Origin of the sequence: Metalysinibacillus jejuensis (genome assembly GCF_003057615.1) — a bacterium.
GTDB classification, from domain to species: Bacteria; Bacillota; Bacilli; order Bacillales_A; family Planococcaceae; genus Metalysinibacillus; species Metalysinibacillus jejuensis.
This window is the reverse complement of the sequence record NZ_QAFW01000008.1, coordinates 1-57,671: the sequence shown is the minus strand read 5'-3', so window position 1 is coordinate 57,671 and position 57,671 is coordinate 1. Positions and strand designations below refer to the sequence as shown.

Sequence of the window (57,671 nt, the reverse complement as noted above, 5' to 3'; positions counted from 1 at the left end):
GTGGCACTTTATTATTTTGACGTCGACGAACGCTATACATACGCGGTACTTGCGGGGCTTATGGCGCACAGCGCTTGCGATATGATCACAGGGCGCGTGCAATTATTTTATCCACTGCCAATGAAGGTCGGTATTCGGGTGAAACGCAAGTGGTCAAAACGCATTGACGAAGCCGCAAAATGGCTGGCACTTGGTGCATTCATTGCGCTCGTACTGCGCAATATTGTGATAGGATAACGATAAGGAGGGATCATATGGAACAACTTGAAACATTATTTGCGAGCGGGTAAATGAAACAAGGTTTTGCGCGCTTACAAAGTCTCGTAGCACGCAACGAGGCAACAGAAGCAATGCGCAATCACTACGAATTATTAGTCGGGCTCGGTTATGAGGCGTTGCCTAGTGCGACAGCAGGCGATGTGCAGTTTAAAGAAGACGGCGCCGAACAATACCGCGTGCTCGCACCGTTTTATCAGCTCGTAGCGACGGAGGATGCAGCAACCTTTGGCGAAACCGTCGAAGCGCTTCAACAAGGCGATCAAGCGATGCAGGCAGAAGCGTATTTTTTAATGGCTACGTATTTTGGCATCACGAAAGCGTATGACAAAGCATTTGCGCAATATGCACAGACGCTGCGCCTAAATCCTAATCAGGCGCTCTACTGGGCGTATTTTGCGCAGGACGTACAGCGCGCAAGTGGGCATCCGCTCCTTGCACTGCGTTTAATCGAAGAAGCTATCACGCTCGATGCGACAAATGCGCGTTACTTCCTCATTCAGCATTATATTTTTATGCAGCTACTTGCGATGACTAAAAATTTAAATTACAGCGTAAGTGCAGAAGAAGCGCTTAGCCGTGCCAAAAAGCGTGTGCGAAAAGATCAAAAACCGCTCGCTATTGCCATCGCTAAAGCCGAAGATGTGCTGGCGCAGTGGCAACAACAATTTTTATAACGACTACGTCGAAGGGCAACTTTCGGCATAGTCGTTTTTTCATTTTCCGATAGATAAAGCGAAAGATTTGTGTCTTTTTACTTAATAAACATCATAATTTTTAACTTTTGTATTAAAAAACTGTAAAAAATAAGCTATTATAGAAGAGTAGACGAGTAAAAGGGGTGGGGAAATTGAAATCTTTACGGTGGAAGATGCTAGTACCAATTATGACTGCAGTCATCGTCATTATCGGTGCTTTTGCCTTATTCATTTATAATGCAGCAGAAAAAAGTGTACGCGCTAATGGTGAGGCGCTTGTAGAATCTATTGCGATCGGCATGAACTCAACGATTCATTCACGTGAGAAAGCAGAGCGCATTATGGAGCAGGAGATGTTGTCACAATCGGTGATGGCGTCGTATATTTTAGCGCAAGGTGCTACGCATCAGGATATGAAAACATTAGCGGAGCGCGCAAAGATCGACGAAATTTGGAGTACGGATGATAAAGGGAACACGACGATTACGTCTATCGCACCTCAAGTTGACTTTAACTTTGGTCAAGACCCTAACGGCCAAGCCGCGGTTTATATGAAATTGATTGACGGTAGCGAAAAGCAAATTGTACAACCTGCACAAAACCGTGATATAGACGGGCAGTTTTATAAATTTGTTGGGGTTGGTGGTTGGCAAAAGCCACAAATTGTACAAGTAGCCCGTAATGGACAAGATTTAGTCGTACTAGAAGAAGACATTGGCAGTACAGCATACATACAACAACTACGTGATAACTTAAGCAAAACCGTACTGTATGCCAGCGTTGTAGATGAAGCGGGTAACGTCATTGCAGCTACGCAAGAAGGCGAAGTACCGCTAACGACATTTGACGCAACAAAAACGACGAGTGCTACAGGTAAAGTGAACGGTACAGCCGTGCGCAACTATGCGAAACCACTTGCAGACGGCACATTTTTAGTCGTGGCGGTTTCGACAAAAGTACTATCACAAATTGTACAAGCGACGCTCCTAGCAGCTATTGTCGCAAATATTTTAATTATCGGCATCGCAAGCCTTGTCATTTCACACCAAGTGAAGCGTATTTTAAACGTGCGCGACTCACTTGCGGCGATTGGTGCGGGAGATGCAGATTTAACGAAGCGCATTACTATTAAAAGCGACGACGAAATTGGCGCATTGGTCGGCTCATTTAACAGCATGATGGAAAAATTCCAACAGATGATGCAGTCCTTTAGCCGAGAGTCAGCCGAAATCTTTACGAGCGTTGACCAAGTGAAGCATAATGCCGAGGCAACAATCACATCATCTCAGGCCATTCAACAAGGGGCAACAGCAATTGATGAGGCGTCTACAATGCAGTTAGCGAGCACGACGGAAAGCGCCCAAGCGATGGACGAACTCGCACGCGGCATTCAGCATACGTCTGAGTCCATTGCACAAATTGCCGACATCTCGCATGACACAGAGCGTAGCGCAAATGAAGGCGTAACGATTTTAAATGATTTACTACAGCAATTAACGGACGTGCATGACCGCACAAACCAAGCGGTAACACGCACAGAAGAACTCGTAAAGCTATCGGATATGATCGGGGAGTTTACGGGCGTCATTACAAATATTTCGGACCAAACGAACTTACTTGCATTAAATGCCTCTATTGAAGCGGCGCGTGCTGGTGAAGCAGGTAAAGGCTTTGCGGTCGTAGCCGAAGAAGTACGCAAGCTAGCGGAAGAGTCAAAAACTGCAGCGGACCGCATTTCAGGCGTTGTATTAGACGTGCAAAAAGAGACAGGCAATATTGTTGATGCTATCCACGCGACAGCACAAGTGCTAGAAGAAGGACGCACGGTAGCGAACAACGCACAAACGGCGTTTAGCCAAATTGTCGATGGCATTAACCATATGGCGACAGAAGTGGATTCTGTATCGAGTGCTACGGAGCAAATCGCAGCAAGCACAGAAGAAATTTCCGCTACATTTGACCAAGTGGCTGATGCTTCACGTCAAACGGTGGCACAGGTGCATGACATGGTAGATAGCACAGAGGAACAGCGCGCTAGCATGGATGCCCTTGCGCAAGATATGGACAAGCTTCATAGCATCGCGACGGAGTTTGAACGCACGACGAGTCAGTTTAAAGTATAAAGCAAAAGAAGAAATCGCCTCTCTGCGGTTTCTTCTTTTTGTTATACTAGCTAAGAGGTGAAGAACGATTATCACATTAAATGAACAACAGCGCCTAGCGTGCGAACATTTTGGTGAACCGCTATTATTACTCGCGGCACCTGGCACAGGCAAAACGACAACGACCATCGCTAAAATTGGTTATTTAATTGAACATAAAGGCTTTATGCCCCGTGAAATTTTAGCCGTAACGTTTAGTAAAGCGGCGGCGCAAGAAATGCAAGCGCGCTTTTTGCGCATGTTTCCGCATTTGCCACAAAGCGTACAGTTTTCGACCATTCATGCATTAGCGTACCGGATTTTTAGAGCGGGCATAGACGGCCCGTTTGAGTTAATTGACGATAAAGCGAAGTGGCTCGCACGCACGTATAAAGAAGTGACAGGCGACTTTGCGACAGAAGACATTAAGGAGTCGCTATCGGCCTATCACACGCTCGTCAAAAATTTATGCATCACCCCGCAGCAATTAACGCAACAACTGCGCGACGTCGAAGTAATTAAACATGCGGAGCGCGTGTACGAGGCGTACGAAACGCATAAAAAATCAGGCGATGTGCGCTTTATTGATTACGAAGATATGTTGAGTGAAGCGCTTACGATGCTTGAACAAAACAGCGAGCTACGCGCCCATTTCCAAAGTCAATACCGCTTCATTTTAATGGACGAAGCACAAGATACGTCCGAAGTGCAGCACCGTATTGTACAGCTGCTTGCTGCGCCGCACGGCAACGTCTACCTCGTAGCGGATGACGATCAGACGATTTATAGCTTCCGCGGTAGCGACATTCAAAATTTATTTCAGTTTAGCGAAAAGTATCCCGGTGGCGTCGTGCAAAAAATGACGCATAATTACCGCTCCACGCAAACGATTGTGCAGGCAGCCAATGCGTTTATTATGCATGTGTCACAGCGCTTTGCCAAACAGATGGTTACCGATGCACCAAAGGGTGAGCCGATTGCGATTAAGGTGCATACGACGCATGCGCGCCAGCTCGAAGCGGTCGTCGATGTCATTACAAAAGCTGCGTCCTATCAAGACGTGGCGGTACTTTACCGCAATAATGCCTCAAGCATTGCGATTGCGCATTTATTAGCGGAGCGCGGTATTCCGTTTTACGTAAAAGATGTGTATACGCGCTTTTTCCAGCATTTTATTATGCAAGATTTACGCAATTATTTGCGCCTCGCTTACGTCGATAAGGTGCGCCATATGCATGTGCTTGAAGCGATTGGCACGCGCTTTAACGGCTATTTGCGCAAAAAAGATTACGACAATTTGCGCAACTGTGATGAAGAGATGAATTTATGGCAAGCGCTGCGCACGTTGCCACAGATGAAGCCGTACCAAATTACCTTTTTCGAAAAATGTGAACGCATTTTCCCGTCGTTGCAAACGAAAACGCCGAGCGTAGCGATTGATATTGTGCTCCATGAGCTTGGCTATGAGCGTCAGCTGCATAAGTATATTGAGTTTATGGGCTTAAATGAAGAGGCGGCACTGCGCATTTTATCGACCATTCAGCTCATTGCTAAGTCTGCGACGAGCTTAGTCGATTTTTATGCAACGCTTGATGCGCTCGCCGCAACGATTGCCGCTTCTAAAGAGGCGAAAGATAGCGATGCCGTAACGTTATCGACGTTCCATTCAGCAAAAGGGCTAGAGTTTGATACCGTCGTGCTCATTGACTTGCAGGAAGGGCAAGTGCCTACTTTACAAGAAGCAAAAGCATTTGATAAAGGAGAGCGCACCGCATTAGACGAGGCGTACCGTTTATTTTACGTAGCGATGACGCGCGCGAAACAAAAGTTGTATTTATATGCATACGGTCATCAACCGTCACGCTTTTTACAACAGCTAAAACCTGTACAAAAAAAGACGAATATGACACCTGAGAAGATGTATATCCGTCATAATAAAGCAACCTTATTTATTGAAGGCGCTACAATCGTGCACGAAAACTTAGGCAAAGGAACGATTGTCGCAGTGAAAGGCGACCAAATGACCGTCGATTTTGAAACGGGCAAAAAAGCGTTAAGCATCGCCTTTTGCGTCGATAATTATTTAGTAAAAGACGTCACATGAGCCACGGCGCGCACAGGGGAGCCGTCACCACCCGCAATCGCTAACGGAAAGCCGTAAAACATAAACGGCGCAGTGCCGACTTTATCGAGATTAATTAATTAAGTTATAATAATTATTTAATTGAGTTAATTTCATAATTCTAATCCCTTTAATATCAAGGGCTAAAATTAAATAAAAATGAGGCACCTCCCCAAATTCGGTATAATGGTAGCGACTAAACAACCCACCGAAAAGGAATGATGCCTCATGACTATTGTAAAACAAATGAGCCTATTTGACATCCGTGAATTATTGAAAATGGAAAGTTCTCGTCGTTTTGATGCTATTTTAGCCACTTTCGATGTGCAGCCAATCTTTCAACTATTTCGAAAGAAGACGATGCGTGGTGCTCCACGAGAATTAAACTACGGTGCGATGATTCAATCATTGATGATCCGCATTGTCGAGCGTATCCCTACCGTTAAAGATTTGGTCAATCGATTAACTTAAGTTATAATAATTATATATATAATTTCTCATATTTAAAGGAAAGTAGATGACTTACCTGGTGGAACAATTGAAACAAACAATAGATAACGACAACTATGATACTGCTATCAACATTATAGGTGGGCTTAAAGATTTGAATGTTATTTATAAAGCATTTGACTCTTATTTTAATGAAAGTGATACTTTGCATGACCTTATTCATAAACGAAATGAATTTAACATCCGTACTGAAAAAAGTCGGAAAAGGATTGAAAGTGCTGTGGTAAAAACATTTTTACAATTTAAAAATGAGGACCATAGAGATTTAATACAGGGAGTTTGTAATGAGTTTATACCTCAACAAGACAAAGCGTTATTAATGATTTGGCAGTTTGCTTTAAATAATAGATTATTTAGAGAAATAACTAAAGATGTTTTTATGAAAATTTATTATTCTGGACGTTTAACTATCACAAAGAATGATATCGTTTCATATCTAAAGGAGCTGCTACTTCAAAAACAATCCCTTAATCTAAATTGGTCTGAAATTACAATTGATACCCTTTCAACTAAGTACTTAAATATTATGACTAAACTTGGGGTGTTAAATACAGGTAGAATAAAAACATTTAAGAATATTCATCCATCTACAGAAGCACAAGTTTTATTCATATACTTTTTAAAGTTAAAAGAACCCGAAAATTACAATATTCTCACGAATGAATTTTTATCAATAGGCTTTATACATCCAGATGACTTACAAGAGCGAATAAAAAAACTTGCCTTAAAAGGGTTTTTTAATATGAATTTTAACGGTATAAAATTAAATGTTGAACTAACTCATAGCCATAAAGGAGTATGTTATGACTTATATAATTAATCATAAGAAGAAGTTTACCGATTTGAAACATCATATTGATAGTCAGGATCACCTTCTTCGTGAAGCAAACGGAGGAAATAGCATTTTATTTTCCTACTCGCCTATTGATGAGGAATTGTACATTCAAAAAGCAAAGGAGTTATTTGCTGAGAAAGCAGAATTCATCGACATCAGTAAGTTGTTCGTTCAATATATAGATCAAGAAGGCTGGGAATCATTTGAAGCTTTATATAATGACTTCAAGAGTACACCGCACTTAGTTTTTCACTCAGATGATCCTGAAACGGATTTATTCGACCTAATTATAAGTGAAATCGATAGAGTTAATAACAAAAATAAAGTTCCTATTTTAATTAGGACAGGTTGTTTGTTAGGGACTGGAATTGAAAATGTAAATATTATGGAGCACAAAAGCATAATGAAAATGGAACGTCCTCTTGTGATATTTTACCCATCAAAAATTGAAAATGATAATATGTATTTTTTAAATTATAAACCTGCTTCGAAATATCGTTGCGTATTAGTGAAATGAGGGAAGCTATATGAAAAAAATAAACGAAATATTAACGATTAATTTTCAAGAAGATATAAAAAGTGTAATTGATCTTGAAGACCGATCAGAAACAGAAATTCAAACAGAAATTGAATCCTACATTGTTACAGAAGGGATTGGTGAACATCTCTATAATTTTACGAATCAATTTACTTCAAATATAAAAGAAACAGGTGTTTGGTTGTCCGGGTTTTATGGTTCCGGTAAGTCGTATTTTGGTAAAATAATTGGTTATATCATCGGTAATCCTATGATTAACGGAACGAGTGCAAGAGATCGATTTATTCCACGACTTAAAGGTATAAAGGATGAAAGCCTTATTGAAAACTCTATTCGAAATTTGGACTCGATTAATTGCAGAGTTGTTTTTCTCGATATTGCCAAACAGAATACAGACAATGGCTTAGCATTTACTCTTTTTGCGAACTTGTTGAAAAACCTCGGATTCCGTGATGATATCTATGGATATATGGAATATGACCTTTTTGTTGATGGAAAGCTTGATGAATTTAAAATAAAAACGAAGTCTCTTGAGGGACAAGAATGGGATCAGTTAAAAACAAGCAACCGTACAGTAGCAAAAGTTATGAGAAAAGTTTTTATTGAAATGGGTTACAGTGAAATTGAGTATGAAGAAACACGTAAAGTTTACGAAAATGCTATAAAAGATTTTTCAGCTAGTAAATTTAAAAATGTTTTGGAAAGATACTTGAATTTCCAACAGGATGAAACGCTTGTATTTATATTTGATGAAGCTAGTGAAGCGATTAGTCAGAGAAAGTTTACTTTACTTGATTTGGAAGGAATAAGTGAAATGCTTTCTAGTATTGAGAAAAAGGTTTGGACAATCGCTATCGCACAGGAAAAATTGGATGATGTTATAAATAGTGCAAATGTAAGTAAGAACCAGCTGACAAAAGTAACAGATCGCTTTAAGACAAAAATTCATTTAGAAGCAACAGAAGTTGATGTTATTATTCGCCATCGTCTTCTTCAAAAAACAGAAATAGGTGAGCAACAATTACTAGAATACTATAGTAATAATGAAGGGTTAATATCAGATGCGACTAATTTAAAATCGAATTTTCCAACTAAAACAGAAAATGCAGAAGAATTTTCAATCTATTATCCTTTTCACAAGTATCAATTTGATATTTTACAAAAGTTTTTATTCAGTTCTAATGCATTAGTTGCTACACAAAGTGCAGCACGCGGAATGATTATAACAACATTTGACATTCTTAAAAGACAAATAAGAGATGAAAGTCTTTTTAATTTTGCTACAGGTTACTCGATATGTAATGAGGCACAAACATCTCCAGACTCTGGATTAGTAAATAAATATGATTCTGCAAAGAAAATATTGCAAAGCAGCCCAATAGACGGAGGGGAATTACTGAAGACAATCCACCTTTTAGATAATTCAGCTATCATTTTTCCTACAGTAGAAAGTATAACAAAAAGTTATATTTCTGATATTAACATGTACTATGAGACGAAACCTATTATTGAAGAAGCGCTTACATGTTTAGTGGATTCTAAAGTGTTGTTATTATCAAACAATAATTACAAAATCACATCTGAACTTGAAACAAAACTCCTTGAAGAAATGAATGGCTTTGATGTGCCACTACATAATAAAAAACAAGCACTAATTAACTATTTAAAAAAGGAAAAATTATTTACTTCTATTTCTTCATTGAATGTAAGCTCGGATAATTTTAAATTCAGCATAAATTCAGACCAAGATGATGAATTAGTGAGTGTTAATAACAAGGATTTAAAATTAAAAGTTTATAGTTTGTATAATATTAACGAAGACAGACAGGATTTTATTGAGAACATTAAGATGGACACTCAATATCAAAAAGATTGTATTACACTAATCCCGGAAAATGTTGAGTTTAAAAAGATTGATAAATTAATTGATGAGATTAGTAAATATACATTTATAGAAGATAAATATGCTAATGATTCAGATGCTAATATACGTAAGATTATTCGTGATTTTTCAATAATTCGTGAAGAAAAAGAAAAAGATTTATTGTTAAAAATTGAACATGCTTATAATCATGCTACTTTGGTTTATATGTTTGATGATTACACGTTAAATGAGACCAATTTTAAATCTATTGTGAATGAAAACCAAAATAAGATGATAAAAAATATCTTCACAAAAAAATTATCTTCTGGACTTGCTGAAGCTTTAGTTCCTAAAATTTTCAAGAGTCAAAAAGAAGAACTTAGTAAATTATTTTCAACTAACGATTTTAAGTTTTTCGACACTCATGGGAATTTTATTGGTGAAAATTTAAAGGTTGTTGAAGAAATTAATAATCAAATAAAAAGTCGATACGTGGATGGTCGTACTCTTGATACAGATTTTTCAGGCGCACCATGGGGTTATTCATTTGGAACGATTGTATCTACATTAGCAGTATTATTTAGATCGGGACGTCTATCTGTTAAATATAATGGTGAAACATGGCTTTCTCATGAACATTTGGCAGTACATGAAGCATTTACAAATGCTACAAGGTTCAGATCAGCATCATTTAAATCTCTTACAGCTACACTTTCTTCTAATCAAAAAAATGAAATTGTTCAAGAGCTACTGGATCTTGAAATTGATACTTATCTTAACGAAAAAATTGATTGGAATACGAATGATTTTCAGTTGGCAGAAAGTATTGGGAAGTTTGCTGATAAATTTTTAGGTAAGATATCTGAATTAGAAAATACAGTGAATGAATTCGGGACTCTATTCCCTATCGTGGCTCAGCAAAGAATAGTTTTACAGGGTTTCACTGGGAAAATGACAGAAAACAATTACATTGATCGAGCGGAGTATTTTCTTGCTAATAGAGATGAATTCTCAGAAGCAATCAAAACAATAGAAAAGGCTCAAAAATTTATTAAAAAGAACTTTTCGAAGGTGCAAGCATTTAAAAGGTTTGTAGAAGATGTTACAAATGAACTTAAAAAAGCGAATCAATCAGAAGTCCTTATTGAGGATGCAACAGAAGAATTTAATAGACTATACAACCAAAACATGGTTAAAAACTTCAGTAGTATGCAAGAACAAGTTCAAATTGTTAAAGATAACTATTATAAAATGATGAAAAAAGCGACAACTAATATGACTTTCGAGTATCAAATGTTAAATGGAAAAGTTGATGCTGCATTAAAAAAATTAGAAAGTCACCCAGCTGAATTGAATCATAGTAATCAGAAAAAATTAAATGAGCTTAAGCGTTACTGTATGGAACGAATTATTAATGATCCTATTTTAAATCAAACGATAAGCTGTGAAAAAAGTGGATATTCCTTATCAGATATACTTAACTATATTCAATTAGTTCGATTGAAGGAACAGGATCTGTTTGGTATTGAAAATAGTTTTGTTTCAGAAGCACCTCAGCGAGAGCAAGAAGGTGAGGATGAAGGACAACCAGTTCCTAAGAAACCTCGAAAAATAAATTTTCAAATTAAAAACAAAGTAATGACTGTTCAAGAATATAAAGCACTTCTTACAAATCAATTGGCAATACTTGGCGCAGCAAGGCCAGAAGAAGAAATCGAGTTAGAAATTGATACTTTATGAATAGGATGGTAACTAATGAAGCTTTCGGAACATGTAGATTCAATTAGAAATCTGATTGAAGCAGCTTACGATAAAAATTTATCTCGTTTAGGTATTGGGAAAAAGAAACAAATTGAAATTGAGAAACTACCGTTAGAACATAGAACGAATCGAGTGCGTTTTGAAGAGTTGCTCGAATCTCATCTAAGTGAGATAGGAAATTATGAAGGCGCACGAGAAAAATTAATAGATGAGTTAACTTTTACATTATTTAATCGTTTAGCAGCTGTAAAAGTAATGGAGGCTTCGTCACTATTTGCACCTGTGTTAACAAAACTATCGGAGCATGGTGATCGTTCTTTTGGACATAAAGCGTGGCTTGAGATTAACCCACATATGCGTTCAGAGGAACTAGAAGGAATTCGAGAGTATATTGAATATGCATTTAATGAGCTAGGAAGCAATCTTCTGCTTTACAGTAATACTTATCCATACGGCTTGTTACCTGATGCGATTAGTTTAAATGAAATCATCGACGCATTTAACGAAGTAGAAAAAGATGCTCAAGTAGATGCGGCCATTTGGTCAAGTGATGATGTTCTTGGTTGGCTATATGAAAGCTATAACAATAACAAGAAAAAAATGCATAAGGATAGTGGTGATAAAACAGAATTTAACAAGGTATCACTACAATCACAAGTATATACACCGCAGTGGGTAGTGAAGTTTTTAGTAGAAAATTCACTTGGGAAAATTTATCTAGAAATGTACCCAGATTCCGAAATTAAAAACCGTTACAAAATCGCCAATCCTCCTCAAGCAAAGGAAAGAGCAATCAAACCATTACACGAAATAAAATTGATTGATCCAGCTTGTGGGTCTGGAAACTTCATGTTGTATGCGTTTGACTTTTTCTATGAACTTTATATTGATCAAATCGACAACCATGATGGGGAGTATGATAAAAAGGATATTCCTAAATTAATTATCGAGAACAACCTGCATGGCATTGATTTGGACGATCGAGCCGTACAATTAGCTCAACTAGGACTGTTTATTAAAGCGAAGAAAAAACGAAGAACCATTGGTGAACTTTCTTATAATGTCGTTTCTTCTGATTTTTATTTACCAGATTATTCCTCAGTAAAACACATTTTCACTGAAGGAAATAACTTAGATAGTAAACAGCAAGATCTGATTGAAGAAGTATGGTCAGATTTACAACATGCCTATAAATTTGGCTCGCTGATTCGGTTAGACGAAAAACTTAAATCGAGACTAAGTGAAGTTCAGGGGAAGATTGATGCAGGAGAGTTTACACTATTTACATCAGCCTTTTTGACAGAAGAAGAAAATTTTTCAACAACATTTTTTAAAAATTTAAAAACAGCTGTTGAGCTATATGCACAAACTAAGGGGAGTAGCTTCCTAACTAGCAAAACAAAAGATGCCATCACTTTCCTTGAATTGCTAACTACAGAATACGACGTAGCCACTGCCAACCCACCATATACTGACAGTGCAGACTTTGGAACGGAGTTAAAGAAATTTGTAGAAGACAATTACAAAAAGCCATACAAGTTCCACACAAATTTATATGCTACATTTATTAAACGTTGCTTTGACCTTGTTGGAGAAAATGGTTTTGTAGCGATGCTTCACCCGTTAACATTCATGTATATCAAAACATTTGAAGATGTACGTAAGTTTATTCTGACAGAGACAAACATCAATTTATTGGTTGAACTAGGTCTTGGTGGCGTATTCTCAAATTCTGACGTCCAAGTAGATGTAGTAATGTACGTTCTTGAGAAAGGGAAAACTGAAACAGAGGGAACTTACTTCGACTTAAAAAAATATAAAAATCATACAAACAAACCAGAAATATTTAGCGAAATTTATGATAACTTCGTTTCAGGATTACTAGAAGCGCATTCATACACCATTTCACAAACCAAACTAAAGATTATCAAATCCTGGCCGTTTATTTACTGGATTTCTGATGACTTCCGGGAGAAGTTTACAGAAAAAACTGTGGATGATTATCTCGGTGTTCGAGTAGGTTTAAAAACTGGTAATAATAATAGATTTCTTCGCTTCTGGTGGGAGGTTTCCAGTGATGGGGAAACTTCGAAAAATGATAAATGGTTTCCATATTCAAAAGGTGGCTCTTACCAAAAATGGTCTGGTAACTTATGGGCTGTAGTAAACTGGAAAAACGATGGTGAAGAGATTATTGAGTGGTGCAAATATCTTAATACGATAAATACTCCAGGTGGAATCGCAGTTAATAGAAAGTACTATTTCCGTGAAGGTATTACTTATTCTGCTTCTGGATCAAAGGGAGTTTCGTTTCGTTATTTACCTGAAGGATGTATTTTCGACGTAGGAGGATCAAGTATATTCATTGAGGGTGATTTTGACAATGTATACTATTTTTTAGCATTTCTGAACTCCAAAATAATTTACTTTATAGCGAACTGCCTAAATCCTACTGTAAATATTCAGGTTGGAGACATTAAACGTATCCCAGTAATTATTCCTACTCAAGATTCGGAAAAATTTATAACTTCTCTATCTAAAAAGAATATTGAAATACAAGATAAAATTTTTACAAATAGCTTAGTTGAAAAAACTTATAAACGAAGTCCTCTTGAATCAAGAGAAGGAAAGTTTTCTGCTAAGGATAATTTAAAGAGATATCTAAATTATGAAAATCATCTACTCACTCAGGTTCTAATAAACGAAGCCATCATTAATGAAAAAATCTTTGAGATATACGACCTAACTGAAAAGGACAAGGCTATGGTTTTAGAAGGAGAAGGAGAGAGCATTGGAAGTCTGCCAGTTCTGCCTGATGCACGTACTTCCTATCTTGCTGAAACTGAAGCGACCAAAGGGTTCCCATTGCATGAAATTCGTTATTTTATCGATTCACTTCCAACTAGAGAATTTACCTTTGAAGAGCGTGAAAAGGTTACAAGTAGTTTTCCAAATCTTTATAATGGCAATAATAATCTTGAAGAGTTCTGTATTCATCATCATGTCAATCCCATCAATGTGTGGTACTGGTTTAAGCAGAGTAATGTGATTCCACAGCAGCGGATGCATTCACTAGCAATGGAATTTTTGGTTAATATGATTAGGGAAATTCTCATGGAGGATGAAGACGGCATAATCCCATTAGTGCCTAATGCAGGTGAAAAGGAAATGCAAAATCGTATTGAAGAAAAATTCCGAGAGAAAGGCTTTAGCTCAGCCCAATACACCAGTTTTTATACGGTCCTAGGCTACTCTATCCATGATTATCTTAATAAATATTTGTTTGCAGAATTATCCGATCACTTAAAGTTATTTAAGCAGCTACCTGCTACTCCATTCATCTGGCATCTTTCCAGCGGTCCAGAACAGGGCTTTGATTGTTACATCATTATCTACAAATGGAGCCGAGATAAACTAATGCGTCTGCGTTCTGTCTATATCGAGCACCGTGAGCGTTCCTTGGTTAATCGTCAAAGTGATCTTGCTGGGAATGAAAGTGCGGAGGCGCAGAATGAAAAAGATCGGATTTTTAAACAATTAAAAGAGATTGAAGCATTTAAAGAAAAGATTGATGAACTTCTTTCCGAAGGATATAATCCAATCCTTGACGATGGGGTTGGTAAAAATATTGCACCATTGCAGAAAAAAGGCATGATTCCTTATGCTGTACTTAATGCTGGTCAACTTAAAAAGTATCTTAATGCGGATTGGTAGGGGGGTCTGAGTTATGATTGATATTTGGTTCAAAAAAGATTTAACAGACATTTTTGACAACCATCCAATAGCTGTTTTTATCGATGAATCTGGTGAAGCGGAGTTTTTATTACAAACCGTAAAAAGTGAATACATCATATATCGACCAGAGGATGAAGTAGAAGAGTTGCGAGTGAAGTATCTGATTGAAAAGGCTCAACCAAGTAATGAGAAATTTTTAATCTATACTCAATTAAAAAAAGATGAACTTAAGTTCATCCGGGAGTATTGTGAGACGTGTGGAAGCTTAGAAATTCGCTATTTGCAGAATTATATTAAGGACAAGGTACATCAGTCTCTTAATATAAATATCAATCTTTCCAAGGAAAGACTGATTACTGCAGCAAAAGTTAGTATCGGAAAAGATCAGACATACTGGATGGATTTAAGTCATAAAGGGTCTGCTGAAATCTTTAACCTAGAAAAAGAGCTTCTACCGTTTGTTCATGATCCAACTACTTATTCTAAAAAAAGTTTCGATGCTCAACTTCTTGAAACATTTTATCGAGAAGTGAACGAATTACTTGATATAGATTACATCCCCAAGCCTGCTACGACACTCGCAAGTGAAGTAGTTGAATCTATGTTTGATGGCTTAGCCAAAGACGATTGTAACAAAATACTTTATGAAGTATATGAAAACTGGCTGGATTCGGTTACCTACAAACAATCATTTAACGACTATCTTGATAAGTACGTATTAATTTCTAATATAGGAACTTGGGATGTAAATATAAATCATCCATTTCGACAAATAGACGAGAAATGGCTTGCGGAAATTGGAGAAAGAATTATGGATAAAGATTATATTTCTAATATTCTTTCTAAAATACGTCAACGTCACCAAAGTAAACAAGCAAAAGCTCTAAATATTCTATTTTGGTCTGACATCATTACTTTACTTGAATTTGATTCGAAAAATATTAATTATTTAAGTTCATTCAATGAATGTATGGATTACTATCGAAATTATTTTTTCAAATTAGATACAGCAATACGTAACTTGTATACAGAATTTCTTAATAATCAAGACCTCCTTGAGCCATTTCAGGACCTTTATAAGGAATATTTATCGATTTTTCTTGAAAAATGGTTCGAATATTGGAGTGATTATAAAGAAAATCAGACTGGAACGTTACAGCGAATCATTGCTGAAAATGACGGTATAAAGACGGCTATAATTGTTGGAGATGGTGTTACTTACGAATTAGCTGAGCAAGTGGCTAGTAAAGTTAGAGGCTCGGAAAATCTCACAAAGGCTGTAATTCTTGCGGATTTTCCTAGTGAGACTGAAAATAACATGAGCCGTATCTATATGGATAATGGTGTAATAGAATCGGTTCAAAGCAATAGAGAAAAGTACCTTGTATCTCAAAATCTAGGTGTATCAATTGCGTTTCTTCGTCTTGATGAGGTAAGTGAAGAAGTAAAAGCTGAACAATTTTTAATTTGTACGTACAAAGACATCGATGATATGGGTGAAAAGCTTCAGCAAAAAGCTCTTAAATATTTACCCGAAACAGTCGAATTTTTTGCTGCAAAGATTTCACTGCTATTATCTAGCAGTTATGAAAAAGTTTATCTAATTTCAGACCATGGGTTTGTATTAACAGGATTATTAACTGAAGCAGACAAGATTTCAATTTCTCCAAGTGTTGTATTTGAAAAGTCGGAACGATATATTAGGACAGAAAGTAAACTATCGGACCATTTACCATCGCTAATTGAAGCTAAAAGGAGTTATAAGCAATATGAGTATCTATACTTTGCGAAGAATATTAATCCTTTCAAAACTCCCGGTCTATATGGATATTCGCATGGGGGATTATCACCACAAGAGTTAGTTACGCCTTATTTCTGTTGGGAACGTTCTGCAACTTCCACAGTGTCACTATTGGTTAAAATTGCAAATAAAGTAGAGTTGAAAGATGTTACTGGTGAGCTGTTCTCAGTAAAGATACAGGCTGAGAATGGTGAAGGAGATTTATTTTCTTTAGATAGAAAAGTTTACTTAGCTTTCTTTGCAAACAAACAGCAATTTAACAAGAGTGATATATTCACGATTCAACGAAATGAGCTAATTATTAAAGAGTATTCATTTGATGGCAATTCTGAAATTGAAATTCAACTTTTAGATGCTACCACAAAAAAGCAGCTAGATTTTGCAGTTGTTAAACAAAATAATGCTAGAGATTTAGGTGGGCTATTCTAAGGATTTACGAATCAAATGAAATTTCTAAAGAGTATGTATTTGTGGTGAGTGGAGGCGGTAGTTATGGTTATATTGGATGACTTAGATAAAAAGTTACTAGATCATTTCCGAGGATTTGTTGTAAAGAAGGATCTCGTTCGTTCTGTAAAAGTTGGAGCGAATGTTCCTGTGTTTGTATTAGAGTTTTTAATAGCGAATTCTTGTTCAACAGATGATGATGAAAAAATTAGAATCGGTATGGAAAATGTTAAAAAGGTACTAAGTGAACATTACGTTAACCCAGAAGAAAGCACTTTAATCCAATCTAGGATTCGTGAGAGAGGTCGCTTTAAAATTATTGATAAAATATCGGTTGAATTAGATTCAAAAAAGGATGTTTACTGGGCAAAGTTACAAAATATAAATATTAAAGACGGAAATATTAGTGATGCTCTTGTGAAACAACATGAGAAGTTATTAATGGGGGGGATTTGGGCAATAGTCGATGTAGAATATGACCCTAATATAAAAGTTGGTCAAAATATTTTCCCTTTTGTAATTACAGAAATAAAGCCTATTCAGTTGTCTAGCTTTGATAATACTAAGATTATTAATAAACGTAAAGAATTTACAAAGAGTGAATGGCTCGACATTATATTAAGAAGTTGTGGTTATGAGCCGAATGCTGAGGGCATGAATTATAGAACTAAAATGCTTCTATTATCAAGATTACTTCCTATGGTAGAATCAAATTTCAATTTTATCGAACTTGGACCACGTTCTACTGGTAAATCTTTTGTGTTTAAAGAATTGACACCTTATGCAGTATTGATTTCTGGTGGTCAAGGAACTGTTGCAAAGTTATTCGTCCATGGATCAACTGGTAAAGTTGGAGCAGTAGGACAATGGGATGCGATTTGTTTTGACGAGGCAACGGATAAGATTTTTAAAGATAGAGATGCTGTTCCATTAATGAAAGATTATATGGAATCTGGTTCTTTCTCACGAGCCGGTGCTGGCGGTGAAATAACGGGAGTTGCTTCTATCATCTTAAATGGTAATATCAATCAACCTGTTGAAACAGTCTTGCAAACATCACATCTGTTTAGTCCGCTTTCAGATGAAGTGAAAAATGATACAGCGTTTCTTGACAGGATCCATTTCTATCTTCCAGGTTGGGAGATGATAAAATTTGCTCCACAACATTTCACATCAAGTTTTGGTTTTAGTACAGACTATTTTTCTGAGTCGTTAAAATCATTAAGACGTGTAACATACACGGATGTAGTTGAAAAATTTTATTCTCTTGGATCACATTTGAAACAACGTGATACTAAACCTGTTAAAAAGACAGTGTCAGGTTTTATAAAATTAATGCATCCTGATGGAGAATATACAAAAGACGATGTTAAAGAATATTTAGAAATAGCGTTAGAGATGCGTCGTCGAGTGAAAGAGCAATTGAAGCGTATCGGCGGTATGGAGTTTTGGGATACGAATTTTTCTTATATTGACAAGGAAACACAAGAAGAATTTTTTGTTGGCTTACCTGAAGAAAAAGGATCAAATCTTATCGAAAGTACCCCTTTGTCACCAGGTGTTTGTTATACAAGTACAAGTGATGGTGAAAATGTTGCTTTAGTGAGAATTGAAACAGCAATAGTAGTCGGATCAGGGAAATTAAATATAACTGGTGTAAATAATATAGGTGTAAAAGAAAATATTAAAAATACATACCAGTATATAAAAGCTAACGAGACGACGATCTTGAGTGATAAACATTCGTTAAAAAATTACGACATCACTATTCAAGTCACGAACTTATTAGGAGCTGGTATCTCATCAGGTATAGGTTCAGCAGTCTATGTTGCGATTATTTCAGCACTTTATAAAAAGAATCTAAAGCCCGGCCTTGCAGTACTAGGAAATATTTCTATAGGTGGAGCGATTGAACGAGTAACTAATTTTGCTGACAAAGTGACAATGTTGTCCGAGAACGGTGCAAGGAGCGTTGTTGTCCCGATGGATAACCTTAATGAACTCTCAAATGTTCCTCCAACAGTTCTTGGAAATACAGATGTACCATTTTATCAGAATAATCAAATGCTTATGCAAAAAGTGATTTTTGTTGACTAATTATAGTTTGAATTGTGATTAAGCTTTCAAATTTATATATGCATCGCTCGATTTCGCCAACATTTCGAGCAGTTTATATATAAGGAATCTCCTTACCTTAAAGTATAAACGCTAGATGTGAAAAAAGATAAAAGCTACGTAAATTAGTTAGCAAATGCGGCAAATTAGCCAAAATAAGCGTTTGGCTAAAAGAAAGGATAAGAATTTATAAAAATACACTTGCGCTCATTTTTATACCATGATAAGATACCAACATCATAAAACAACGGAGGCGGAAACATTATGACAAAAAAAGTAGTACTTGCCTATTCAGGCGGATTAGACACATCAGTAGCAATTCCTTATTTAAAAGGACAAGGTTGGGACGTAATTGCAGTATGCCTTGACGTTGGTGAAGGTAAAGACCTTGAGTTTATTAAAAACAAAGCACTGCAAGTTGGTGCAATTGAATCATATATGGTAGATGCAAAAGATGAGTTTGCCGAAAACTACGCACTCATTTCATTACAAGCACATACATGGTACGAGCAAAAGTACCCATTAGTATCAGCGCTATCTCGTCCACTGATTTCTAAAAAATTAGTAGAGATTGCCAATCAAACAGGCGCACAAGCTGTCGCACATGGCTGCACAGGTAAAGGTAATGACCAAGTGCGTTTTGAGGTTTCGATTAAAGCATTAAACCCTGACTTAGAGGTGCTTGCACCCGTACGTGACTGGGCATGGAGCCGCGACGAAGAAATCGAATACGCGCTCGAACATAACGTGCCAGTGCCAGCAACAAAAGACTCACCATTCTCAATTGACCAAAACTTATGGGGACGTGCCAACGAAGCGGGTATTATGGAAGACCCTTGGGTAGCACCACCTGAAGAAGCATACGGCCTAACAAACCCATTAGAAAAAACACCAGATACGGCAGAAGTCGTAGAAATCGAGTTTAAAAATGGTACGCCAATTATGTTAAACGGCGAGGCAATGAAACTCGCTGACTTAATCCAAACCTTAAACGAAGTTGCAGGTAAGCACGGCATTGGTCGTATCGATCACGTCGAAAACCGTTTAGTTGGTATTAAATCGCGTGAAGTATACGAAATCCCAGGCGCAAAAGTATTGTTAACGGCGCATAAAGAGCTTGAAGACATTACATTAGTAAAAGAGCTGGCACACTTTAAACCAGTAATCGAGAAAAAACTAACGGAATTAATTTATGATGGTTTATGGTTCTCACCACTGCGTGAATCACTACAAGCGTTCTTAAAAGATACACAGCAGTACGTGAACGGTACAGTGCGCGTTAAATTATTTAAAGGGCATGCCATTGTAGAAGGACGTAAATCACCAAATTCACTTTACAACGAAAAACTCGCTACGTACTCACGTGAAGATATGTTTAACCATGATTCGGCGGTTGGCTTCATTGAGCTATGGGGCTTACCAACAGTAGTAAACTCATCAGTAAATAAGTAAGGAGAGACGTGCAATGACAAAATTATGGGGCGGTCGTTTTCAAAAATCAGCCGAAAGCTGGGTCGACGAGTTTGGGGCATCTATCGGCTTTGACCAACAACTCGTACTAGAGGATATTACAGGCAGCGTGGCGCATGTCACAATGCTTGGCAAGTGCGGTATTTTACCGCAGGCTGACGTAACTGCGATTTTAGCAGGACTTGCGACATTACAGGATAAGGCAGTAAAAGGTGAGCTTGTATTTGAGGTAGCGAATGAAGACATTCATTTAAATCTCGAAAAAATGCTGATTGACGAAATCGGACCAGTCGGCGGCAAGCTCCACACAGGGCGTAGCCGTAATGATCAGGTCGCAACAGATATGCATTTATTTTTAAAAAATCGCGTAACCGAAATTATCGAGCTACTGACAGCCTTCCAACAAACGATTGTAGCGCAGGCTGAACAACATGTCGAAACGATTGCGCCAGGCTATACACACTTGCAACGTGCGCAGCCCATTTCATTTGCACATCACTTACTGACGTACTTTTGGATGCTTGAGCGTGACAAAGCACGCTTTACGGAGTCACTAAAACGTATTGATATTTCGCCGCTTGGCGCAGGGGCAATGGCAGGTACAACTTTCCCCATTGACCGCGAACTAAGCGCGGAGCTACTCGGCTTTAGCAGTGTGTACGCTAACTCCATGGATGCGGTAAGTGACCGCGACTTTATCGTAGAGTTTTTAAGCAATAGCTCACTCGTTATGGCACACTTATCACGCTTTGCCGAAGAAATCATTTTATGGTCAACGGATGAGTTTAAATTTATCGAGCTAGACGATGCCTTTTCGACAGGCTCATCGATCATGCCACAAAAGAAAAACCCTGATATGGCAGAGTTAATCCGTGGTAAAACAGGGCGCGTGTACGGTAATCTAATGGGCTTACTAACGGTCCTAAAAGGCACACCGCTAACGTATAACAAAGATATGCAGGAAGATAAAGAGGGCATGTTTGATACGGTGCATACACTGGTTGGCTCGCTTAAAATCTTTGAGGGCATGGTGCGTACGATGACGGTAAATACGAAGCGCCTGCACGAAGCGGTGCATAGTGACTTCTCGAATGCGACGGAACTTGCCGATTATCTTGCAACAAAAGGCATGCCATTCCGTGAGGCACATGAGGTAACAGGTAAACTTGTATTTACGTGCATTCAGCGCGGCTACTATTTACTCGACTTACCACTTGCGGATATGCAAAAGGAGAGCGCCTTAATCGAAGCCGACGTATACGACGTGCTAGCGCCAACTGCAGCCGTTAGCCGACGCAACTCACTGGGTGGCACAGGCTTTACACAAGTTGCCGCCCAACTCGCACAAGCGAAACAATTACTTGGATAACACAGAGCAGAGAGAAATGTACATTTCTCTCTGCTTTTTTTATAGTTGATTAATGTTTTTGCTACCACAATAAATACAGCCTGCATAATAATTAGACATATTGAACTGAGAAATTGAATAAATATGATGCTATACTTAATTGGTGGTAAATATTGCGATTTAAGGGATTCTATTAAAAATTTACTTAGGAGGGAACAGATTGAGTATTTATGACAATGAGGCGTTAAAAGCAATAATAAAGCAACAGGAGCTATTTGAATCTAGTATGCCGAGTTCATTAAGAAAAATAGCGGAACAACAGAGCTCCATTCAATCAATTTTAGATAGCGGAGCGTTTAAGTATGTTACTGAATTTGCTAACACTGCACAAGATATGGGGCTGAACAACAATCAGTGGAAAACGTTAAAAGAAACTGCGGCAGCCATTACGTCTAATAATAGTTTTACTGATATTATGAGGCAACAAGAGGGTATGTTTGAAGACTTAAAAAAACAAGTGAGTTTATTTGACTCTGTAAATTTTACACAATTAGTAAATAGCAAAGGCGCGATGAAAGATTTAGGCTGTTTTCGTATAGATTGTGGCTTTCTTGACCATACTGTTAAAAGGTTGATATAATGGGGTTTAAGGAGGCGTTCAAGTATGTGGGAAGATGTTTATGAAGATTTCAGTGAATTGACCAAATCAGAGCAAATGGCGTTATTTAATGCGATGAAACAAGACTTGTTTCCAGATGAACCAGATAAAATTACTAAACTACTCAAAAGCATTCGTGAAGCCCGATTTGCCTCTGGTTTAGGCTGTGTTCATTGCGGAAGCACATCGGTTAAGCGGAACGGTAAATATCGTTCGAGACAACGCTATCTATGTAATGATTGCGGGAAATCTTTCAATGATATGACGAACACCCCATTTTCAGGCTCTCGCTACCCTGAAAAGTGGGTAAAGTACATTGAACTAATGGTTGAAGGATATACTCTGCCAAAAATCGCTGAACGTTTAGAAATTCATATCTCTACCGCTTTCTATTGGAGGCATAAAATCTTGAACGCATTAGGCAGTCTTGGGTTTAATCAATTGCAAGGTATCGTTGAAAGTGACGAAACCTTCTTTCGTGAGTCTATGAAAGGTAGCGAAATCATCCACAGAAAACCCAAGAAGCGTGGTGAGAAAGACGAGAAAAGAGGTATTTCAAACCTTAAAATTGCTGTTGTTGTAGCCCAAGACCGCAACGGTAGTGTGATTGCTCGAAAAGCTGGAACAGGTCGTGTTAAAGCCGAAGAAATTGACACAGTGATAGGTGAGTATATTCACCCGTCTGCTTTGTTATGTACGGATACAGCAACAAATTATAAAAAATTCGCCAAAATAAAGGGATTACAGCACGAAACGGTCAATGAACGACAGAAACAGCGTGTAAAGAAAGGCATATACCATATTCAACACGTCAATAACTTTCATAACCGCTTGAAGACTTGGATGGAAAGGTTTTAAGGGGTTGCAACGAAATACTTGGATAATTACCTTTACTGGTTTCGTTGGCTTGAATTAGGGAAGAATTTAGCATTTGAAAAACGAGTTGAGCAAATGCTTATTTCAGCGTGTCAAAAATCGAACAACACCACAGTCAATAATTTAAGGACTGTTTCGTAAAGAATTAAAAAGAATAGCACATTACTCTGCTATACAGGTTCGGATGACGGGGAGAAAACGCTAAAAACAATACAAATTACAACACAATTAACATACATTTAAACGGCAAATTTGCATTACAATCAGCAAATAAAAACGCTCAGACTATCTGAACGTTCTTATTTGTAATATTGTATTGTCCGTATTGAACTTAGGGGAGTTAAACGAAAAAGTATTTATTCAACCAATTCAACAGAAAGTGTATTTATCTTGGCAGGACTCGATTCTAAAATAGTGCCATCGTATTCTACTTTTATCTTGTCCCCGACTTGGAATGTTTCATCTTTATTCACAGAAAGGTCAACAAACACATCCCCTTCTCCCCCGCCAATTTTAGCATTAACGATTGCCCTATGACCGTTAATATCCTTGATTGTTCCTATAAAATTAGAAACAGTTTTTTCTATGCCATTAATTTCACCTGTATTGCCATTGTCAGTTTTATCACCGTTGGGAGAACACGCAGATAGTAATCCGATTATTATAATTGCAAACAAAAGAATATATTTTCTGTCCAAGACATTCCCTCCTGTTCTTAATTTATCGCATTCAAACCTATAACCTTATTGTATCACAATATTTATTTTTCATCTTAAAAGCAACAAAGTTTACGAAAACAGCCAAGATTTAACATTAACTCTTGAAGGCTTTACTATAGATGAGATTCTCCGAGAGGTAAAAGATATTGAGGTTAATAATGAACTCAGTGGAGTGCCCGCCACAATAACTGTAAGTGATATAAAAGAAAAGGATACAGGGGTATTAAGAGGCAATTTAGAAATACTGATTAAACGTTATGGGAAAAGTATATTATCTGTAGTGTTTTTCTGCATTAGCGTTTTTATTATTCTAAATTTTTCACTTGCTGCTGAGAACTTAGAAGGGCTTGATATCTTAGAATTAATAAATGAATGGAAAGGGCTACTATCTGAGAAAACCAAAAGTGAAAAGAAAAAAACCTACATCGCTACTACGAAACAAGATTTCTTTTTACGAGCGGGAAAAACAAAGTCCGCTCCATTAATCCATCCAGACAAAATACTTAAAGATCAACAGGTTGAAGTGGTAGGAAGCAAAGGTAAGTGGATTAAAATACAGGTTCAAGTTGGAGAAGGCAGTCTAACCGGTTGGACGCAAAGATATACTATTACTAGAGTTCATACTAAATAAAGTTTTAGTGTTTGAGGCTGGGACATAACTCGATTTTTAGGAGAGATATAAAATTTGAGTGGTAATTTTCTTAGCTAAACAAATCATTTAATGCGCTTGAAAGTAAAAAAATGTGAGGCGATTCTGAAAATCGTCTCACATTTTTTCTTTTGTCCCAGCCTCTTAAATTCCCCATTAAAGAGCGCATTTAATGAGAACTTATTATTAGAGATGCCATGCTACACATGATAATAGTAAATGATAGACTAAGCCAAAAGGTATTAGCTGTAGTTTTTTCTTCGTTTTTTACCTTTTTTAATATTTCGACCAAATTTACACAAAATACAATGCACCAAATGGGCAAAGGTAAAAATCCGATGTAGAGAATGATAAGCTGTATAAATGACATTTAGTTCTTCTCCTTTGCCAAGTTAAGCTTACTAAAAAGTATACTATTTCAAAAAAATCATAGAGGTGGTTTGTTCCTCAATACTAGCTAAACCTACTGTATTTTGTTATGTGAACTACCCACCACTTAACTTCGTTTGAAGTGGGGGCTTCTCGCTTCCACGAACATAGCTTGCAAGCAAGTCTTATGTGTTCTCCACGAGCGTGAATTCGGGGCATTCCAACCCTACTGATACGCAATGTTTTTAGTACCTTGGATATTTTACGCATACGAGGGGCTTGGTTTTCGCTCTTATTTCCGTATGCAACTCCATATATCCAGTTGTCAAAGAACATTATGTCTATATTTTACCAAATTCTTTGGCTAAAGCCAACCGAAATTTATCTCCCACCTACTCATTGGTGCTATTCACACCTTCACACTCCTTGAGGATGGGAGACTTCTTTCGGAAAGTCGTTAAAATGTGAGCCACTAAAAGTTGCCTTGTCCTATCCATACTCCCATTCTAAATTATCTCTCCGTTAAAAGCTACGGTATCAGGTTGAAAATCCCCAAAAACGCAGAACTGAAAATCCTCATTTCACCGGTTCAGCCGCTGAAGGCAACTTTCTTTTTTCCGCCATACGATAGGAATCCTCTTTAAAGCTAAAGGTTACGGAATGATATAAAAGACAATCTAAAATTGTTGTTGCCCATACATCATCTCCAAGTGTTTTCCTCTAGCTATTTTTTATTGCCTAGCAGTTGATTTTTGCCACTCAAAGTAGCGTATGGCGCGATAGTATTTCGTAGTGCGCTACTTTACAATGGAGGTAGAGAGGGAGTGAGCGCATGATCCAAATTGATAAAACCTTAGCCGCAGCACGTAAAGCACGTGGCTGGACGCAGGAGCAAGTGGCACAGTTTTGCAATGTCACAAAAGCATCCGTTTCCAAATGGGAGAAGGGAGTCAGCTACCCTGACATTACGATGTTGCCACAGCTCGCGGCTTTGTTTGAAATGACCATTGATGAGCTGTTGCAGGCGAAGCGCACGCTAAGCCGCGATGCTATCCGCGCGCGTTATCACGAGTTTGCCGAACGTTTTGCTACCGAGCCATTTGAGGTGGTGTATGAAGCGGTCGTCCAAGAAGGTAAGCTGTATTATACTTTGAACGAGCGAGAAAACCCACTGCTTTAGCTGTGGGATGATAGCGAGTATCGAGCAAATTGTTCGATGCTTTCTCTTTTCTTTTTCGTGATTTTACTATATAATATTTATATAGCAAGGAGGTGAAAAGATGGACAAAACATTTAAAACACAAGTAAATCGAATGAAAGGTTTAACAAAACAAGAGTATCGAGTATTACGAGAGCTTTGTAGTATTAGTAAAAATTTGTATAATGTCAGTTTGTATAATATAAGGCAACATTACTTCACAGAAAAGTCGTTTTTAACGTATGAGTCAAATTATCATGTTGCTAAACATAATGAAAACTATAAGCTATTGCAAGCGGGTATTTCCCAACAAATTTTAAAGGTTGTAGACCGTAGTTTCAAATCCTTTTTCAATCTTATGAAGAAGGCAAAACAAGGTGAATACCGTTTTCAAGATGTAAAAATACCTAAGTATTTAGCGAAAGACGGACTATTCCCTTTAATTTTAAGCACAAATGCGATTCGTGTGAAAGATGGTTATTTTTTCATACCACTTTCAAATGCCTACAAAAAGAAAAGTGGATTAAAAGAAATTAAGATAAAATTCCCACCACAATTAGTTGGGAAAACATTAAAGGAAGTACGCATTATTCCAAAGGCGAAAGGCAAACGCTTTGACATTCACTATGTATACGAACAACCATTTGAAACAGTAATGCTGGACAAAGAAAAGGCTATGAGCATTGATATTGGCTTAAACAATGTAGCTACTTGTGTTACAAGTGATGGGCTATCGTATTTGTACGATGGAAAACCTTTAAAATCAATCAACCATTACTACAACAAACAAAAGGCAAAGTATCAATCAATCGCCATAAAGCAAGGCATGAAATATACAAATAGGTTAGCGAGTATGGATATAAAGCGAAATAATCGTGTGAAGGACTACATGAGGAAAGTTGCTCGTTCCATTATTGAACTATGTAAAGGGCAACAGATTGGAACGCTTGTCATTGGCTATAACAAGGACTTTAAGCGTGGACTGAATTTAGGGAAGAAGAACAACCAACAATTCACACAAATTCCGTTCGGTTTATTGCGTGAATATTTGTATAACCTATGTGAGCATTACGGCATTAACTATGTAGAGCAAGAGGAAAGTTATACAAGTAAGGCGAGTTTCTTTGATAATGATGCTTTACCAGTGTGGACAGCGGAAAAACAAAACATGTCATTTTCAGGGAAGCGTATCAAGCGAGGCTTATATCAAACCGCTAAAGGCATACTTGTCAATGCCGATATAAACGGAGCGTTAAATATTTTACGCAAAAGTAACTTGATAGATACACGTATCTTACAAGCTAAAGGGTGCTTGGCTCACCCTCAAAGAGTACGCATTGTTTAATGTGTGCTTTCGGATAAGGGTTCGTTAGAATCAATCTCCTTTGGAATCCCACTCCTTTAGGGGTGGGAGAAGTCAAGACCTTAGTCAGTTACCGATGAACCAATCTTAATATCCATGAGCTGCTTCTTAGTGAAGCGGCTTTTTGTTTATTGAAAACGAAAGTTTAAGCTGCTACAATCGGTATAATTAGGAAATTAAGGGGATGTTATTATGAATAGACAAGCCTTTAGCGAATGGTTAATGGGCCATACTTCATTAACAGCGAATGATATTGAGACATGCTTAAATCACTTAGAGAGCTGGGGAGCTACTCAAGATAATTTATTGAATATTAATAAGCTTGAACAATTAGCCCAAATAATTGAGCAAAAAGTAAGTAAAGAGCAGCAACAAGCTATGCATTACTACTACTCTTATTTAGGTGGTCATCCTATCACAGTAGGAAATACATATACATTGCCATTGCTAAAGCCTTCAGGAAGAAAGCGTGAATATTTGCAACACCCTAATTTGTTAAAAGGTAGAGTTATTGTAGAGCACCTTGTGCACAATCGTCCTCATCGCTGGTTAGATATTAATGTGCTTGGACATAATGGCAACACAAAAGGGCGCGTTTCCGCTAATTTGCTTTATTACTTTGGAATGAAGGCAGATTACAGAGGTTTATTTGAAGGAGAAACGCATGAACAACTCATTGAGCTACTAGAAGAAGCAGGTGAGGCGTATGCGGATGCAAATAAGATGGTGAAAACCTACGTGAGTTATTTGAAACTAGCTGAAGAAGATATTGCTATTTCAGATGATGAATTATTAGCAGACGAAGAAAGTAAGGATGTTGAAGAAGGTATTATTAAAGAAGGTGCGGTCACATACTATTACGGTAGTCGCTACGAAAGAAGTTTTGCTAATCGTAAAAAAGCAATTGCTGTTCATGGTGTGCGTTGTGTAGGCTGTGGATTTTTATTTGAAGAAAAGTACGGCGAACATGGCAAAAACTATATTGAAATTCACCACGTTCAACCACTTCATACGCTAGAAGAGCCAGAAGCTATTGATCCCGTAACAGACCTAGTACCACTATGTGCTAACTGTCATCGCATGGTTCATCGAAGATATGATAATGTTTTGAGCATTCAAAAATTGCAAGAAATCATTCAAGACTCATAATTAAAAACACTTTGTGGATGCAATATAATGAGTGGTGATAGAATCTAAACCTATCTTTAAGCTAATAAAAAGTAAATCTTTGTGACCAAGAGTTTAATAAATGGAAATCTATACTGTATTTACGAGTGCCTACATTTATAGTTGAAAACAAATTAACGTGGTACAGTATAATTCTGGTAGCGTATTCATTTTAAGAAAGAAGTGGGTGAAAGTATGTATTTTAAAGATATTGAAAATATTTCGTCCTCTATGAATTGGGGAAGTTTTTATTTACAGTTGGGAAGAATCTATGGCAAAGAAGTAATTAACGATGAAAAAGTCCATAATATAATATTACATGTGCCCTATTCAAACTATCTTTATTATTTTATTGCGTTAGGTATAGCAGATGAGATATATAGTAATAAAATTGAGAGTGAAGATATTTTAGACAAATTAGTACCAAATGAAACAGTAGTTTACTATAAATCGTTAAAAAATGAAAAAGAGCAACCTTATAAATTTCTTCAACAAATTGGAGATAAAATTCAAATTGAAGATATGAAAAAAAATCCTACAAAGATTACAGTAGGAAAACTATGGAGAGAAAAAATAAGAATAGCAAATGAAAATATTAATTATACTAAAGCTAGAGCTCTTCAAAACAAAGAACTAGAATTAATTAAAAAATTTTATAGTGAAGAAGTAGATAAAATAGCAAGGCTAAATAGCCACAAAATAGTTATTATAGGAAATAAAAAAAGGATTGAAAGAGAAGCCAACTTAAAAATAGATAATTTAGAGTTAAGCTCGTGGTTACTTTTGCACTCTTTTCTTCCAAAACAATCTTACTATCTTACAGATATTTATTCCTCTCAAAGTCAACTAGAGTTAAATGAATTACCTCATAATACTATAATCATTTACGCAGACTTAGACGCTTACTATTACTTTTATCCGGAGTTAGCTAATTATTCTTCTGTTATTTTATACAGTCCTAATATGTCAAATATAAATGAAACAGAGAGTCTAGTAGATATAGTAGATTACTTAGATAGTAATGTAGAAAGCTCTATATTAACTTCAAATCTCATTAATATAACAATACCGAAATACATAAGTTATGCAACTTGGGAGGTGGAAAGATGATTGCAATCGATGAATTTAATCAAATTTATAAAGTTATTAAGCTTAGGAAGCCAACCTATACAGGTGTGGAAATCGAATTTTCTCCTTATAAGAACTTAATGAACATTGCTGCAACTATAAGAAAAGATTTAGGAGAGAATATTAATCATGAAAACATCCTATTATTAGATTACGAAATTAAGAAATTTCTTTTTTCCTATGGAACCGAGCCTCTTGTGTTTTCCTTGGAACATGAACAAGAATTGAGTCACTATATCCAAAAGTTAAAGGGCATTTGTGAAAAATATTTAGGTACTTGGAATACCTATAGCAATATAGAACAATATATAAACTATATATTAAAGCTATCCTATCATCCTTATAATAAAGCTCTAAAAGAAATCATTAAATATACATCACGTAAATATGTAATTGTTACAAAAAAACCACTTCAAGAAAAAGTGGAAAGTAAAATTGCAGATTTTTATCCACATCATCTGTTAGAGTTTATAACATTTAGAGATTTTACCCGAGATATAAAAATGTATGATAATGTAATTTTTCTCGGCACTCCATCGCTCTTTTCTATAGACTCGTTCCAATATCTAAATGCTGATAATTTTTATTTCATTTACTTTAATTGTTTTTATGGAAGATTAGAATATGTTCCTTGGATTGAGAGCCCTAGAGTCAAAAATATCGACAAGGATTTCATATGGAATATCCAAACTGTTAAAATTCCAAGTATTAAAAAATTACCTATTGAAACATCCTCTACGGAAAAAACTTTTTTAGTAGAAGATGAGTTTCCTGAACTACTTGTGCCTCTATTAATTGGAAGAGAGAGAGACTTGCAACAAAGTATGCTTCCTTGCAGATTAATTGAATTAGAAGAGGGTGGTTTTATTTTTGAAGATGTAGGTGAAAAAGCCAAGTGTGATGTATTAAATTCAGAATATATCTATGCAAGAAAGCATATTAATGAAATTAATACTAATGATTTTATTATCTCTATGGATTTCAATAGATGGGAAGATAGAAAAAGACTAGCAGATCAATATTTTGAGGATAAAGGAATAAAGGATGATAGAAAGCGTCTTGAAAAATTTAAAAAATACTTATCACAATTATTGATGAAATATGGACCTGATGAGTATACGAATTACATCAATAAAAGACTTAATCTAAATTTGAAAACTTATCAATTAGTAGGATTGACTAAAAAAGAGACTTTTAAACTGCAAAATAACAATGATTTTTTAAAGCTATTAGAATTTTTTACTAAAAGTAAAAGTGAGGCTCTTAAGTTTAAAAAGGTTAGTGATAATCTTACAAAGTATCACAATCAACTAGGACGGCAAGTGAGGTCAGAGCTTAGAAAAGAATTAAAAAATAATCCTGAAATAACTGAGCAGTTAGAAAGCAAAGGATATATGTATATTCCGCAACTAGAAATGTTTAAAGTAAATATTTACAAAGTTAAAAGAATATCCAGCAAAGTTTATCAAGTTCCTCTTAGTAGGGTAGGGACGTTAATTTATTTTAATAGAGAAGAGGTAGAAGGAGACTGTGAATAAGAAGTTAGAGGAAAACCTTTTAAATCGTGAATTAATTATAGATATGTTAAAGCAAGAGTTAGTAGGTCCTATTAAAACAGATACTGAAACCATGATTCCTATTAATATCAACTATAAAGATAATAATGAGATTATTTACGATGCTAAAGAATTAAGAAGCAACACGTTTTACTATAATGCAGCAACCAAAGAGGAAATAATAAGTAACAATAATACACCAATTACTCAATACTCTGTAGGTATGATTTTTCCTAACGATAAGACTTATGCGACAAACCAAAGTGTAGATGGTACTGAAGCTATAGAAGAGGATATGCAACTTCTAAATGACGAAGCAGAAAGACTGTTTACAGCTAATAAAGATATCGAAGAAATCGAAAAGCGCAACAGTAGAGAAGAAGAGCCTTTAGAATATCCGATGAGTGATAAAGTTTCTTCTAGTTTAGCTTTCACTTTTTTTGTTCAAAATAAAGATAGACTAAAGAGTTTGAATTTTAAAATTAGTGGAGGGGTATATAGGGGTTTTGATGTTAGTCTAAAGCGAAACGGGGAAGAGAAACAACCTCCTTTTAAAACAAAATGGTGGGCAAGAGAAAATATAGAGTTTGTTGCCGAAAATATAATTACTAACCCTGAAAAATGTGTTTATGTTAAAACTTTTAAACATAAAACATTAACTTTGGCCTTATTAATTAATATCCGACAGATTGATAAGATTGATAATAATGGGTACTTTATAACGGCAAGTTTAACTAACCAATCCACTGGAGAAGAAATTTACTTCAAAAATACTTTGTTTCAAACAAAATTACAAGTTAGCTATCATGATCAAAGTATATTTGAACCGTACCCGAATGTACTTATGAATTTTTCATCTAAAACTGAAGAAGAGCTTAGTGATGAGCTTTTATATTATGATGCGAAAACCTACGCGTTAGGACATGGTTGTTCGGTTAATTGGAATGAAAATGCTAGTATCATAGAAACAACATACCTTCCTGAACATGAAACAACTAATTTAACACCTGATATAAAAGATATAAATGGTGAACTATTAAAAATATCTATGGTTAATTTATCTAGTGGAAATAAGCATGAGGTGAGGGCGGAACTAGAGAAGATTGTAGACAGTTATTCTAGCTGGATACAAGAGAGAAATAAGAAAATAAAAACCTACCCCATCGCTTTACATACAATTGCTGAAAAACACCTAAAAGCATGTCAATACTCTCTTACTAGGATGAAAAAAGGTATAGATTTATTGCATAATGAAGATATTTTTAATGCTTTTAAATATACAAATACTGCTATGTTCTTGCAACAATTAACAGGTGGAGAACCTCAAGCAATGAAAGAAGTTAACGGAAATATTGATTTTGATTTAGATAGTAAAACACTTCTAGATTTGCCTAGTATAGAAAAAATGAGGGATTTATATTTAAGTAGTGGAAAAGGAAATTGGAGAGCCTTCCAAATTGCTTTTATACTAATTAGTTTACCTGCACTTACGGTAGATGTTACTAAAGATTTTAACGAGCGAGAAATAGTGGATTTAATATGGTTCCCTACCGGAGGAGGAAAAACCGAAGCATATTTAGGTGTGGCGGCATTCTCTATTTTATATAGAAGGATAAAAGATAAAGAGGACAATGGAACAGATATTATTATGAGATACACTTTAAGGTTACTCACTGCTGATCAGTTCCAGCGTTCTGCAAGACTTATTTGTGCCTTAGAACTAATTAGAAGAGCAAATATAACAATCTTTGGGAATAATGAAATTTCTATAGGTTTATGGGTCGGCGCTCAGAATACACCTAATAAAAATGAAAGAGCAATTCAACAGTATAAAGACTGGAAAAAATCAGGCGATTCTAAAAATGAATTTGTTGTTAATCATTGTCCGCTATGCCGCTGCGAGATGAAACGATACCCTACTAATAAAGTAGTGAAGGGTAATAAGCAGTGGGAAATTGCAGGTTATAAAATTGATTCAAATAGGAGAAATAGAAATAATAAAGGGTTAATTATCCATTGTCCTAACAAAAAGTGTTCTTTTCATGAAAAGCTACCACTTTATATTGTTGATGAACAAATTTATGAAAATCCTCCTACATTTTTAATCGGTACAGTAGATAAGTTTGCAATGTTAGCATGGGAACCTAAAGCTCGAAACATTTTTGGAATAGGTCTAGATGGAGAACGCTCTATTGCTCCACCTAATTTAATAATTCAAGATGAATTACATTTGATATCTGGACCTTTAGGATCTACTGTAGGCATCTACGAAGCACTAGTAGAAGAGTTGTGTACAGATTACAGAATGCAGAAAGCAGTTCTTCCAAAAATTATTTGTGCTACTGCTACAGTATCAGGATATAAGCAACAAATAAAATCTTTATTTGCTAGAAAAAATGAAAGTATTTGTATTTTCCCAAGTCCCGGACTCTCCCATAAAGATTCTTTTTTTGCTCAAGTCGATTATATAAAACAAGGTGATGAGTTTAGACCTTCTCCAGGTAAGAAATATTTAGGAATTGCTAGCAATGTAATAGGCACACAGCAACTTCAAGTTAAAGTCAATACGACTTTATTACAAACTGCTGCCAATTTGGAAAATCCTGATCCCTACTGGACACTTTTAGCCTTTTATAACAGTATAAGAGAGCTTGGGGGGAGTTTAACACTATTCCAAACCGATATGCCTAACTACAGCATACAATTTAAGATAAAGCATCCTTTAATCAAAAATTATAGATATATTAACTCTATAAAAGAACTAACTTCTCGATTACAAAACAGGGAAGTTACTAAAGCTTTAGAAGATTTAAAAGTGTCTCATACTGCAGATAAAAAGGTAGTAGATGTATGCTTAGCTTCTAATATTATAGAAGTCGGGGTAGATGTTGAGAGGCTATCACTTATGACCATAATAGGTCAGCCTAAAAATACCGCCCAATATATTCAGGTAAGTGGTCGAGTAGGTCGTTCTTGGTATGAGAGACCTGGTTTAGTTCTTACGTTATATAAAACTACGATGTCACGAGACAAGTCTCATTACGAACACTTTAGAGAATATCATCAAAGTTTGTATAGACAAGTTGAGGCTACTAGTGTAACGCCATTTTCGGAGCCATCAATAGATCGTTCTTTACCGGGAGTCATTATTGCATGGATAAGACAAATGTTTCCTATGAACATAGCTGAATCTCCTGAATATCTTTCTAAATATAAATATGAAACAGAAGAAATATTTAAAAAGATTATGGCTAGAGTGAATAGAGTTAATGAAAATGAAGAAATAAAAATCTATGCAGCTCAAAAAATTAGAGAGATTATTGAACACTTACTTAGTGATAAATGTAGTTTATGGAAAGAGAATAAGAAGAGTCACAATTACTTCTATATGTATCCATATGGAAGCTATGTATCAGAAGATTTAAAAACAACTGCTTATCCAGTACTAACTTCTATGAGAAATGTAGATGCTACATGTAAGGGAGTTATCACGAACAGCTTTGAAAGAGAGGAGGAAGAAAGCTATGAATTATAAAAGTAAAGAAGCCGTGATACCTTTGAGAAGGTCTGAATTGATTACCCCTAACGGTGTAGGAGCACTTAATACAAATATTGATGGAATTAATATGATGACAGGTGCTTTAGATATATGGTTCAAGCAAGTGGACGATATTTCAGAGTTTGTGATAGAAGAAGAGAGGTTACGGCATTTATTAAATGTGCAAGAATTAAGGTTACCTCCTGACTATAGAGAAAATTACGATAAGTATAATAAAAATGCTAATGAAAAATTAACAATACCATTTGTAAGGTTTCCTAATTATTATTACTGTTCAAGTTGTCGAGTTTTAACTAGAAAAAATGGTTTTGAGAAGGATAGTAAAATTACATGTACTTCGTGTAATAATAAGTTTGCTAAGCTGATTCAAGTGCCCTTAGTGGTAGCTTGTGAAAATGGTCATATAGACGATTTTCCTTGGAGAGAGTGGTTACACGGAGAATTAGAGTGTGAGTGTGAAGGAGACTTAGTATTGAAGTCTACTGGGGGAGCAACTCTAAGTACAATGAAGGTTGCGTGCAATAAATGCCATAAAGAAAAAAGTTTACGAGGTTTGACTACAAATGGAGCTGAGATATTAAGCCAAACATTAGGTAAGGAAAGCATCTATACATGTAGTGGTAGAAAGCCATGGTTCGGTGAGGCAATTGAAAAAGAAGAATGTAATTGTAAGCCGCAGCCGATTCTAAAGAATTCAAATAATGCATATTATCCTCAAGTTTTAAATGCAATTTATTTACCTATCATAGCCTTTCAAGATATAGAAAGAATATTGGCGTTTTTCAACAGTAAACATATTAGAGAAATCATCGAAAGTTTCACTGAATATAAGATGTCAGATGAAATTATAGTAACAGAGGTAAAAAGGCGACATTCATCGCAATTATCTAAATATAGTGATGAACTCATGTTAAAAGCATTGTCTATCTACAAAGAGAATCAAGTTTTGAAAAGAAAAAAAGTATACAATTTGAAACTGGAAGAGTATGTTTATCTTTCGAGAAATGAATTATTAGATGAAAAAGATTTAAAGGTTGTACCTGAATATAATTATTTTAATGGCGATGAAAGTTTAAGGAAGTATGGGTTATCTAAGGTTAACCTTATACCCAAGCTAATTGAAACTAGAGTTTTATATGGATTTAATAGATTAGTAGCACCTGTAAATCTAGCTCACAATCCAGAAAAAATGATTAAAGAAGGTAAAAGAAATTTATTTATCAACCCTGAGCAACATAGTTGGCTACCAGCTTATCAAGTATATGGTGAAGGCATATTTATTGAATTAAGAGAAGATTTGATATTAGAGTGGATAGAAAAATATAGACATTCTAAGAGATTTCAGCAAGCAGAGAAACGTTTAAACAATGCTAAAGCAAATGGTATAGAAGTGTCTGAGAAAGTTGACATTAAATTCATATTGATTCATACTTTGGCTCATTTGTTTATTCAAGAAGTGGTAATATCTTCGGGTTATAGTTCAAGTTCTCTAAAAGAAAGAATCTATTGTGGTGAAAACAACGGGAAGCAAATGAGTGGATTTTTAATTTATACTGCAGCTGGAGATTCTGAAGGCACTATGGGGGGGCTAGTAAGGTTAGGTAAAAAAGAAAATATAGATAGAATTTTGAACAAAATTATTCAATCAGCCATGTGGTGCTCATCAGATCCAGTTTGTAATGAAGCGGGTATGTCGAGAGGGCAAGGCCGAGACTACTTAAATGGAGCTGCTTGTCATAACTGCGCCTATATCTCTGAAATTTCATGTGAGGAATTTAACAAATACTTGGATAGAGGTATGATTTCAATTTATGAGCAAGACCAAGAATATAAGAGCTTTTTTGAATATGTAAAGACTAAATAAATATAGAGCCCATTCCACTATTTTAGAAGTGGAGTGAGCTCTTTTGCAATTTTATAGGCCATCAGCGGAGGCACTGCATTTCCTATTTGAGTAAAAGCTGCTGTTCTAGAGCGTTCAAAATAAAAATTATCTGGGAAAGATTGTATTCTAGCTGCTTCTCTAACTGTAATAGATCGGTTTTGTTGAATATCATAATGTATGTAATAATGACCATCTTTGGCTATATGAGCAACTACTGTATGAGACACTTGTTTTGGCTTTAACGATTTATATCTATCTAAGAATGATTTTGTATTCTTGTGTTTCTGTAAACTTTTAGGAATCTCATTATACATCAGGATTTCCTTCCTGTTGTTCCAAGCGTTAACAACTAGGCGGTAAATTTCTAAATCAATAGAATTGTTAGGTCTAGCAATGTGTTGTGTAAGAAAAACGTTATCTTTCATAATCCATTGTAATGAAGGATGATTAGAAGCCCCCATTTTTTTAATTTTAGTAGGTGTAAGTGACTCACCCGCTTTAACTTTTGGAAGATTTTGTAGAGCTTCTTCTACGGTTAATAATGAACTACTACTGAAATCAGGGTATGAAAAATTATACTCTTTTTTCCAACCTATTATTATAACACGCTCTCTATTCTGAGGAACACCGAATTCTTTAGCATTTAATAATTTATATTCCATATTGTAACCTGCTTCATCAATAACGTTTAATAAATCTTTAAAAACTTCTCCTTTTTTCGCAGTAAGAATTCCTTTGACATTCTCAAATAAGAACATTCTTGGTTGGTATTCTACTAAAAATTGCTTATAAAATAGATACATATAGTTTCGTGGGTCATTCTGCATCCTATTAGGACATCTAGAAATACCCGCTGTTGAGTAGGCTTGGCAGGGTGGTCCACCTATTACTATATCTATAGTATCAGTCCCTAGAATAGTATCGATTCTTTTGAAAATTGTTGGAATTGATTCAGCAGATATTTCTTCCTCAATAACCTTATCAAGTATGGATTTAGGCACTTGCGAATATAATTCACTTCTATTTATTTTTTTCAGCAAGTAATCTTCATATAAAGACAACTTGTTAACACTCTTTAAATAGTGAAAAGCTTCTCTAGTGCGTAATGTATCGCATGCATTTGAGTCAATCTCAACATGAGCAGATATATTAAAACCAGCTTGTTTAAAGCCCTCAGATAACCCTCCTGCACCTGCAAATAAATCTAAAACATTCATTGATAACACCTCAAAAAAAGTATACCAGGTTAGTAAAAATAAACAAGTTACAATTAATTTCTGTTATTCAGTAAATTTATAATAAACTCCTTATTTAACCAAAACGCCTGCTTTGTTATGACTGCTCCACAAGGTAATGTTACGGTGTCTTTACCATCACGAGCTTTGGGGCGAATATGGCACACGCCATTAAATTTAGCGTTAGGTAGATTGTTGCGGTTGCCGCGCTTAATAGGTGTCACAACAACGCCTTGCTGTAAAATAGCTTGTGTCGCAAGGTAAAACTCACGAAGGGTAGTAGTAATCATAGTTTCAGGCATATGCCAAATCACGATGTCTTTAAAATAAAGCTGCTGTTGCTCATTCGTGGCAAAAATGACAAATACCCAAGTTGTCGCTGTAAACATTTCATATAGGCTACTGTCTTCAAAAGGTGTATTGTACCATTCGTCAAAATCAATTTGCGGAAAAGACATATGTTCTTTCATACTGCCGTCTTGTTCAAGACGAATTGTTTTGAAGCGGTAGTTGGCTTTCGCAAATTCCTCGATATCCTCAAGTTTCGTACCTTTTATGCCGAGTACACCGCTTACTAAATGTTGTATGCGTGATTTTGCATTAGATAGCGTTATATCGTACTGCTTCGCAATTGCTTCTAGCGTCATTCCTCGTATAGGTTTAAACTTCTCATATAAAATTTCAGATAAGCTAAGTCGTTTGAGTTGATCTTTTGTGGCAAATTTGGTAAGTTGCGAAGTATCAAATAAAGAGCGAATTAATGTTGTCATGTAACTCGCTTTTAAAGAATAAGCTCGTTGTTTAGCAGGCAAATCACTAAATGGTTGTTGGCGCATTGATTTAGCAGAAGCCCCTTTAGTAGCGGCACCAAGATAGCTTGTATCACCTTCCGATAATAAATGGGCTTCACCACGCTTAATTTTATCTTGAATGATATGCCAATCCCGCTGAATAATGAGCAAATCTTCTTCGCTGAAAGTATGTAAGTAGGTTTTCTTAATGACAAAGTCTAGCGCCTCTTTGTCAGCTTGCCATAAGTAAAAAAAGAGTAGTAGCTTTTCATTTTTTGTCCAGAAGCTAGAAGTATAAAAAGTTTGTCGGTACTCTTCCATATAATTAATGATATTCAAGACAAGCCGCTCCTTAGCGGATAGAGAGCCATTTTTATTACGTTTAATAGGCGTCACTTTTAACTCAATGCCGAGCTCTTTAAAATCTGCTTCTTTATCAGAGTTAATCGTGTAGCCAAAAAAACTCTCTTCAATAATATGTCCTAGTCCACCTTTATGCGCAACGCGGTCATTTTTACGTAGCTGCCGAAATGTTTGTTCTTCTGCTTGCGTAGCATAGTAAAGCAAATCTTGTTGTGTTTTAAACTTCTTCATAAAATTACCTCCCTTATTTTAATTTTAACATAAAGCAATGCGCTTGAAAGTTGTTGTAAGAAAACATATAATAAAGGATTGTAGAAAGGGTGTTCGTAGTATGAGTACAACAATTAATGTAGTGGAGTTATTTGCGGGTGTTGGTGGCTTTCGTCTTGGCTTAGAGCGCGCGGATAAGTCTGTCTTTAAAACGGTTTGGGCAAATCAATGGGAGCCTTCACGTAAATCGCAACATGCGTTTGACTGCTACACGAGTCATTTTAGTGAAGGTGAACAAGTTAATACGGATATTGCACTTGTGCCGAACACTACGTTTGAAGCGTTAGATATAGATTTAGTTGTCGGTGGTTTTCCTTGCCAAGATTACTCTGTTGCTCGTTCATTATCAGGCGAAAAGGGGCTTCAAGGTAAGAAGGGTGTGCTTTTTTGGGAAATTAAGCGCGTCTTAGAGAATAGCCATCCGCGATTTGTGTTACTTGAAAACGTAGATCGTCTATTAAAATCGCCGTCTAAACAACGCGGACGTGATTTTGCGGTCATGTTAGCAGTATTTCGCGATTTAGGTTACAGCGTAGAGTGGCGTGTGATTAATGCAGCGGAATATGGCCATGCACAGCGTCGTCGTAGGGTCTTTATTTTTGCTTATAAAAATGAGCTAGAATACGCTAAAAAGCAACAGGCTTTAACTCATGAGCGACTACTTTTTCAAGAAGGCTTTTTTGCAAGTAGCTTCCCGGTAGAAAACGAGCCATTCAAAAAACGCTATGCGACAACGACATTGCCGCTAGACGTTGTTGCTATTTCCGATGAGTTTTCATTTGAATTTCATACAGCTGGGGTTATGCATAAAGGTGAAGTAACTACAACGCAACCCACTGCTAAAGAAATAGCGCCTACCCCATTAGCTGCAATTATTGAGCCAGAAGTAGAGGAAACGTACTATTTAACAGAAGCAGAAGATGAGAAGTTTACTTACTTACGTGGCGCTAAAAAAATTGAGCGTATTTCAGCTACAGGTCATAAGTACATATATGCTGAAGGTGGGATGTCACCAGTAGATGATTTAGCATTACCCGGGCGAACAATGTTAACGAGTGAAGGTAGCGTCAACCGCAGTACGCATATTATAGAAGTAAACGGACGTAAGCGTTATTTAACACCACTTGAATGTGAGCGTCTCAATGGATTTGATGATAATTGGACGGAGGGCATGTTACCACGCATGCGCTACTTCTGTATGGGGAATGCGTTAGTTGTACCACTAATTACAACGATGGGTAAAAAAATTAAAGAAATCAATGAGCAAGAACCTGAGCAAGACCTGCAAATTACGTTTCATTTATAATAGAGAGGGTTTAAGATGCTACCTATAATTATTTCAATCGAAGAAGCGATACCACTTCTTATAAAATTAGCGAATATATCTTCAGAAATTGGGCGCTTAGATGAAAAATTTAAGCGCTCTATCTTGAAGAGTGACTTAATTAATACGTTAGCGCTCAAAGAGTCTGTTCAATCTACACGTATTGAAGGTACGCAGGTGACTTTTACTACTATGATTGAGCAAAGTCACAAAACAACGCATAATCAGGAGTACTTAGAAGTTACTAATTACCAAAAAGCACTTGCAGTAGGGCAAGAGCGCATTGCCAATGGTTATCCGTTAACTACTCGTCTGATTTTAGAACTACATGCCATACTAATGGCAGGCGACGCACGCGGCACAAAGGTAGCAGCGGGTGAATTTCGTAAAGTGCCAAACTGGATTGGGCCTACTAAACGTCGAGAAGATGCTGTTTATATTCCAGTACCTGCGAATGAAATAGAAGAGTATTTGCTGAATTGGGAAACTTATGCCAATTTACATCCTTATGGGGAAGCGCTGACAGTAGATCACTTGTCACCAGAACATTTTATAGTAGATGAGCACGCACACCCATTACTAAAAGTAGCCATCTTACATGCACAGTTTGAGTCCATTCATCCTTTTTTAGATGGTAATGGTCGGCTAGGGCGTATCATTATTGCCTTATATATGATGCAGTCTAAACAAATTTCGAGTCCGATTTTCTTTGTTAGTGAAGAGTTAGAAAAACAACGAGCGAAGTATTATCATTTATTAAATGGTACTAGAGGAGAGAAACCTGATTGGTTTGCATGGCTACAATTCTTTTTAGATGCGTCAGCACGCATGGCAGATAAACTTAATATCTTGTTAGATAGTGCAGAGAAAATTGCATTAGCAGGTTTGCAACGTTGCACTACGCCTATTGAAGAAAAGGTCTATATGTTTACGTTCAGAGAGCCAAATGTCACAGCTGCACAAGTGGCGGCTATGTTTAATGTGGCACCGAGTACAGCGAGACGCGCACTTAATGAATTGAGTGATAAAGGGCTATTATTTAAAGATACAGCCAAGCGTCGAAATATCGAGTATTTAAATTATGATGTCTTAGGTTTACTCGATAATTAATCACAAAACGAAACCATTTGCCACAGAAGACGTATACTACTATAGTAAGTGATAGGAAGCGGGGATTCGATGGAGTTAATTGTACTTTTAGTGCTCGCCATAGTCGGCTATCTCATTTTAAAATTAGTGTTTGGGGCGCTAACGTCGTTACGTTTTGTGCTACTCGCTTTACTAATTTTCTTATTGTGGTATTTTAATCTATTAGGCGATATGGTAGCGATTTTTCAAGCGTTGTTTGATAACATAAAAGCTTTTTTTGCAAGTCGTGATACAACGAGTTTTAAAATTGATTCATTCTTTTAAAGCTGCTCCTCTGCGGGGCAGTTTATTTTTTTAGGAGGCTATAGCATGTATACGCATTTGTTTTTTGATGTAGATGACACATTACTTGATTTTAAAGCAGGGGAGCATTATTCGCTCAGCGCACTATTTCAGTCGCTCGCCTTAGGACCGTTTGACGAGGTTTTTGCGACGTACCGCACGATTAACCGCGCACTTTGGGATGCGTCAGAACGCGGCGAAATTGGGGTTGAGGATTTAATGAACGCCCGCTTCACCGAGCTGTTAGCCGCCTTTCATCTCACAGGGGACGGCAGTAAAATTGACGAACAATTTAGAGCTAACCTTGCCGCTGACGACTTTAGTATGCCAGGGGCGCGCGAGCTATTAGCGGATTTGCATCATGATTACACGATCGCTATTGCGACCAACGGCATTGCGACGACACAAGAAGCGCGTCTGCGCCGAGCGGATATGTGGTCCTATATTGACGCTTCTTTCGTCTCCAATGAAATCGGTGTCCAAAAGCCTGACGTGCGCTTTTTTGAGGCGATGTTAACCTTACCACGCTTTAGTAAGGCGACGAGCTTAATGATTGGCGATTCGTTAACGAGCGATATGGAAGGCGCGCGCCGCTTCGGTATGCCGCGCTGTTGGTACAACCCTGAGCGCAAGCCGCTACCTACGCTACCGATTGATTACATTATTTATGATTTCGATGACTTGCGCCGCTTATTGCAGTGGCAACAACCAACGCGTGTGGCGCTAACAAATGACAGCCAAACGCTGTATTTTGTAGGAGAGGGCCCACTGCCAACGCCAACGCAAGATTTACACGAAACCGCCGAAAAAATGCGTAAAGCAGGATATTTAGCAACTACGCTAGAAGAAGCTACTATCACGCTTTCGACTTTGCCGCAATCTGTGAAATAACTACTGCCGAACGGCTACTTTTGTGATAGAATAAGAATATTCTAATAATTTAGTAGACTTTTTCGAAAGGCGATGTTGAAGAATGAAAGTAGAAGACATGTTGATTGAACTAACAACGACACCAAAGGAGAAGCCAGACTTAGATACGCTGGTCTTTGGTAAGACATTTACGGACCACATGTTTATGATGGATTACACAGAAGGTCAAGGTTGGCACGATGCACGTATTGTTCCTTATGGTGATTTAACGGTCAGCCCAGCGGCGATGGTATTTCACTACGGACAAACGGTATTTGAAGGCTTAAAAGCGTATAAAAACGAAGCGGGTGACGTGACGTTATTCCGCCCAGACGAAAATATGGCGCGCTTAAACGCTTCAAATGACCGCCTATGCATGCCTCATGTTGACGGTGACTTTGTGATTGAAGCCATGAAAAAACTGATCGCTATCGAAAAGGACTGGATTCCTGCACGACCAGGCATGGCGCTATACGTACGCCCTGTCATGTTTGCGACAGAGCCGTATTTAGGCGTATCTCCTTCTGCAATGTACCGCTTCATTATTTTATTATCACCAGTAGGCGCATACTATAAAGAAGGCATTAACCCTGTAAAAATCGCAGTAGAAGGTGAGTTTGTGCGCGCGGTAAAAGGCGGCACAGGCGCAGCTAAAACAGCGGGTAACTACGCAAGCTCATTAAAAGCACAAGAAGTTGCGGCAGCAAGCGGCTATTCGCAAGTATTGTGGCTAGACGGCTGTGAGCACAAGTACATCGAGGAAGTAGGCGCGATGAACGTGTTCTTCAAAATTAACGGCGAAATCGTTACACCGATGCTAAACGGCAGTATTTTACCAGGTATTACGCGTAAATCGGTAATTGAGTTACTACAGAGCTGGGGCGAAAATGTCAGCGAACGTCGCTTATCGATCGATGAGTTAATCGAAGCGGCACATAACGGCACGCTTGAAGAAGCATTTGGTACAGGTACAGCAGCGGTCATTTCACCGATTGGCGAGCTTGCGTACCAAGGCAATAAAACCGTTATTAACAACAACGAAATTGGGCCACTCGCTCAAAAAATTTATGATACGATTACAGGCATTCAAACAGGCACAACAGCCGATACATTCGGTTGGCGTGTAAACGTTCCTGTAAACTAACAAAACGCCACCCTTGCCGGTGGCGTTTTATTAACTTAATCGCTGTTGAATGGAACGCTTTCAAGCTTAGCACTCGTTATTGCTATAGTGGTTCCGTTAGCTTGAATGATGGAGAGATTGAAATCATTGGAAACGATTTGTTATGACAGCAAGAACATTGCCCCGTAGTAGAATGCAGCTATCAAAATAAAGGTTAAGACGGCACCCAATATCGTTTGGTTATGAGTGCTTTTGCCATTTACTAAGTTTTTTAGAAATGACGTAAGATTTAAAAACCATAAGACGCCTATAAGGGGTACGATCAACCACATTACAAACATTATTATACACACCGCCTTTTTTTCTACAAAATAATAAATTTTACGAAAACTGCCTTAATTTAATACTTTTACCTGTTGTGGTGGATGGTACAAACTATAAATAATACCACCAAAAATGAGCGCAATGCCAAACAATTGCCACGTCGTCGGCGAAAACCCTAGTAGGATAACATCAAGGGCAATAGCTACGACAGGGTCAACAAACGTTAATACCGAAACGATAAGCGTCGGTAGTTCGCGTACGCTATCAAAAAATAAGTAAAATACAAAACCTGTATGAATAAAGCCTGTGCCTAAAATATACAGCCAGTTGCTTGTCGAAAGCCCTGTAAACAGCGTAAAATCAACAAATGGTGCAAGGATAACCATGCCGACAATCGTCTGAGTAAAGGTGAGGGCATAGGCGCTTAGCTCAGTAATCGTTTTACTCGTAAACACCGTTAGCGCATAAAACACAGCTGACAACATGGCCCAGCCAAAGCCTGACGAAAATAAATCCTGTACGGACGAAAAATTATCGATGCCCACAATAAAAATGCTGCCTAAAAAACAAGCGATAATGGCAAGCACTGCACGTATGGTCATTTTTTCGCCGAGAAATAATGTGCCTAAAATGAGCACAAACACAGGTGCTAAATTATAGATCGAAATCGCAATCGAAATTGCCATTTCTTCAAATGCTTTAAATAAAAATACCCAATTGAGTACGATAAATACGCCGCAGACAAGCGTGCGTAACACTTCTTTTTTTGACCAACGCTCGGTTTTATGTCCACCTGTTAGCCACCATACAACTCCTAGAAATAACGTAGCGCAAATGCAGCGAATAAAGACGAGTTCAATGGCAGGAATGCCGGTATGTACGGTAAAAAAGCCGATAGATCCAAATATCGCCATCGCTACCGTAAGCTTAAGCATAGCTGATACGTTCAATTGCGTCACCCCTTTACTAAACTAAAGTGTTTCTACTATACCAAATATTTTCCTGTTTGCGCATAGAAATCAGAAAATTCTTATAAAAATAGCACGTTAGGCGCTAAGGCGTAACGTGCTTTGGGGGATGTGAGGCAGGGGGAGGCTTTTTGAGAAAGTGAGTGTTATCCAGTTTCGAAAGGCAGTTGCTTGGTCACTTCGGTCGCTCGTAGAAAGACAAAGAACGTCTTTCTCGAACGCCCTCCAGTGCCAGCGCAACTAAACGCCTTTCTCCACATTAATTTCGTTATCCAGTTTCGAGGGCTAGCTTCTTTGGCTGTTTCGGTCAATCAACAGAAAGCAAAGAACGCTTTCGTCGCTTGCCCTCCAACATCCTATGAAGCTGACCAAGCCCTCTCAACATTCAATTTGTTATCCAGTTTCGCAAAGCAACGACTTGGTCACTTCACCCGTTCAGGCAAAGGCAAAGAACGCCTTTCCTTCACGTGTTCCAGTGCCTACGTCGTTGAACGCTTTGCTCAACTTTAATTTCGCCATCCAGTTTCGAGCCGCATCTGCTCGCGTCGCTTCGTCTTTTCGAGCGGAAACAAAAAACGTTTCCTCCTTAAATAGCCAGTCAAAACACCTAGCTTCTCGCATTGTTTCAACCAGCCACTAGAAAGCAAAGAACGCTTTCCGTGTCTGCTTTCCAACACTGCTGAAGCTGAACAGGTATTTTGACATTTAAAGACTCCAGCGCGTGTCGCAGATAAACGCGTCTCTCAACATTTATTCGAGTGCAGGCATCCTTCTGAGAGAGTGAGTGCAAGCATCCTACTGAGAGAATGAGTGAAGACATCCTTCTTGAGAAAGTGATTGCAAGCATCCTTCTGAGAGAGTGATTGCAGACAGCTTTCTGCGGGAGCGGGTGTTATCCAGTTTCGAAAGGCAGCTCCTTGTGTCATTTCACTTTTGTGTCTGAACGTAAAAAGCACGTTCAGCCCAAAAGTTCCAATGCCCATCGGAGCTAAACGCCTTTCTCAACTTTAACTTCTGATTTGTCCATTGCCCGTAATCACATATTTCGTTGTCGTTAAAGCAGGGAGTCCCATTGGGCCGCGGGCATGCAGTTTTTGCGTACTAATGCCGATTTCGGCGCCGTAGCCAAATTCAAAGCCATCTGTGAAGCGCGTTGTCACATTATGGTAGACCGCCGCAGAATCGACATTGTTTAAAAAGACAGCTGCCGCTTGTTTATCTTCTGTCACAATCGCTTCTGAGTGGTGCGTGCTATTGCGGTTAATAATGTCTACCGCTTCGTACACATCCGCTACCGTTTGCACACTAACCGTTAAATCTAAATACTCCGTCGCAAAGTCTTCTGCCGTTGCAGCGATTGCATCAGGGAATACCGCGCACGCCTCGCTATCGCCGATAATCGTTACGCCCGCATCCGCTAAGTTTTGCAGTAGTGCTGCGCCGTGTTTTGCCATAAAGCCGCGTTGTACGACTAAGCTTTCCATCGCATTACATACCGATGGGCGCTGCGTTTTAGCGTTCTGTGTAATGTTTTTAGCCATCGTTAGCTCCGCGCTATCCTCCACATACACATGGCAGTTACCTGCGCCTGTTTCAAGTACAGGTACCGTTGATTCGCGCACGACTAAATCAATTAAGCCTTTGCCGCCACGTGGAATTAAAACATCCAAATATTCGGTTAAATTAAATAAGTGAGCTGCCGTTTCGCGACGCGTATCTTCAATTAATTGCACCGCGTCTACAGGTAGGTCGCTCTGTGCTAACGCCTTATGAATCGAGGTAACGAGTGCCATATTAGAGTGTTTGGCAGAAGAGCTACCGCGTAAAATTACCGCATTGCCGGTTTTTAACGCGAGTGTTGCCGCATCGATCGTCACGTTAGGACGCGCTTCATAAATCATGCCAATAACACCAAGCGGTACGCGTTTTTTCGTAATATGCATGCCGTTATCCTTCGTCATTTCTTCTACTACTTCGCCGACAGGATCAGGTAGCTTTACGAGTAAACGAATGGCATCTGCCATCGCTTGCACGCGCGCCTCGTTTAATAAAATGCGGTCGAGCACTGAAGCGTCTAAGCCCTTTGCCTCGCCGTCGCTTAAATCTTTTTTGTTTTCTTCTATTAAATAGGCGCTATCTTGTTCAAGCTGCGCTGCGATTAATAAAAGTGCATCATTTTTCTTTTCAGTTGATTTTGTGTTCATCACATAACTTGCTTTTTTCGCTAATTGTCCTTTTTGTACGACTTCATTTGTCATTGTACTTCCTCCTGTTCTTGGGCTACCCAGCGATTGCGGTGAATGACCTCAATCGGGTAGTTATCAATTTCATCCGTATGTTTACCAAGCGCTACGCTTAGCTCGCTCGGTGTATATAAAATCTCACCGCGTCCAAGTAAACCTTGTTCGCCGTGTACTTCTACGACATCATGGCGTGTAAAGTTGCCGCTAAACTGTTTAATGCCTGCAGGGAGTAAGCTTTTACCGCTATGCATTAAGGCGTGTTCTGCACCCGCATCAATCACGAGCTTGCCTTTTGGTTCGGCTAGGGTAATCCACTGCTTCGTATTGTTCATAAACGTTAAGTCGTCGTGCTCGATATACGTGCCGTCGCCTAAGCCGTCTAAAATTTCTAACAATTTATGTGCGCCTTGCCCACGCCCTATAAACACTTTAACACCCGCTTCTAACGCGCGTTTTGCTGCGAGCAGTTTTGACGTCATTCCACCTGTACCTACAGCGGAGCTTGCACCGTCTGCATAGCCGAGCATTTCGTCGGTAATCGCTTGTAAGCGCGGAATATGCGTCGCGTTTTTATCTTTTGCGGGATTGGCGGTATATAAGCCGTTAATGTCCGTTAAAATAATGCATTGGTCCGCGTGCACTAAGCCACTTACGAGCGCCGATAACATATCATTATCGCCAAATGTCAATTCTTCGACAGATACGGTATCATTTTCGTTAATGATTGGTATAATGCCGCGCTCAAGCAACACTTCAAACGTCGCATAAGCATTTTTGTAGCGTGTTTTGCTTAAAAAGTCCGTGCGCGTTAACAATACTTGCGCTGGTGTGATGCCAAAGTGCGCAAAGCGTTCGTGGTAAGACTGAATTAATAAGCCTTGCCCTACAGCCGCCGCTGCTTGCTTACCTTTTACCGTCACCGGGCGCGTCGGATAGCCGAGCTTATGAAAACCTGCCGCTACTGCGCCTGATGACACGAGCAACACTTCGTAGCCCGCTTGTTTTAACGTCGCAATCGCTGCGACATGATCATCGATTTGGGCGTAATCGAGCTCACCTTTGGCGTTGGTTAGTGAACTACTGCCAATCTTAACGACGATACGTTTCATCGTACATCATTCCTTTCTACAACAAAAAACCCGCCTCGCCCTATAACTAGGACGAAGAAGGTTATCTCCGTGGTACCACCTAAATTGAGTCCATTGACTCCACTTGAGCTCTATAACGCCGAGACCGCGCCTAGTATGAGTAGGGCTTAACGTTAAAGTAGGTTCGGTAGGGGTTTGTACGATACCTTGCAGCCGGTGAATATCGCTCTCTTAACAAACCGTTGTTACGTACTAGTCTTTAACACGCTTTATACTAGAATGCCCGAAATCCGCTAACGTGTCAAGAGTGCAACTAAAATTATCGGCGCTAACAATAACAGCGCAAACAGCACCGGCCATAGTTTTTTGGCGAGCGGCTTTTTAAAGGTGGGTGCCATGCTCGCAAATTCGTAGAGCGCTTGAATGGCCTGCTGTTCTTTCGTAAACACCATGCTTTGCCATGCCTCATAATCGTCGACATACGTCGTTGGGGATTGTGGGCTTAAGCGCAGTTTTAGCACTGCGCTCGTCACATCTTCTTCGCCAATCCAATACGTCGTAACCGGCACAATGCCTGTAGATTGGTGGGCTTTTACCGTAATATCGTACGTCTTCATTTTATAATGAGTTACGCCGTCTTTCTCATAAGCGACGACTAACGGATTAAGTGCCATGCTCGACCACCGCCTTTTTTTGTTTGATTATACTATGATATTACGCGAAAAGGGAAAAATTTTCTCACTAGCAACCTATATGCTATAATTAAGTTGCTAGTTGGATAAGAAAGGAAGGTCGAGATGACTGCACCACGATATGTCAAAATTGCTATGGATGTTGCCGAACGCATTTACCGCGGTGAGTTTGCCATAGGTGAGAAGGTGCGTGGGCGCTCAACGCTCGCTGGTCAGTACGGGGTATCACCAGAGACGGTGCGCCGTGCGACGAGCTTACTAAGTGAGATGGGCGTCGTAAAAGTATATGATAAAAGTGGCATTTATATTGAGTCACGTGAGCAAGCCTATGCTTTTTTACAACGCTACCGCACGAAGCAAAACTTTCAAGAAATCCGCGAACGCATCACCCAATTGCAGCAACAAAAACAAGCGATTGAAAAAGAGTTAAATTTGTATTTAGATATGTATATGGAATATGCAATGGGGCTAGAGCAATACAACTCAAAAGACGTCTTTCGGTTTATATTGACCGAAGATTCAGGTATTATCAACAAAACCGTAGCTTCGACGCAGTTTTGGCGTCATACGAACGCTACCATCCTATCTGTCACACGGGCAGGTAAGGCGTATATTTCGCCCGGTCCTAACTTCGTCTTTCAACAAGACGACGAAATTACGGTCGTTTGTGAGCCTGAGCATAAAGCCAAACTACAACGTTTTTTACATGGAGGTACATAAAATGGTAGTAGAGTTAATGAAAGAAGCGAAATGCATCGTCATTTTTACCGGGGCGGGTATGTCTACAGAAAGTGGCTTGCCAGATTTTCGCTCCGACCAAGGTGTATGGCAAACGGAAAGCCCGGCACGCGTGGCTTCTATTAACGCGCTCAACGAAAAGTCTGAGCAATTTTTTAAGTTTTATCGCACGCGCGTCCAAGGTGTACGTGGCCATAAACCACATAAAGGTCACCATATTTTAGCCAAGTGGCAAGCGGCTGGCATCGTGGACACAATAATTACACAAAATGTTGACGGCTTTCATACGGCAGCCAATTCATCAGATGTTTTAGAGTTGCACGGCACATTAGGCAAAGTACACTGCCAAAATTGCCAAAAGGAATATGATAACATAATGTACGAAAAACGCGCATATTACTGCGAATGTGGTGGTGTTTTACGTCCATCTGTTATATTGTTCGGTGAGCTTTTAGACGATGGTGTTATAACACAGGCTGTCAAGAAAAGTGAATCGGCGGACTTGTTTATCGTGCTCGGCTCGTCCCTAACGGTGTCACCTGCGAATCAATTTCCTTTACTTGCTTACAAGTACGGTGCTAAACTTGTGATAGTAAACGAGGAAGAAACACCATATGATCATATTGCGAGCAGTGTCATCCGTAATGAGAAAATTGGCGATTTTTTGGCCCGTATTGATAATGAATTAAACGACTGACCCAAGGAGTCACTGCTAAATTTTTAGTGGTGTACTCCTTTTTTATTATGCCTTAACTTCTAGTGTTTAGGAATTTAATGGAATGAAAAAAGGAGGTAATAGTGAAATGTGTCCATTGTGTAAACGCTGAATGTGTCGGATTTATCACAAAAAACCCTTGATGTAACAGCTTTGTAACAGGTACTTCGCACAAAGTTCACGATTTTTGATAAAAAAAAGCGTAACATAAGAATAGAGCTGAGGGAAAAGCGAAAGGAGCTTTTATAAAATGGAAGAAGTATTATTAGCAAGACTTCAATTTGCTTCAACAACATTGTTTCACTTTATCTTCGTTCCACTATCAATAGGGTTAGCCTTTATGATTGCGGTAATGCAGACAATGTACGTTGTAAAGAAAGATGAAGTATATTTGAAGATGACGAAGTTCTGGGGGATATTCTTCCTAATTAACTTCGCTGTCGGCGTTGTAACAGGTATTATTCAAGAGTTCCAATTTGGTATGAACTGGTCGGAGTATTCACGATTTGTAGGTGATATTTTTGGGGCACCACTTGCAGTCGAAGCATTACTCGCGTTCTTCCTAGAATCAACATTTATCGGAATTTGGATTTTTGGTTGGAACAAAGTACCAAAAGGCATTCACTTAATGTCCATTTGGTTAGTATCTATCGGTACAATTTTATCGGCGTTTTGGATTTTAGTCGCTAACTCATTTATGCAAAACCCAGTGGGGTATACATTGCAAAATGGTCGTGCGGAAATGAATGACGTCGTTGCTTTATTATCAAACGAAAAATTATGGGTAGCATTCCCACATACGATTTTCGCAAGCCTTGCGACAGGCGCATTCTTCATTGCAGGTGTCAGCGCATGGAACATTTTAAAGAAACGTGATCTTACCTTATATAAACGTTCATTAAACGTAAGCTTAATCGTTGGTTTATTAGCGTCAGTGGCTATTGCTTTTTCAGGTCACTCACAAGCAACGTATTTAATGCACGCACAACCAATGAAAATGGCGGCAGCTGAAGCCCTATGGGAAGATAGTGGCGACCCAGCAGCATGGACATTATTCGGTAACATCGATGTCGAAAACCGCGAAACAACAGCGCGTGTCGATATTCCTTATTTATTAAGTTATTTAGCGTATAGTGAGTTCTCAGGTAAAGTTGAGGGTATGGATACATTAGAAGCTAAATTAATTGAAGAGCATGGTGAGGGCTCATACATCCCACCGGTTAAAACGGTATTCTGGAGTTTCCGTATTATGGCGGGTACTGGCGGTTTACTAATCGTCATTGCAGGTCTTGGTTTACTGTTATCATGGCGCAAAAAAATCGACGCAAAACCTTGGATGTTAAAAGCGTTAATCGCATCGATTTTCATTCCGTACATCGCTAACTCATTCGGTTGGATCATGTCAGAAATCGGTCGTCAACCATGGGTAGTTAACGGATTAATGTTAACAGAAACAGCCGTATCACCGAACGTATCAGCAGGTCAAATTTTATTCTCGCTGATTGCATTCTCTGTGATTTACACAATTTTAGGTATCATTATGGTTCTGTTATTCCTTAAAGTCATTAAACGCGGTCCAGAAGAGCCAAAAGAGGAAGACGTTTCGGCTACTGACCCATTTGAGACAGGAGGCGCTCACTAATGGCACTAAGTGAATTTTGGTTTTTACTCATTGGTGTATTATTCGTAGGATTTATGTTTTTAGAAGGCTTTGACTTTGGCGTAGGTATGAGCACACGCTTTTTAGCGAAAAATGCGCATGAAAAAGAAGTGTTAATTAAAACGATTGGGCCAGTATGGGACGCTAACGAAGTATGGTTAATTACAGCGGGGGGCGCGATGTTTGCGGCCTTCCCACACTGGTATGCTTCTGTATTTAGTGGGTATTACTTACCTTTTGTACTCTTATTACTCGCATTAATTGTGCGCGGTGTATCGTTTGAGTTCCGCGAAAAAGGCGAGTCAAAAGCTTGGCACGCCACATGGGACGCAGCGCTACTTACCGGTAGTATTTTGCCACCATTTTTAGTCGGCGTATTATTTACAAGTATGTTACGCGGCTTACCAATTGACGGTGACATGAACATTACCGCTAGTTTCTTTGGCGACATCGTTAACGTTTATACAGTTATTGGTGGTTTACTATTTGTAGCCTTATCTTATTTACACGGTTTATTCTTTATTACCTTAAAAACAGTGGACGATATTCGTGCACGTGCACACGCACAAGCGAAAAAAGTGTACGCGGCAACAGGTGTATTACTGATCGCCTTTATGGTAATGACCGTAACAGAAACAACGGCAACAGAAGGCAAGCTTGGTAGCTTTATTATTCCGATGTTTGCGGTAGCCGCATTACTTTATGTCGTATTATTCTTCTTTATGACCAAACAAAAAGAGGGGCTGAGCTTTACAATGACAGGCTTACTGTTTGTAATTACAGTATCAAGCTTCTTTGTAGGACTATTCCCGAACGTATTAATTAGCTCGACAGATGTCGCAAATAATATCTCGGTATATGTAGCTGCATCAGGTGACTACTCATTAAAAATTATGACGTATGTCGCGATTACGATGGTTCCGATTGTATTAGCTTATACAGCGTGGACGTACTACATCTTCCGCAAACGTATTACAGGTGACCGAGAGGAAGTAGGCTATTAATGGATAAAAACCTTTTGCAATATGATGGCAGTAAACGTGTACTCGCAATCGTTGGTGTGCTGACAGTAGCACAAACAATCGCGATTATTACGCAAGCCTTATTTTTAGCAAAAGCGATTACGCAAATGTTTCACGGGGCGTCATTTACTGACGTTTCCGTGTCATTTGCTCTTTTTTTCCTTGCACATGTCATTAGACATACTTTGCAGTGGGCAAAGGAGCGCGTGAGCTATCGTTTTGCTGAACGTACGGCACATGCATTTCGAGAACAATTAGTCGAACAAATTTTTGAGCTTGGCCCGCAAGCAGTAGGGCAGCACGGCTCAGGTAATTTAATTACCTTAACGCTAGAAGGCATTCCTAAATTTCGTAAGTATTTAGAGTTATTTATTCCACGTGTGACAGCGATGGCCGTTATACCGGCTGTTGTCGTGTTATTTATTTTTACAAAAGATATTTTATCAGGCGTCATTTTAGTCGTCGTACTACCTGTGTTAATTTTATTTTTAATTTTAATCGGTATCGTGTCAAAGCGTCGTATCGATGATCAAATGGAAACGTATCGTTTACTATCGCGCCATTTTGTCGATTCTTTGCGCGGTTTAGTAACGTTAAAATATTTAGGGCGCAGTAAATCGCACGAAAAAGCGATTGATACCGTCAGCAACAAATACCGCATCGCCACGAACCGTGCGCTGCGCTATGCGTTTTTATCTTCATTCGCACTCGATTTCTTTGCGAGTTTATCCGTAGCCATTGTAGCCGTTGAATTAGGTTTTCGTTTAATTAACGGTACGGTAGGGCTTGAGATGGCACTTGCTGTGTTAGTGTTAGCACCTGAGTACTTTACGCCTGTGCGAGAGCTTGGTAATGACTTCCACGCCACGGTAGACGGGCAAGACGCGGGCAATGAAATTCGGGCGATTTTAGCCACACCTGTCGCTAAAAGTGAAAGCGCTATCCCAGCGGTTACCGCACAGACGACACTCGCGTTACAAGACGTTTCGGTAGAAGGTGATGACCGCAACATTTTATCGCATATTAATTTAACGCTTACTGGACCGATTAAAGTCGGCATTGTCGGCAGTTCAGGTGCAGGTAAGTCAACGCTAATTCAAGCGTTAGCGGGCTTTGTTAATACGAGCGGTACGATTACGCTAGATAAAGTGCAAGCTACGTTAACGCAAGATGCGTGGCGTCGACAAATTTCTTATATTCCGCAGCACCCGACCATTTTTTCGGCGAGCGTGCAAGAAAATATTCGCTTTTATGCTCCGCAAGCGACGGATGAAGCGGTGCGACAAGCGGCACAACAAGTCGGCTTACTTGCGTTAATTGAGCAGTTTCCGCAAGGGTTTAACGAACCAATCGGACAAGGTGGTCGCGTGTTAAGTGGCGGTGAGGAACAACGTATCGCTTTAGCGCGTACGCTTTTGCAACAGCAACCCATCTTATTATTTGATGAGCCAACTGCGCATTTAGATATCGAAACCGAACATGAGATTAAAACGATTATTGAGCCAATGCTTGACGATAAAATTGTATTTTTCGCTACGCATCGCTTGCACTGGATGCAAACGATGGATTACATCGTCGTGCTCGATCAAGGTCAAATTGTCGAACAAGGCACGCATGACGAATTACTAGCGAAAAACGGTGCTTATGTTGCCTTACGTAATGCACAGCGAGGAGTGAGCGCATGAGTTACGCAAAAACGTATATTGTACCGTACCTTAAAAAATATTATAAAGTGATGGGCGTTACCGTGTTAATGGGTACGCTTGCGCTATTATCAGCAGCGATGCTGTCGTTTGTATCCGGTTATTTAATTACGCGTACGTCACAGCGTCCTGAAACGATTTTACTCGTTTATGTACCGATTGTAGCGGTGCGCACCTTTGGTATTTCACGCGCAGTATTTCGTTATGTCGAGCGCCTTATTGGGCATAATGCGGTGTTAAAAGTGTTAGCCGATATGCGTGTGAAACTTTACCACGCGCTAGAGCCACAAGCGCTATTTATTCGTGAGCGATTTACGACAGGTGATTTACTCGGCGCATTAGCTGATGATATCGAACATTTACAAGACGTCTACATTCGTACGGTCTTCCCAACACTTATCGGTTTATTCGTTTTATTATTTGCGGTAGGTGGGGTTGCGGCAGTAAGTGTACCGTTTGCGCTCGTATTGTTCTTCCTATTAAGTATCATCGCTTTTGTGTACCCACTATGGTCACTATACCGCTTGAAAAAATACCAAACCGCGGCGAAACAACAACATAGTGCACTTTATCGTGATTTTACCGATGCGATTTTTGGCGTGCAAGATTGGTTAATTAGCGGCCGCAAAAAAGTGTTTACCGACCGCTTCATTACGCAAGCACAAGCGAGCGATCAAGCCGAAAGTAAACTCGACTACTGGCACCAAGACCGCGCCTTTCAGCTGCAGGTCATTACGGGTGTTATCGTCATTATTGTCGGGCTATGGGCAGGGCTTACCGCACAAAGCGGGGCTATTTTGCCAACGTATATTGCCGCCTTCACCTTAGCGGCTATGCCGATTGTAGAAGGCATTATTCCGATTTCACATGCGGTAGAACGCATACCGGTTTACGAGGAATCGCTAAAGCGTATTGACGGCATTCATAGCCAAAATACAGCGCCGGAAAAACCTGCTGTAACACCGAACGGCACGGCCATTCAATTTACGAATGTTAGCTACCGCTACCCGTCAAGCGATACCGATGCAGTACAAGATGTATCGTTAACGATTGCACCAGGCGAAAAAATCGCCATTCTCGGTAAAAGTGGTGCAGGTAAATCGACGCTAATGCAGCTGTTGCTCGGTAACTTAGCACCGACAGCAGGGCAAGTGACGATTGGTGATACACCCGCAGCACAGATTGGTGAAGCAATTTATGACATCGCTAGTGTGCTTAACCAAAAGCCGTATTTATTTGCGACGACAGTCGAAAATAACATTCGTCTCGGTCGCCAAGACGCTACAACAGCAACCATTGAAGATGTGATCGCGCGCGTCGGTTTACAAGACTATATTGCAACGCTGCCTAAGCAACTCAAAACGCAAATGGAAGAAACCGGTCAACGCTTTTCAGGCGGTGAGCGCCAACGTATTGCGCTCGCACGTATTTTAGTAAAAGATACACCGATCGTTATTCTCGATGAGCCAACGGTTGGGCTAGATCCTATTACAGAGCGTGAGTTAATGGAAGATATGCTGCGTTCGCTTGAAGGCAAAACGGTCATTTGGATTACGCACCATTTAACAGCGATTGAACAAATGGACCGCGTATTGTTTATGGACGATGGACAGATTGCAATGCTCGGCACGCATGAGACGCTTATGCAAACGAATGAACGCTACCAACGATTATACCGATTAGATCATGGTTACTAAAATTCGGGTGAGAACAAACTACTTTGTTCTCACTCTTTTTTATTACTTTTTCACTACCGTTTATACAACGCATGCATAACCACAACACGCGATGTTATTCTGTTATGGTAAAACATAGTACATACATAGGGCTTTATTTGAATAAAGTGTGTATTTTATTAGAAAATTGAAACATAAAAGGTTGTAGTAGATGTTTGAGTAATGAATGTGGTATTGTATAAATTGTAGTAGAATAGTATTATAAAAATGCCATTAATAAAGAAGAGGTGGATTCAGGTGTTTATGAAGAAAAAGAAGGCTAGTCCTTCTAGACTGCAATTAGAGCACGCAGACGTTGGTATTTTTGTTAACGGTGGCGATTATGGCCTACAGCTAGATATTATTGAGCTGACCAGACAAGACTTATGCTATATGCGCTCGATTCAGCCGATGATTACTAAAAATATCGAGGAAGTAGTAGTTGAGACTCCCACGGCTAAAGCCGCAAGCCCTTCACCTTGCGATGTACGGGTGGGATTCTTGAGTGATGTACCGTTCGCAATTCATTTCTGCTTTGAACAATCCTCAAGATAAGGGCATCTCATTGC

Annotated in this window: 41 protein-coding genes and 1 pseudogene (1 of these 42 running past the window's edge); 35 read left to right on the top strand and 7 right to left on the bottom strand. The window is 38.4% G+C overall.

Features of this window, described 5'->3' with window-relative positions:
- From DDE80_RS04495 to DDE80_RS04420, 15 genes and pseudogenes are all read left to right on the top strand, one after another.
- A protein-coding gene (locus DDE80_RS04495) for a metal-dependent hydrolase (RefSeq protein WP_161952266.1) crosses the window boundary here: on the top strand, positions 1–237 show its 3' portion. The gene continues 222 nt to the left of window position 1, outside the view; 237 of the gene's 459 nt are visible here — the last part of the coding sequence; the start codon falls outside the window, past its left edge; its stop codon occupies positions 235–237.
- A gap of 53 nt (positions 238–290) precedes the next feature.
- Positions 291–953 (top strand): tetratricopeptide repeat protein, encoded by a 663-nt coding sequence (locus DDE80_RS04490; protein WP_108306491.1) that lies wholly within the window; start codon positions 291–293, stop codon positions 951–953.
- A gap of 164 nt (positions 954–1,117) precedes the next feature.
- Positions 1,118–3,097 (top strand): methyl-accepting chemotaxis protein, encoded by a 1,980-nt coding sequence (locus tag DDE80_RS04485; RefSeq protein WP_427901793.1) that lies wholly within the window; start codon positions 1,118–1,120, stop codon positions 3,095–3,097.
- Between the two features lie 67 nt (positions 3,098–3,164).
- Entirely contained in the window at positions 3,165–5,219 is a 2,055-nt protein-coding gene (locus DDE80_RS04480; protein WP_345788843.1) for an ATP-dependent helicase, read from the top strand.
- Positions 5,220–5,465: 246 nt separating this feature from the next.
- A complete protein-coding gene (locus DDE80_RS04470) occupies positions 5,466–5,708 on the top strand; it encodes a hypothetical protein (RefSeq protein WP_108306488.1) in 243 nt (80 codons plus the stop codon).
- A gap of 67 nt (positions 5,709–5,775) precedes the next feature.
- Positions 5,776–6,567 carry a BrxA family protein gene (locus DDE80_RS04465; protein ID WP_161952265.1) on the top strand — a complete coding sequence of 264 codons (792 nt, stop codon included), beginning with the start codon at positions 5,776–5,778 and terminating at the stop codon, positions 6,565–6,567.
- Positions 6,551–7,099: a hypothetical protein gene (locus DDE80_RS04460; RefSeq protein WP_108306486.1), complete on the top strand. Its 549-nt coding sequence runs from the start codon at positions 6,551–6,553 to the stop codon at positions 7,097–7,099. Before DDE80_RS04465 ends, DDE80_RS04460 begins: the two co-directional genes overlap by 17 nt.
- Positions 7,100–7,109: 10 nt before the next feature.
- Positions 7,110–10,724 carry a BREX system P-loop protein BrxC gene (gene brxC, locus DDE80_RS04455; protein ID WP_108306485.1) on the top strand — a complete coding sequence of 1,205 codons (3,615 nt, stop codon included), beginning with the start codon at positions 7,110–7,112 and terminating at the stop codon, positions 10,722–10,724.
- A 15-nt stretch (positions 10,725–10,739) separates the two neighbouring features.
- Complete coding sequence (pglX, locus tag DDE80_RS04450; RefSeq protein WP_108306484.1) at positions 10,740–14,459, top strand: BREX-1 system adenine-specific DNA-methyltransferase PglX; 3,720 nt, start codon at positions 10,740–10,742, stop codon at positions 14,457–14,459.
- 13 nt (positions 14,460–14,472) lie between these two features.
- Positions 14,473–16,710 (top strand): PglZ domain-containing protein, encoded by a 2,238-nt coding sequence (locus tag DDE80_RS04445; protein WP_108306483.1) that lies wholly within the window; start codon positions 14,473–14,475, stop codon positions 16,708–16,710.
- A gap of 63 nt (positions 16,711–16,773) precedes the next feature.
- Positions 16,774–18,825, top strand: coding sequence for a protease Lon-related BREX system protein BrxL (brxL, locus tag DDE80_RS04440; RefSeq protein ID WP_108306482.1), 2,052 nt, complete (start codon positions 16,774–16,776; stop codon positions 18,823–18,825).
- 282 nt (positions 18,826–19,107) lie between these two features.
- The gene (locus DDE80_RS04435; protein WP_108306481.1) at positions 19,108–20,295 is read left to right on the top strand and encodes an argininosuccinate synthase; all 1,188 of its coding nucleotides are present in this window, start codon (positions 19,108–19,110) and stop codon (positions 20,293–20,295) included.
- A gap of 13 nt (positions 20,296–20,308) precedes the next feature.
- Complete coding sequence (gene argH / locus DDE80_RS04430; protein ID WP_108306480.1) at positions 20,309–21,682, top strand: argininosuccinate lyase; 1,374 nt, start codon at positions 20,309–20,311, stop codon at positions 21,680–21,682.
- A 199-nt stretch (positions 21,683–21,881) separates the two neighbouring features.
- The gene (locus DDE80_RS04425; RefSeq protein ID WP_108306479.1) at positions 21,882–22,301 is read left to right on the top strand and encodes a hypothetical protein; all 420 of its coding nucleotides are present in this window, start codon (positions 21,882–21,884) and stop codon (positions 22,299–22,301) included.
- Between the two features lie 24 nt (positions 22,302–22,325).
- A pseudogene (locus DDE80_RS04420) lies at positions 22,326–23,336 on the top strand (IS1595 family transposase).
- Between the two features lie 215 nt (positions 23,337–23,551).
- Here DDE80_RS04420 and DDE80_RS04415 read toward each other — a convergent pair.
- Positions 23,552–23,893: a DUF3221 domain-containing protein gene (locus tag DDE80_RS04415; RefSeq protein WP_108306478.1), complete on the bottom strand. Its 342-nt coding sequence runs from the start codon at positions 23,891–23,893 to the stop codon at positions 23,552–23,554.
- A 193-nt stretch (positions 23,894–24,086) separates the two neighbouring features.
- Between DDE80_RS04415 and DDE80_RS04410 the strand changes: the two genes are divergently transcribed.
- From DDE80_RS04410 to drmB, 8 genes are all read left to right on the top strand, one after another.
- Positions 24,087–24,545, top strand: coding sequence for a hypothetical protein (locus DDE80_RS04410; RefSeq protein ID WP_108306477.1), 459 nt, complete (start codon positions 24,087–24,089; stop codon positions 24,543–24,545).
- Between the two features lie 1,219 nt (positions 24,546–25,764).
- The gene (locus DDE80_RS04400; protein ID WP_108306475.1) at positions 25,765–26,112 is read left to right on the top strand and encodes a helix-turn-helix domain-containing protein; all 348 of its coding nucleotides are present in this window, start codon (positions 25,765–25,767) and stop codon (positions 26,110–26,112) included.
- 100 nt (positions 26,113–26,212) lie between these two features.
- Complete coding sequence (locus DDE80_RS04395; protein ID WP_108306474.1) at positions 26,213–27,475, top strand: RNA-guided endonuclease InsQ/TnpB family protein; 1,263 nt, start codon at positions 26,213–26,215, stop codon at positions 27,473–27,475.
- Between the two features lie 210 nt (positions 27,476–27,685).
- Entirely contained in the window at positions 27,686–28,642 is a 957-nt protein-coding gene (locus DDE80_RS04390) for an HNH endonuclease (RefSeq protein ID WP_108306473.1), read from the top strand.
- Positions 28,643–28,855: 213 nt separating this feature from the next.
- The gene (locus tag DDE80_RS04385) at positions 28,856–29,770 is read left to right on the top strand and encodes a hypothetical protein (protein WP_108306472.1); all 915 of its coding nucleotides are present in this window, start codon (positions 28,856–28,858) and stop codon (positions 29,768–29,770) included.
- Positions 29,767–31,326 carry a hypothetical protein gene (locus tag DDE80_RS04380; RefSeq protein WP_108306471.1) on the top strand — a complete coding sequence of 520 codons (1,560 nt, stop codon included), beginning with the start codon at positions 29,767–29,769 and terminating at the stop codon, positions 31,324–31,326. The genes DDE80_RS04385 and DDE80_RS04380 overlap by 4 nt, the downstream gene beginning before the upstream one ends.
- Positions 31,319–34,879, top strand: a complete 3,561-nt coding sequence (locus DDE80_RS04375) for a helicase-related protein (RefSeq protein ID WP_108306470.1) — start codon at positions 31,319–31,321, stop codon at positions 34,877–34,879. The genes DDE80_RS04380 and DDE80_RS04375 overlap by 8 nt, the downstream gene beginning before the upstream one ends.
- Complete coding sequence (drmB, locus tag DDE80_RS04370) at positions 34,869–36,767, top strand: DrmB family protein (RefSeq protein ID WP_161952264.1); 1,899 nt, start codon at positions 34,869–34,871, stop codon at positions 36,765–36,767. Before DDE80_RS04375 ends, drmB begins: the two co-directional genes overlap by 11 nt.
- A gap of 17 nt (positions 36,768–36,784) precedes the next feature.
- On the opposite strand, the gene DDE80_RS04365 is transcribed toward drmB, so the two are convergent.
- Together DDE80_RS04365 and DDE80_RS04360 are read right to left on the bottom strand one after the other, a co-directional pair.
- The gene (locus DDE80_RS04365) at positions 36,785–38,005 is read right to left on the bottom strand and encodes a DNA cytosine methyltransferase (protein ID WP_108306468.1); all 1,221 of its coding nucleotides are present in this window, start codon (positions 38,003–38,005) and stop codon (positions 36,785–36,787) included.
- Positions 38,006–38,058: 53 nt separating this feature from the next.
- On the bottom strand, positions 38,059–39,408 hold the full coding sequence (locus DDE80_RS04360) for a Sau3AI family type II restriction endonuclease (protein WP_108306467.1): 1,350 nt from the start codon (positions 39,406–39,408) through the stop codon (positions 38,059–38,061).
- Positions 39,409–39,508: 100 nt separating this feature from the next.
- On the opposite strand from DDE80_RS04360, the gene dcm reads away from it, so the two are divergent.
- The 5 genes from dcm (at position 39,509) to DDE80_RS04335 (ending at position 44,255) form a co-directional block, all read left to right on the top strand.
- Positions 39,509–40,753 carry a DNA (cytosine-5-)-methyltransferase gene (gene dcm / locus DDE80_RS04355; protein WP_108306466.1) on the top strand — a complete coding sequence of 415 codons (1,245 nt, stop codon included), beginning with the start codon at positions 39,509–39,511 and terminating at the stop codon, positions 40,751–40,753.
- 15 nt (positions 40,754–40,768) lie between these two features.
- Complete coding sequence (locus DDE80_RS04350; protein ID WP_108306465.1) at positions 40,769–41,881, top strand: Fic family protein; 1,113 nt, start codon at positions 40,769–40,771, stop codon at positions 41,879–41,881.
- Between the two features lie 69 nt (positions 41,882–41,950).
- Complete coding sequence (locus DDE80_RS04345; RefSeq protein WP_108306464.1) at positions 41,951–42,184, top strand: hypothetical protein; 234 nt, start codon at positions 41,951–41,953, stop codon at positions 42,182–42,184.
- Positions 42,185–42,229: 45 nt separating this feature from the next.
- Entirely contained in the window at positions 42,230–43,093 is an 864-nt protein-coding gene (locus DDE80_RS04340) for a YjjG family noncanonical pyrimidine nucleotidase (protein ID WP_108306463.1), read from the top strand.
- Positions 43,094–43,175: 82 nt separating this feature from the next.
- Positions 43,176–44,255, top strand: coding sequence for a branched-chain amino acid aminotransferase (locus DDE80_RS04335; protein WP_108306462.1), 1,080 nt, complete (start codon positions 43,176–43,178; stop codon positions 44,253–44,255).
- Between the two features lie 374 nt (positions 44,256–44,629).
- Here DDE80_RS04335 and DDE80_RS04325 read toward each other — a convergent pair whose 3' ends face one another.
- From DDE80_RS04325 to DDE80_RS04305, 4 genes are all read right to left on the bottom strand, one after another.
- Entirely contained in the window at positions 44,630–45,508 is an 879-nt protein-coding gene (locus DDE80_RS04325) for a DMT family transporter (protein ID WP_108306461.1), read from the bottom strand.
- Between the two features lie 1,025 nt (positions 45,509–46,533).
- Positions 46,534–47,784: a glutamate-5-semialdehyde dehydrogenase gene (locus DDE80_RS04315; RefSeq protein WP_108306459.1), complete on the bottom strand. Its 1,251-nt coding sequence runs from the start codon at positions 47,782–47,784 to the stop codon at positions 46,534–46,536.
- Positions 47,781–48,878 (bottom strand): glutamate 5-kinase, encoded by a 1,098-nt coding sequence (proB, locus tag DDE80_RS04310; protein WP_108306458.1) that lies wholly within the window; start codon positions 48,876–48,878, stop codon positions 47,781–47,783. The genes DDE80_RS04315 and proB overlap by 4 nt, the downstream gene beginning before the upstream one ends.
- 272 nt (positions 48,879–49,150) lie before the next feature.
- Entirely contained in the window at positions 49,151–49,531 is a 381-nt protein-coding gene (locus tag DDE80_RS04305) for a sodium:proton antiporter (protein ID WP_108306457.1), read from the bottom strand.
- Between the two features lie 123 nt (positions 49,532–49,654).
- Between DDE80_RS04305 and DDE80_RS04300 the strand changes: the two genes are divergently transcribed.
- The 7 genes from DDE80_RS04300 (at position 49,655) to DDE80_RS04270 (ending at position 57,657) form a co-directional block, all read left to right on the top strand.
- Positions 49,655–50,269, top strand: coding sequence for a GntR family transcriptional regulator (locus tag DDE80_RS04300; RefSeq protein ID WP_108306456.1), 615 nt, complete (start codon positions 49,655–49,657; stop codon positions 50,267–50,269).
- A gap of 1 nt (position 50,270) precedes the next feature.
- Positions 50,271–50,984, top strand: coding sequence for an NAD-dependent deacylase (locus tag DDE80_RS04295; RefSeq protein ID WP_108306455.1), 714 nt, complete (start codon positions 50,271–50,273; stop codon positions 50,982–50,984).
- A 268-nt stretch (positions 50,985–51,252) separates the two neighbouring features.
- Entirely contained in the window at positions 51,253–52,644 is a 1,392-nt protein-coding gene (locus DDE80_RS04290; protein ID WP_108306454.1) for a cytochrome ubiquinol oxidase subunit I, read from the top strand.
- Positions 52,644–53,666: a cytochrome d ubiquinol oxidase subunit II gene (cydB, locus tag DDE80_RS04285; RefSeq protein WP_108306453.1), complete on the top strand. Its 1,023-nt coding sequence runs from the start codon at positions 52,644–52,646 to the stop codon at positions 53,664–53,666. The genes DDE80_RS04290 and cydB overlap by 1 nt, the downstream gene beginning before the upstream one ends.
- Positions 53,666–55,369, top strand: a complete 1,704-nt coding sequence (cydD, locus tag DDE80_RS04280) for a thiol reductant ABC exporter subunit CydD (protein WP_108306452.1) — start codon at positions 53,666–53,668, stop codon at positions 55,367–55,369. Before cydB ends, cydD begins: the two co-directional genes overlap by 1 nt.
- Positions 55,366–57,084 carry a thiol reductant ABC exporter subunit CydC gene (gene cydC, locus DDE80_RS04275; RefSeq protein WP_108306451.1) on the top strand — a complete coding sequence of 573 codons (1,719 nt, stop codon included), beginning with the start codon at positions 55,366–55,368 and terminating at the stop codon, positions 57,082–57,084. Before cydD ends, cydC begins: the two co-directional genes overlap by 4 nt.
- A gap of 282 nt (positions 57,085–57,366) precedes the next feature.
- The gene (locus tag DDE80_RS04270) at positions 57,367–57,657 is read left to right on the top strand and encodes a hypothetical protein (RefSeq protein ID WP_153060865.1); all 291 of its coding nucleotides are present in this window, start codon (positions 57,367–57,369) and stop codon (positions 57,655–57,657) included.
- Positions 57,658–57,671: the final 14 nt, after the last annotated feature.

Excerpts from the sequence above, each read along its gene's own strand:
- DDE80_RS04390 (WP_108306473.1), top strand. The coding sequence starts at position 27,686 with ATGAATAGACAAGCCTTTAGCGAATGGTTAATGGGCCATACTTCATTA.
- dcm (WP_108306466.1), top strand. The coding sequence starts at position 39,509 with ATGAGTACAACAATTAATGTAGTGGAGTTATTTGCGGGTGTTGGTGGC.
- drmB (WP_161952264.1), top strand. The coding sequence starts at position 34,869 with ATGAATTATAAAAGTAAAGAAGCCGTGATACCTTTGAGAAGGTCTGAA.
- pglX (WP_108306484.1), top strand. The coding sequence starts at position 10,740 with ATGAAGCTTTCGGAACATGTAGATTCAATTAGAAATCTGATTGAAGCA.
- DDE80_RS04350 (WP_108306465.1), top strand. The coding sequence starts at position 40,769 with ATGCTACCTATAATTATTTCAATCGAAGAAGCGATACCACTTCTTATA.
- brxC (WP_108306485.1), top strand. The coding sequence starts at position 7,110 with ATGAAAAAAATAAACGAAATATTAACGATTAATTTTCAAGAAGATATA.
- DDE80_RS04490 (WP_108306491.1), top strand. The coding sequence starts at position 291 with ATGAAACAAGGTTTTGCGCGCTTACAAAGTCTCGTAGCACGCAACGAG.
- DDE80_RS04400 (WP_108306475.1), top strand. The coding sequence starts at position 25,765 with ATGATCCAAATTGATAAAACCTTAGCCGCAGCACGTAAAGCACGTGGC.
- DDE80_RS04315 (WP_108306459.1), bottom strand. The coding sequence starts at position 47,784 with ATGACAAATGAAGTCGTACAAAAAGGACAATTAGCGAAAAAAGCAAGT.
- DDE80_RS04270 (WP_153060865.1), top strand. The coding sequence starts at position 57,367 with ATGAAGAAAAAGAAGGCTAGTCCTTCTAGACTGCAATTAGAGCACGCA.
- DDE80_RS04360 (WP_108306467.1), bottom strand. The coding sequence starts at position 39,408 with ATGAAGAAGTTTAAAACACAACAAGATTTGCTTTACTATGCTACGCAA.
- DDE80_RS04335 (WP_108306462.1), top strand. The coding sequence starts at position 43,176 with ATGAAAGTAGAAGACATGTTGATTGAACTAACAACGACACCAAAGGAG.
- DDE80_RS04300 (WP_108306456.1), top strand. The coding sequence starts at position 49,655 with ATGACTGCACCACGATATGTCAAAATTGCTATGGATGTTGCCGAACGC.
- DDE80_RS04340 (WP_108306463.1), top strand. The coding sequence starts at position 42,230 with ATGTATACGCATTTGTTTTTTGATGTAGATGACACATTACTTGATTTT.
- DDE80_RS04290 (WP_108306454.1), top strand. The coding sequence starts at position 51,253 with ATGGAAGAAGTATTATTAGCAAGACTTCAATTTGCTTCAACAACATTG.
- DDE80_RS04395 (WP_108306474.1), top strand. The coding sequence starts at position 26,213 with ATGGACAAAACATTTAAAACACAAGTAAATCGAATGAAAGGTTTAACA.
- DDE80_RS04445 (WP_108306483.1), top strand. The coding sequence starts at position 14,473 with ATGATTGATATTTGGTTCAAAAAAGATTTAACAGACATTTTTGACAAC.
- brxL (WP_108306482.1), top strand. The coding sequence starts at position 16,774 with ATGGTTATATTGGATGACTTAGATAAAAAGTTACTAGATCATTTCCGA.
- proB (WP_108306458.1), bottom strand. The coding sequence starts at position 48,878 with ATGAAACGTATCGTCGTTAAGATTGGCAGTAGTTCACTAACCAACGCC.
- cydB (WP_108306453.1), top strand. The coding sequence starts at position 52,644 with ATGGCACTAAGTGAATTTTGGTTTTTACTCATTGGTGTATTATTCGTA.
- DDE80_RS04460 (WP_108306486.1), top strand. The coding sequence starts at position 6,551 with ATGACTTATATAATTAATCATAAGAAGAAGTTTACCGATTTGAAACAT.
- DDE80_RS04305 (WP_108306457.1), bottom strand. The coding sequence starts at position 49,531 with ATGGCACTTAATCCGTTAGTCGTCGCTTATGAGAAAGACGGCGTAACT.
- DDE80_RS04365 (WP_108306468.1), bottom strand. The coding sequence starts at position 38,005 with ATGAATGTTTTAGATTTATTTGCAGGTGCAGGAGGGTTATCTGAGGGC.
- argH (WP_108306480.1), top strand. The coding sequence starts at position 20,309 with ATGACAAAATTATGGGGCGGTCGTTTTCAAAAATCAGCCGAAAGCTGG.
- DDE80_RS04470 (WP_108306488.1), top strand. The coding sequence starts at position 5,466 with ATGACTATTGTAAAACAAATGAGCCTATTTGACATCCGTGAATTATTG.
- DDE80_RS04380 (WP_108306471.1), top strand. The coding sequence starts at position 29,767 with ATGATTGCAATCGATGAATTTAATCAAATTTATAAAGTTATTAAGCTT.
- DDE80_RS04435 (WP_108306481.1), top strand. The coding sequence starts at position 19,108 with ATGACAAAAAAAGTAGTACTTGCCTATTCAGGCGGATTAGACACATCA.
- cydD (WP_108306452.1), top strand. The coding sequence starts at position 53,666 with ATGGATAAAAACCTTTTGCAATATGATGGCAGTAAACGTGTACTCGCA.
- DDE80_RS04345 (WP_108306464.1), top strand. The coding sequence starts at position 41,951 with ATGGAGTTAATTGTACTTTTAGTGCTCGCCATAGTCGGCTATCTCATT.
- DDE80_RS04385 (WP_108306472.1), top strand. The coding sequence starts at position 28,856 with ATGTATTTTAAAGATATTGAAAATATTTCGTCCTCTATGAATTGGGGA.
- DDE80_RS04295 (WP_108306455.1), top strand. The coding sequence starts at position 50,271 with ATGGTAGTAGAGTTAATGAAAGAAGCGAAATGCATCGTCATTTTTACC.
- cydC (WP_108306451.1), top strand. The coding sequence starts at position 55,366 with ATGAGTTACGCAAAAACGTATATTGTACCGTACCTTAAAAAATATTAT.